At 62.2% G+C, this 57,671-nt stretch carries 54 protein-coding genes (2 of these 54 only partly in view); 27 read left to right on the top strand and 27 right to left on the bottom strand.

The window, feature by feature from the left end; translation table 11 throughout:
- Positions 1–316, top strand: the final stretch of a protein-coding gene (gene treA, locus JYK05_RS25070) for an alpha,alpha-trehalase TreA (protein ID WP_206470565.1). Its footprint begins 1,325 nt before the window's first position; the window shows 316 of its 1,641 coding nt (coding positions 1,326–1,641); the start codon falls outside the window, past its left edge; the stop codon is at positions 314–316.
- Positions 317–369: 53 nt separating this feature from the next.
- Here the strand turns inward: treA and JYK05_RS25065 are convergent, their stop codons facing one another.
- Positions 370–663, bottom strand: a complete 294-nt coding sequence (locus tag JYK05_RS25065; protein WP_175946047.1) for a DUF1330 domain-containing protein — start codon at positions 661–663, stop codon at positions 370–372.
- 166 nt (positions 664–829) lie between these two features.
- Positions 830–1,711, bottom strand: a complete 882-nt coding sequence (locus JYK05_RS25060; protein WP_206470564.1) for an oxaloacetate decarboxylase — start codon at positions 1,709–1,711, stop codon at positions 830–832.
- Positions 1,712–1,852: 141 nt separating this feature from the next.
- Between JYK05_RS25060 and JYK05_RS25055 the strand changes: the two genes are divergently transcribed.
- Positions 1,853–3,001: an alpha/beta fold hydrolase gene (locus tag JYK05_RS25055; RefSeq protein ID WP_206470563.1), complete on the top strand. Its 1,149-nt coding sequence runs from the start codon at positions 1,853–1,855 to the stop codon at positions 2,999–3,001.
- Between the two features lie 21 nt (positions 3,002–3,022).
- Here the strand turns inward: JYK05_RS25055 and JYK05_RS25050 are convergent, their stop codons facing one another.
- The 6 genes from JYK05_RS25050 to JYK05_RS25025 all read right to left on the bottom strand — a co-directional run bounded on the left by JYK05_RS25050 (position 3,023) and on the right by JYK05_RS25025 (position 9,287).
- On the bottom strand, positions 3,023–4,396 hold the full coding sequence (locus JYK05_RS25050; protein WP_206470562.1) for a sigma-54 dependent transcriptional regulator: 1,374 nt from the start codon (positions 4,394–4,396) through the stop codon (positions 3,023–3,025).
- A gap of 276 nt (positions 4,397–4,672) precedes the next feature.
- A complete protein-coding gene (locus JYK05_RS25045; RefSeq protein WP_206470916.1) occupies positions 4,673–5,341 on the bottom strand; it encodes an RraA family protein in 669 nt (222 codons plus the stop codon).
- Positions 5,341–6,378 carry an amidohydrolase family protein gene (locus JYK05_RS25040; protein WP_206470561.1) on the bottom strand — a complete coding sequence of 346 codons (1,038 nt, stop codon included), beginning with the start codon at positions 6,376–6,378 and terminating at the stop codon, positions 5,341–5,343. The genes JYK05_RS25045 and JYK05_RS25040 overlap by 1 nt, the downstream gene beginning before the upstream one ends.
- A 39-nt stretch (positions 6,379–6,417) precedes the next feature.
- Positions 6,418–7,776 (bottom strand): MFS transporter, encoded by a 1,359-nt coding sequence (locus tag JYK05_RS25035; RefSeq protein WP_241270098.1) that lies wholly within the window; start codon positions 7,774–7,776, stop codon positions 6,418–6,420.
- Positions 7,777–7,974: 198 nt separating this feature from the next.
- Positions 7,975–8,868, bottom strand: coding sequence for a LysR family transcriptional regulator (locus JYK05_RS25030; protein ID WP_206470560.1), 894 nt, complete (start codon positions 8,866–8,868; stop codon positions 7,975–7,977).
- 116 nt (positions 8,869–8,984) lie between these two features.
- Positions 8,985–9,287, bottom strand: a complete 303-nt coding sequence (locus tag JYK05_RS25025) for a hypothetical protein (RefSeq protein WP_206470559.1) — start codon at positions 9,285–9,287, stop codon at positions 8,985–8,987.
- 239 nt (positions 9,288–9,526) lie between these two features.
- Between JYK05_RS25025 and JYK05_RS25020 the strand changes: the two genes are divergently transcribed.
- Entirely contained in the window at positions 9,527–9,748 is a 222-nt protein-coding gene (locus JYK05_RS25020) for a YdcH family protein (RefSeq protein ID WP_206470558.1), read from the top strand.
- A gap of 96 nt (positions 9,749–9,844) precedes the next feature.
- Positions 9,845–10,924 carry a polyphosphate kinase 2 gene (gene ppk2 / locus JYK05_RS25015; RefSeq protein WP_206470557.1) on the top strand — a complete coding sequence of 360 codons (1,080 nt, stop codon included), beginning with the start codon at positions 9,845–9,847 and terminating at the stop codon, positions 10,922–10,924.
- Here the strand turns inward: ppk2 and JYK05_RS25010 are convergent.
- Positions 10,921–11,805, bottom strand: a complete 885-nt coding sequence (locus tag JYK05_RS25010; RefSeq protein WP_206470556.1) for a LysR substrate-binding domain-containing protein — start codon at positions 11,803–11,805, stop codon at positions 10,921–10,923. The two genes, ppk2 and JYK05_RS25010, sit on opposite strands and share 4 nt — an antisense overlap.
- A gap of 81 nt (positions 11,806–11,886) precedes the next feature.
- Between JYK05_RS25010 and JYK05_RS25005 the strand changes: the two genes are divergently transcribed.
- A complete protein-coding gene (locus tag JYK05_RS25005) occupies positions 11,887–12,654 on the top strand; it encodes a sulfite exporter TauE/SafE family protein (RefSeq protein WP_206470555.1) in 768 nt (255 codons plus the stop codon).
- Between the two features lie 130 nt (positions 12,655–12,784).
- Here the strand turns inward: JYK05_RS25005 and JYK05_RS25000 are convergent, their stop codons facing one another.
- Positions 12,785–13,429, bottom strand: a complete 645-nt coding sequence (locus tag JYK05_RS25000) for a hypothetical protein (protein WP_241270097.1) — start codon at positions 13,427–13,429, stop codon at positions 12,785–12,787.
- A 48-nt stretch (positions 13,430–13,477) separates the two neighbouring features.
- Positions 13,478–13,681, bottom strand: coding sequence for a cold-shock protein (locus JYK05_RS24995; RefSeq protein WP_008347993.1), 204 nt, complete (start codon positions 13,679–13,681; stop codon positions 13,478–13,480).
- 294 nt (positions 13,682–13,975) lie between these two features.
- Between JYK05_RS24995 and JYK05_RS24990 the strand changes: the two genes are divergently transcribed.
- From JYK05_RS24990 to JYK05_RS24975, 4 genes are all read left to right on the top strand, one after another.
- On the top strand, positions 13,976–14,830 hold the full coding sequence (locus JYK05_RS24990; RefSeq protein ID WP_206470554.1) for an oxidoreductase: 855 nt from the start codon (positions 13,976–13,978) through the stop codon (positions 14,828–14,830).
- Between the two features lie 9 nt (positions 14,831–14,839).
- On the top strand, positions 14,840–15,409 hold the full coding sequence (locus JYK05_RS24985) for a M48 family metalloprotease (RefSeq protein ID WP_206470553.1): 570 nt from the start codon (positions 14,840–14,842) through the stop codon (positions 15,407–15,409).
- Positions 15,410–15,475: 66 nt separating this feature from the next.
- Positions 15,476–16,270 (top strand): EAL domain-containing protein, encoded by a 795-nt coding sequence (locus JYK05_RS24980; RefSeq protein ID WP_206470552.1) that lies wholly within the window; start codon positions 15,476–15,478, stop codon positions 16,268–16,270.
- A gap of 111 nt (positions 16,271–16,381) precedes the next feature.
- Positions 16,382–16,726: a response regulator gene (locus JYK05_RS24975; protein ID WP_159832771.1), complete on the top strand. Its 345-nt coding sequence runs from the start codon at positions 16,382–16,384 to the stop codon at positions 16,724–16,726.
- Positions 16,727–16,741: 15 nt separating this feature from the next.
- On the opposite strand, the gene JYK05_RS24970 is transcribed toward JYK05_RS24975, so the two are convergent.
- From JYK05_RS24970 to JYK05_RS24960, 3 genes are all read right to left on the bottom strand, one after another.
- Positions 16,742–17,005 carry a hypothetical protein gene (locus JYK05_RS24970; protein ID WP_206470551.1) on the bottom strand — a complete coding sequence of 88 codons (264 nt, stop codon included), beginning with the start codon at positions 17,003–17,005 and terminating at the stop codon, positions 16,742–16,744.
- A 55-nt stretch (positions 17,006–17,060) separates the two neighbouring features.
- Positions 17,061–18,140: a glycosyltransferase gene (locus JYK05_RS24965; protein ID WP_241270096.1), complete on the bottom strand. Its 1,080-nt coding sequence runs from the start codon at positions 18,138–18,140 to the stop codon at positions 17,061–17,063.
- A gap of 601 nt (positions 18,141–18,741) precedes the next feature.
- Positions 18,742–20,697, bottom strand: a complete 1,956-nt coding sequence (locus JYK05_RS24960; RefSeq protein WP_206470550.1) for a methyl-accepting chemotaxis protein — start codon at positions 20,695–20,697, stop codon at positions 18,742–18,744.
- Positions 20,698–21,106: 409 nt separating this feature from the next.
- Between JYK05_RS24960 and JYK05_RS24955 the strand changes: the two genes are divergently transcribed.
- Positions 21,107–22,396 (top strand): MFS transporter, encoded by a 1,290-nt coding sequence (locus JYK05_RS24955; protein ID WP_206470549.1) that lies wholly within the window; start codon positions 21,107–21,109, stop codon positions 22,394–22,396.
- A 49-nt stretch (positions 22,397–22,445) separates the two neighbouring features.
- Here the strand turns inward: JYK05_RS24955 and JYK05_RS24950 are convergent, their stop codons facing one another.
- Positions 22,446–23,453: a LacI family DNA-binding transcriptional regulator gene (locus tag JYK05_RS24950; protein ID WP_175946079.1), complete on the bottom strand. Its 1,008-nt coding sequence runs from the start codon at positions 23,451–23,453 to the stop codon at positions 22,446–22,448.
- A gap of 181 nt (positions 23,454–23,634) precedes the next feature.
- On the opposite strand from JYK05_RS24950, the gene JYK05_RS24945 reads away from it, so the two are divergent.
- From JYK05_RS24945 to JYK05_RS24930, 4 genes are all read left to right on the top strand, one after another.
- A complete protein-coding gene (locus tag JYK05_RS24945) occupies positions 23,635–24,465 on the top strand; it encodes an NAD(P)-dependent oxidoreductase (protein ID WP_175946081.1) in 831 nt (276 codons plus the stop codon).
- Positions 24,462–25,370 (top strand): SMP-30/gluconolactonase/LRE family protein, encoded by a 909-nt coding sequence (locus JYK05_RS24940; protein WP_206470548.1) that lies wholly within the window; start codon positions 24,462–24,464, stop codon positions 25,368–25,370. Before JYK05_RS24945 ends, JYK05_RS24940 begins: the two co-directional genes overlap by 4 nt.
- 156 nt (positions 25,371–25,526) lie before the next feature.
- Positions 25,527–26,870 carry an MFS transporter gene (locus JYK05_RS24935; protein ID WP_175946086.1) on the top strand — a complete coding sequence of 448 codons (1,344 nt, stop codon included), beginning with the start codon at positions 25,527–25,529 and terminating at the stop codon, positions 26,868–26,870.
- A 203-nt stretch (positions 26,871–27,073) separates the two neighbouring features.
- A complete protein-coding gene (locus JYK05_RS24930) occupies positions 27,074–28,051 on the top strand; it encodes an aldo/keto reductase (protein ID WP_206470547.1) in 978 nt (325 codons plus the stop codon).
- A 36-nt stretch (positions 28,052–28,087) separates the two neighbouring features.
- Here JYK05_RS24930 and JYK05_RS24925 read toward each other — a convergent pair whose 3' ends face one another.
- The 5 genes from JYK05_RS24925 to JYK05_RS24905 all read right to left on the bottom strand — a co-directional run bounded on the left by JYK05_RS24925 (position 28,088) and on the right by JYK05_RS24905 (position 33,319).
- Positions 28,088–29,443: a TAXI family TRAP transporter solute-binding subunit gene (locus JYK05_RS24925; RefSeq protein WP_175946090.1), complete on the bottom strand. Its 1,356-nt coding sequence runs from the start codon at positions 29,441–29,443 to the stop codon at positions 28,088–28,090.
- A gap of 137 nt (positions 29,444–29,580) precedes the next feature.
- Positions 29,581–30,465 (bottom strand): hypothetical protein, encoded by an 885-nt coding sequence (locus tag JYK05_RS24920; protein WP_206470546.1) that lies wholly within the window; start codon positions 30,463–30,465, stop codon positions 29,581–29,583.
- Between the two features lie 294 nt (positions 30,466–30,759).
- Positions 30,760–31,197, bottom strand: a complete 438-nt coding sequence (locus tag JYK05_RS24915) for a hypothetical protein (RefSeq protein ID WP_175946094.1) — start codon at positions 31,195–31,197, stop codon at positions 30,760–30,762.
- Between the two features lie 165 nt (positions 31,198–31,362).
- A complete protein-coding gene (locus JYK05_RS24910) occupies positions 31,363–32,286 on the bottom strand; it encodes a DNA-3-methyladenine glycosylase (protein WP_206470913.1) in 924 nt (307 codons plus the stop codon).
- A 289-nt stretch (positions 32,287–32,575) separates the two neighbouring features.
- Positions 32,576–33,319 (bottom strand): GntR family transcriptional regulator, encoded by a 744-nt coding sequence (locus tag JYK05_RS24905; protein ID WP_206470545.1) that lies wholly within the window; start codon positions 33,317–33,319, stop codon positions 32,576–32,578.
- Between the two features lie 163 nt (positions 33,320–33,482).
- Between JYK05_RS24905 and JYK05_RS24900 the strand changes: the two genes are divergently transcribed.
- From JYK05_RS24900 to JYK05_RS24870, 7 genes are all read left to right on the top strand, one after another.
- Entirely contained in the window at positions 33,483–34,703 is a 1,221-nt protein-coding gene (locus JYK05_RS24900; RefSeq protein ID WP_206470544.1) for an alanine--glyoxylate aminotransferase family protein, read from the top strand.
- Positions 34,700–35,491, top strand: coding sequence for a 2-keto-4-pentenoate hydratase (locus JYK05_RS24895; protein WP_206470543.1), 792 nt, complete (start codon positions 34,700–34,702; stop codon positions 35,489–35,491). The genes JYK05_RS24900 and JYK05_RS24895 overlap by 4 nt, the downstream gene beginning before the upstream one ends.
- 66 nt (positions 35,492–35,557) lie before the next feature.
- Positions 35,558–38,599 (top strand): FAD-binding and (Fe-S)-binding domain-containing protein, encoded by a 3,042-nt coding sequence (locus tag JYK05_RS24890; protein ID WP_206470542.1) that lies wholly within the window; start codon positions 35,558–35,560, stop codon positions 38,597–38,599.
- A gap of 241 nt (positions 38,600–38,840) precedes the next feature.
- Complete coding sequence (locus tag JYK05_RS24885) at positions 38,841–40,130, top strand: MFS transporter (protein ID WP_206470541.1); 1,290 nt, start codon at positions 38,841–38,843, stop codon at positions 40,128–40,130.
- A gap of 71 nt (positions 40,131–40,201) precedes the next feature.
- Positions 40,202–40,984 (top strand): enoyl-CoA hydratase/isomerase family protein, encoded by a 783-nt coding sequence (locus JYK05_RS24880; RefSeq protein ID WP_175946104.1) that lies wholly within the window; start codon positions 40,202–40,204, stop codon positions 40,982–40,984.
- A 79-nt stretch (positions 40,985–41,063) separates the two neighbouring features.
- A complete protein-coding gene (locus tag JYK05_RS24875) occupies positions 41,064–42,251 on the top strand; it encodes a CaiB/BaiF CoA-transferase family protein (RefSeq protein WP_175946106.1) in 1,188 nt (395 codons plus the stop codon).
- Between the two features lie 123 nt (positions 42,252–42,374).
- A complete protein-coding gene (locus JYK05_RS24870) occupies positions 42,375–43,523 on the top strand; it encodes a DSD1 family PLP-dependent enzyme (protein ID WP_175946108.1) in 1,149 nt (382 codons plus the stop codon).
- Here JYK05_RS24870 and JYK05_RS24865 read toward each other — a convergent pair.
- The 5 genes from JYK05_RS24865 to JYK05_RS24845 form a co-directional block, all read right to left on the bottom strand.
- Entirely contained in the window at positions 43,520–44,548 is a 1,029-nt protein-coding gene (locus tag JYK05_RS24865) for an aromatic acid exporter family protein (RefSeq protein ID WP_206470540.1), read from the bottom strand. The genes JYK05_RS24870 and JYK05_RS24865 overlap by 4 nt on opposite strands.
- A gap of 59 nt (positions 44,549–44,607) precedes the next feature.
- Positions 44,608–45,246 (bottom strand): LysE family translocator, encoded by a 639-nt coding sequence (locus JYK05_RS24860; RefSeq protein ID WP_175946112.1) that lies wholly within the window; start codon positions 45,244–45,246, stop codon positions 44,608–44,610.
- Between the two features lie 58 nt (positions 45,247–45,304).
- Positions 45,305–46,885: a diguanylate cyclase gene (locus JYK05_RS24855; RefSeq protein WP_175946114.1), complete on the bottom strand. Its 1,581-nt coding sequence runs from the start codon at positions 46,883–46,885 to the stop codon at positions 45,305–45,307.
- Positions 46,886–47,124: 239 nt separating this feature from the next.
- Positions 47,125–48,003 (bottom strand): hypothetical protein, encoded by an 879-nt coding sequence (locus tag JYK05_RS24850; protein WP_241270095.1) that lies wholly within the window; start codon positions 48,001–48,003, stop codon positions 47,125–47,127.
- A gap of 228 nt (positions 48,004–48,231) precedes the next feature.
- Complete coding sequence (locus JYK05_RS24845; RefSeq protein WP_175946116.1) at positions 48,232–49,329, bottom strand: tartrate dehydrogenase; 1,098 nt, start codon at positions 49,327–49,329, stop codon at positions 48,232–48,234.
- A gap of 324 nt (positions 49,330–49,653) precedes the next feature.
- On the opposite strand from JYK05_RS24845, the gene JYK05_RS24840 reads away from it, so the two are divergent.
- From JYK05_RS24840 to JYK05_RS24825, 4 genes are read left to right on the top strand one after another with little or no spacing between them, the layout of a single operon-like run.
- The gene (locus tag JYK05_RS24840; RefSeq protein WP_206470539.1) at positions 49,654–50,868 is read left to right on the top strand and encodes an efflux RND transporter periplasmic adaptor subunit; all 1,215 of its coding nucleotides are present in this window, start codon (positions 49,654–49,656) and stop codon (positions 50,866–50,868) included.
- A gap of 1 nt (position 50,869) precedes the next feature.
- Positions 50,870–51,562, top strand: a complete 693-nt coding sequence (locus JYK05_RS24835; protein ID WP_206470898.1) for an ABC transporter ATP-binding protein — start codon at positions 50,870–50,872, stop codon at positions 51,560–51,562.
- Between the two features lie 3 nt (positions 51,563–51,565).
- On the top strand, positions 51,566–52,720 hold the full coding sequence (locus JYK05_RS24830) for an ABC transporter permease (RefSeq protein ID WP_206470897.1): 1,155 nt from the start codon (positions 51,566–51,568) through the stop codon (positions 52,718–52,720).
- 12 nt (positions 52,721–52,732) lie between these two features.
- Positions 52,733–53,899, top strand: a complete 1,167-nt coding sequence (locus JYK05_RS24825; protein ID WP_175946123.1) for an ABC transporter permease — start codon at positions 52,733–52,735, stop codon at positions 53,897–53,899.
- Here JYK05_RS24825 and JYK05_RS24820 read toward each other — a convergent pair.
- Positions 53,896–54,570 (bottom strand): DUF2278 family protein, encoded by a 675-nt coding sequence (locus JYK05_RS24820; protein ID WP_175946125.1) that lies wholly within the window; start codon positions 54,568–54,570, stop codon positions 53,896–53,898. The genes JYK05_RS24825 and JYK05_RS24820 overlap by 4 nt on opposite strands.
- A 256-nt stretch (positions 54,571–54,826) precedes the next feature.
- On the opposite strand from JYK05_RS24820, the gene JYK05_RS24815 reads away from it, so the two are divergent.
- Together JYK05_RS24815 and JYK05_RS24810 are read left to right on the top strand one after the other, a co-directional pair.
- Positions 54,827–57,067, top strand: coding sequence for a TonB-dependent receptor (locus tag JYK05_RS24815; RefSeq protein ID WP_241270150.1), 2,241 nt, complete (start codon positions 54,827–54,829; stop codon positions 57,065–57,067).
- 85 nt (positions 57,068–57,152) lie between these two features.
- Positions 57,153–57,440, top strand: coding sequence for a hypothetical protein (locus JYK05_RS24810; protein ID WP_206470896.1), 288 nt, complete (start codon positions 57,153–57,155; stop codon positions 57,438–57,440).
- Positions 57,441–57,459: 19 nt separating this feature from the next.
- On the opposite strand, the gene JYK05_RS24805 is transcribed toward JYK05_RS24810, so the two are convergent.
- Positions 57,460–57,671 carry the end of a glycoside hydrolase family 2 protein gene (locus JYK05_RS24805; RefSeq protein WP_206470895.1) on the bottom strand. The gene runs 2,266 nt beyond the window's last position, so only the last 212 of its 2,478 coding nucleotides appear in the window; the start codon falls outside the window, past its right edge; the stop codon is at positions 57,460–57,462.

The raw sequence follows: 57,671 nt of genomic DNA, 5'->3' as shown, positions 1-57,671 counted from the left end.
GGGCGGCCTGACGACGACGACCTTCAATACCGCACAGCAATGGGATGCCCCGAACGGCTGGGCGCCGCTGCAGTGGATAGCGGTCGAGAGCTTGCGGCGCTATGGCCGCGGCGATCTCGCGCAGCAGATCGGCACGCGCTTTCTTTCCGACGTGAACCATGTCTATGCGACGCAGCAGAAGCTCGTCGAGAAGTATGTCGTGGAAGGGGCGGGGACAGGCGGTGGCGGGGGCGGAGAGTATCCGCTACAGGACGGCTTCGGATGGACCAATGGCGTGACCTTGCGTCTGCTCGATCTCTACGCGCCGGGTCAATGAAGGCTTGAGCGAGCGATGGCGGCGCGGGCACGCCGCCATCGGCTCACCGTGTTTTACGCGATGCCTTCGACCACGCGGAAGTCGCGTTCGCATGCATCGCCCAGCACTCTCAACGCTTCCTGATACTTCTCGCCGTTGAACGTGGCGAGCGCTTGATCGAGCGAGTCGAATTCGACGAGCACCGTGCGTTCCGCAATGCCCGCGCCGTGCACCGTCGATGCCACGCCGCGAACCAGCACGCGGCCGCCGCCTTCCTGAATCGCGACCGTTGCGAGCTTCGAATACTCAGCAACCTGATCGGGCTTCGCAATCTTGCGGTATGCGCTGACCCAATAGCCTTTTGCCATCTGCAATCTCCTGATTTTCGTTGGGCGCCATGCGCCATGAGGCGAATGCAACGCGTCTGCAACCGGTCTGCAACGCATGCATTCTTGCGTAGGCGAGCATAGCAAAGATTCGCTCATGCCTTGTGCTCTCGTCGCGTTCCTTTCATCTGCGCACATCCGCAGAGACTTACTCCGCTGCGTACTTGCGGTCGAGTTCATCGAAGAGAGGCTTCTTCACGAGCCGTTGACGCTCGGAGAACGGCGCGACCACAGCCGGATCTTCGTCCAGCTTGCCTTGTTGCTTCAGCGCGGTCAGCGCGGTCTGCATGCCGCGCACGGCGCTTTGCAACGCGGCGTTCGCGTAGAGCACGAGACTGAAGCCGAGGTTCTGCAAGTCGTCGCGGCCCGTGACAGGCGTCTTGCCGCCGATCACGATATTGATGAGTTGCGGCGCGGCGACGAGCCGGGTCAAGGATGCGATCTGCTCCTGCGTTTCGATCGCTTCGATAAAGAGAATATCGGCGCCTGCCTCGACGAACTGGTTCGCGCGTTCGATCGCGGCATCGAAGCCATGCACCGCGCAGGCGTCCGTGCGCGCGATGATCTGCAGATTCTCGTCCTCGCGCGCATCCACGGCGGCGCGAATCTTGCCGAGCATCTCGCTCGTCGAGATCACGCTCTTGCCCGCGAAATGGCCGCATTTCTTCGGCATGACCTGATCTTCCAGTTGAATGGCATCCGCGCCGGCGCGCTCCAGCGTGCGTACCGTATGGCGCACGTTGAGCGCGTTGCCGAAGCCCGTGTCCGCATCGACGACGAGCGGCAAGTCCACTGCATCGCGAATGCGATTCGTATGCTCGGCGATTTCCGCAAGTCCCATGAATCCGAGGTCCGGCATGCCGAGGGACATGTTGGTGACGCCCGCGCCCGTGATGTAGATCGCCTCGAAGCCGAGGTCCGCGATGAGGCTCGCGCTCATCGCGTTGAATGCGCCGGGCAGGAGCAGACCACGGCGGGCATTCACGAGTTCGCGAAAGGCGGCGCGGCGGCGGGAAGTAGAGGTTGTCATGGCTGAAGAATCCCGGAAGTAGACGTAAGGCGTCGAGGCGAGCGTGGAAAGTCACCTCATAAGCCGCCATGTTAAAGCGTGCAGCGCCTCGGCGCTTGCGGGAAATGGCATCATGTGGGCTCTCGCAGAAAGGAGCCGCGCATGAGTGAAACGCTGCCGGATATGCCCTTGCCCGATGGCGTGCGCGCGCGCATGGTCGATAACGGCAATGGCCTGTCGATGTATATGCTGGAAGCGGGGTATGAGACGCCGGAGGCGCCGTGCATCGTGTTGCTGCACGGCTTTCCCGAACTAGCCTATAGCTGGCGCAAGGTCATGAAGCCGATTGCGGATGCCGGCTATCACGTCATCGCGCCGGACCAGCGAGGCTATGGCAGAACCGGCGGGGCGGACACCCGCTTCGACGCCGATCTCGCCGATTACGCGATGCCGAACCTCGTCCTTGACACACTGGGCCTCGTTTTCGCGCTCGGGCATCGGTCGGTTGCCGCTGTCGTGGGGCACGATTTCGGCTCGCCCGTGGCGGCCTGGTGCGCGCTGACGAGGCCCGACGTCTTCCGCTCTGTCGTCATGATGAGCGCGCCGTTTGCAGGACCGCCTCGCTTCGCGTTCGACGAACCGGCCTCGCCCACGATGACCGATGCTATGAACGAACTGGCCTCGCTCGATCCGCCGCGCAAGCACTATCAACGCTACTTCACCGAGCCGCAGGCCAACGACGATATGCGGCACGCGCCGCAGGGCCTTGCCGATTTTCTGCGCGCGTATTGGCATGTCAAGAGCGCGGACTGGTCCGGCAACCGGCCGCATCCGCTTGTCGCGCCCGTTGTCGAAGAACTCGCTTTGCTGCCCGCTTATTACGTGATGGACGCGGACAAGACCATGCCGCAGACCGTCGCGCAAGCCATGCCGTCCGCGGAAGAAGTCGCATCGTGCGCGTGGCTCGACGACGCCGAACTGCACGTTTATGCGAGCGAATTCGCGCGAACGGGATTTCAGGGCGGATTGAACTGGTATCGCGCGAGCAACGACGCAGGCGAGAGCGCGCGCTTGCGCCTGTGGACAGGGCGCACGATCGACGTGCCCGCGTGTTTCATCGCGGGAAGCAGCGACTGGGGCTGCTATCAGCGACCGGGCGATTACGAAGCCATGCGCCAGTACGCCTGCACGAATTTTCGCGCGGCGCATTTCATCGAAGGCGCGGGGCACTGGGTGCAGCAGGAGCAGGCGCGAACCGTGGTGAGCCGCATTCTCCGGTTCCTGCGGCAGGACGCCCTGCCGCCTTTCTGACATGCGCGTCGCCGTGCGGCTTTACGCGCTCGATACCTGCAACGTGCGCTCTTCTTTCGCGCGCAGCCCGTAGGCCGTGAGCAGGCGATACAGCGTGACGCGCGAGATGCCGAGTTCATCGGCGGCTTCGCCGAGCCGTCCGCGATGCCGCAAGAGCGCCACCTCGATGGCCTGCCGCTCGGCCGCTTCGCGCGCCTGCGCAAGCGTGGTCGGCGCGGCTTCCACATAGTCGCCGAGTTCGAGATCGCTCGCGAGAATCTGCCGCCCTTCGCTCATGACGATGGCGCGCCTCACGCGATTGATGAGCTCGCGCACGTTGCCGGGCCAGGCGTAGTTGTGAAGCGCGGCAATGGCGCAGGGCGAGAATCCGCGCAGGCGGCGGCTCGCATCGCGCCGGAAGCGTTCGAGCATGTGGTTGGCGAGCAACTCGATGTCCTTGCCGCGCACGCGCAACGGCGGCTCGTCGATCTGCAAGACGCATAGACGGTGATACAGGTCCGCGCGGAAGCGTCCTTCGAGCATCGCGGTTTGCATGTCGACGTGCGTGGCCGAAATGATGCGCACGTCCACCGCCGTCGACGTCTGCCCGCCAAGGCGCTCGATCTTCCGTTCCTGAAGGAAGCGCAGCAGGCTCGCCTGACTTTCCAGCGGCAGATCGCCGATCTCATCGAGAAAGAGCGTGCCGCCGTCCGCCGCTTCGACGCGGCCGATCTTGCGCTGGTTCGCGCCGGTGAACGCGCCGCGTTCGTAGCCGAAGAGCTCGGACTGCAAGAGATGCGGCGGAATCGCGCCGCAGTTGATTGCAACGAACGGCTGGTCGCGCCGCGCCGAACGCGCGTGAATGGCAAGCGCCGTCAGTTCCTTGCCGGTGCCCGATTCGCCCGAGATGAAGACCGGCGCATCCGTCATGGCGACCTTGCGGATGGAGCGATACAAGCCCTGCATCGCTTCGCAGGTGCCGACCATGCCGACTTCCTGGCCATCCGTCTTGTAGGCGTCGTTCGAGGCGGCGTCGTGCAGCGAGACCATGCCGTATGCATGGCCCACCGCATCGACGATGCGGTCCGATGCCGACGGCATCGTCACATAGTCGAAGCAGTAATCGCGGATCAGGCGGGAAATATCGGGATTTTCCGTATGATCCGCATCGACGGTCGCGACCCAGCCGATGCGCTGGCTCGACAGTAGTCCGACGAGCGCGGCCGTATCCTCGGCATAGCCACGGCTCGTCAGATCGATGATGCCTGCCGCGGCGCGCTTGTCGTGCTTGGCGGCTTTAGGCGGTTTGGCAGGCGTTACGTATTCGATGGCCCAGCCACGCGCATGAAGTCGTTCGGTCAGATCGTCCGACGCTGCGCGTCCTGCGAAGTAAAGTGTTCTCGATTCCCCGTACATAGCTTTCTCTCAGCATTTATTTGTATGTAGGCACAGTATGCCTTCGACACTACCGAGGGAAAAAGCCGCGCAAACGATAACCTGATGTTGATTATTTGAATGGCTTCGCGTGAAACGATTAAGAAAGCTTGAGCATATTTTGCAAGGTGAACGTCAGTCTCTTCTGCGAACCATCGTGCGATTGCGATGTGAGGCGCGCCGCACAAAGGCGGGCGGCGCTTCGCGAACCGGGCGCTTTTACTGATTGACTTCCGACATGTATGCGCAATCACGCGGCTAGACTTTCATCGCCCGCTCGATCTGGCCGGTCACCCACGACCGGTCGAACGCGCCCTCGCAGATGGAACGCAACGCCTGCGCTTCCTTGAGTCCTTGCGCACGAGCGCCTTCGAGCACGTCTTGCGCGTCGGCTTGGGCAATGGCGAGCACGCCGTCTTCATCGCCGACGACGATATCGCCCGGATGCACCACCATGCCGCCGACGGTGACAGCCACATTGATCTCGCCGGGGCCGTTCTTGTACGGCCCGCGATGCGTGACGCCGCGCGCGTACACCGGAAAGTCGCGGGCGCGCAGCGAAGCGACATCGCGTATCGCGCCGTCGATCACGAGACCCCTCACGCCGATACTTTCCGCGTAGCTCGCCATGATGTCGCCCATGAGCGCCTGATGCAGGTCGCCTCCGCCATCGATCACGAGCACGTCGCCCGGGCGGCAGAAATCGAAAGCGGCATGAATCGCGAGGTTGTCGCCGGGACGCGTGCGCACGGTCACCGCCGTGCCCGCCATGACGCGCGGCCGATGGTAAGGCACGAGGCCCACTGTTCCCGACGCGCGCGCCATGTTGTCCGACAGGAGCGATACGGCAAGCGACGCCAGTGCGTCGAGCAACTCCGCGCTCGCTTGCGGCGCGGACGGATTGTGCCGCCATCCGGGACGATTCATCATGCGACTCCTTGAATGGATGTGTGCTGTTCGAGCCGGGCGGCAAGGCGCGGATACACGACGCGCGCATTGCCTTCGAAGATGCGTTGCCTGTCGTCGTCGCTGAGCCAGCGAATGCCGTCGATATAGCGGCGCGTATCGTCGAAGTGATGGCCCGTCTCGGGATCGATGCCTTGCACGGCGCCGATGGTTTCGGAAGCGAAGAGAATGTTCTTCGCGGGTATGACGCGCGCGAGCAGTTCGGCGCCGGGCTGGTGATAGACGCAGGTATCGAAGAACACGTTGTTGAGCAGGTAGTCGGACAGAAGCGGGCGCTTCATGTCCTGCGCGAGCCCGCGATAGCGTCCCCAGTGATACGGCACGGCGCCGCCGCCGTGCGGAATGACGAGCTTGAGCGTGGGGAAATCGGCGAACAAGTCTGCGGTGAGTAGCTGCATGAAGACGGACGTGTCGCCGTTGATGTAATGCGCGCCCGTTGCATGGAAGTTCGGGTTGCACGACGAAGACACGTGAATCATCGCGGGCACGTCCAGTTCCACGAGCGCCTCGTAGAGCGGATACCAATAACGGTCCGTCATCGGCGGACCGGACCAGTGACCGCCCGACGGGTCCGGATTGAGATTGCAGCCGATAAAGCCCAACTCTTCGACACAGCGCCGCAATTCGGGAATGCAGTTCCTCGGATCGACCCCCGGTGCTTGCGGCAACTGACACACGCCGACGAAATGCTGCGGAAACAACGACACGACCCGATGAATCAGGTCATTGCATTCGCTCGACCATGCCGCGTTGGCCTGTGCATCGCCCAGGTGATGGCCCATGCCGGCGGCGCGCGGAGAGAAGATCGTCAAGTCGATGCCGCGCTCCTGTTGCACCCTGAGTTGCGCATTGCCGATGGTCTCGCGGATCTGATCGTCGCTGATACGCGGGCGTGGCGGCACCGGCGTGCCGTCTGCGAGCGCCTGTATCTGGCGCGTTCGCCACGCCTCGTGTTCCGGCGGCGAAGTGGTGTAGTGGCCGTGACAGTCGATAATCATGGATGGCTCGTGTAAGTGTCGTGGATTCGAAGCGAATGCTCAGGCGCTGCGGCGCGCGTCGTCGGTGCGTTCTTCGAGCGCTGCGTCGTCGGACGGACGCACGCGCATGACGAGCGCGATGATCGTCGCGACGACCAGGAAGGCGGCGATGGTCACGAGCGCGAGCTTGAAGTTGCCGGTCGCGTTGCGCACGAGCCCGATGCTCCACGGTCCCACGAGCCCGCCGAACTGGGCGATGGTGTTGATGAGCGCAATCGTCGCGGCGCCGGCCGCGCCGGTGCGAAACGAGGCAGCGAGGCTCCAGAAGAGCGGATTGCCCGCATAGATGAAAAGACCGGTCACGCACAGCAGCACATAGGCGATGACGGGCGAGGGCGCGTAGGCGCTCGCGGCGATCGCCACCGCGCTCATGCCATAGACGAAGGCGAGGTGCTTCTTGCGATCACCCGTGCGGTCCGAACTGCGGCTGATGATGAACGTGCCGAGCACGCCTAAGAGCGGCGGCGCCGCCGACAGAAAGCCCACTTCGATGTTCGTGAGATGGCCGAGTCCCTTGACGATCTGCGGCAGCCACAGAAAGAGCCCGTAGATGCCGACGAGCGCGCACCCGAAGAGGCAGGCAAGACTCCACACGCGGATATCTCCGGCTACGCGCCACATCGACACATGCGCGTCGCCGCCGAGCTGCTTGCGTTCCGCCTGAAGCGTGCTTTCGAGCCATTGCTTCTCTTCGGCCGTGAGCCAGTCCGCATCGGCAGGGCGCTCCTGCATCGCCTTCAGCGTGACGAGACCGAGCAGAATGGCGGGCACGCCTTCGCAGATAAACATCCATTGCCAGCCCGCGAGGCCCAACAGGCCGTTGGCATAGGTCATGAGCGCCGTCGAGATGGGACCGCCCAAGACCGCCGAGAAAGAGCCCGCGATGATATAGCCGCCCACCGCGCGCGCCCGGTAGCGCTCGGGAAACCACTTCGTCAGATAAACGGCCACGCCCGGCAGGAAGCCCGCTTCCATCACGCCGAGCAGAAAGCGCACGGTATAGAAGCTCGTGTCGTTGAAGACGAAGGCCGTCGCTGCCGCGACCGCGCCCCACGTGATGAGAATGCGCGCGATCCATCTTCGCGCGCCGACGCGATGCAAGAGCAGATTGCTCGGCACTTCGAGCAGCATGTAGCCCACGAAGAACACGCTGCCCGCGAAGCCGAATACGGCGGGGCTGAAGTTGAGCGCGTGATTCATGTCGAGCGCCGCGAAGCCTATGTTGATGCGATCGAGATAGTTGAAGAACATCATCGCGAAGAGCAAGGGCATGAGGCGGCGGTACACCTTGTGCATCGTCGCGGATGCGGTCGCGGACTCGATCTCGGAAGCAGGCGCGCGTGTCATCGTCGTCTCCATGCGCCGGCTTCTTGGCCGACGTCGTTCGATGGCTGTTTGATAACTGTTTGATGGTTGTTCGATGGTCCGAAGTGAGTGCTTACGCGCTTCGGCCACGAACGGTCATCATAGGGACGCGACAGGTCCGCCGTCCAAGACGGAATCCGCATGCTTCCATAGGCTTTTGCTTATAGCGGCCGCAAGCGTTGCCGCGTTCGGTCAGCGTGGCGTGTCGGCAAGCGGAAGGCACGCAAGAAACGCCTGCACATGCGGCGAGGCGTCAGTGCTTCGAAAGGTCGCCGTGAGCGACGTGACCTGCGCCGCGCCCGGTCCCGCGAGATGCCGATAGACGACGTCGGAGCGGCCGTGCAGCGCCACCGATTCGCCTACATACGTGACGCCCAGTCCTGCGGCGACGAGCGCAATGGCGGTCTGTATCTCGTATGCCTCATGCGCGACGTTGGGCGTGGCGCCCGCATCGCGATACAGCGAAGCGATGAAGCGCGGAAACTGCGCGGCGGGATGCTTCGGGTAAACGATGAGCGGCGTCTGCGCGAGTTCGTCGATGCGAACCGTGTCGCGTTTCGCGAGCGGATGATCGGATGCGAGCACGGCCATTACGCGTTCCTGCAACAGCGTGCGCGTCGCGCAGCCGGGCCGGTCCGGCGCCTGTCTCCCGATGCCGATATGGATGCGCGCATCGCGGAAGGCATCGGCTTGTTCTTCGGTCAACATTTCGAAGAGCTTCAGCTCGACTTTCGGATACGCTGCGTGAAATGCCTTGAGCGCCGGCGGCAGCACGCTATACATGGCCGAACGGGTAAAGCCGATGGCAAGCCAGCCGAGCGTGCCGGCGTCGATCGCGCGCACGCCGAGCGTCGCCTGCTCGCAGCGTTCGAGAATCTGCCGCGCTTCCGTATAGAAATAGCTGCCCGCTTCCGTGAGACGCAGAGGCCGGCTGCCGCGATCCACCAATTGGCTGCCGAGACGTTCTTCGAGCGAGCGGATCTGTTGTGATAGCGCGGGCTGCGCAATGTGCAGGCGTTCTGCCGCCCGGCTGAAGTTGAGTTCTTCAGCGAGCACGATAAAGCACTGCAATCCCCGGAGGTTCATTCATGCGCTCCTGGCCGCCGGCACGTTCGCGTTCGGAGCCGACCGGGGGCGTCCGCCCGATCGGCGGAACATGATAACGAAGCGCACCGGCTCCGCGCAAAGCGGAGCCGTCTGTTCTACTTGCCGCTGCCCGCAGCTGCGCCTGCGCGAGCGGCGGCGCCGGTGTTCGCGGCCGCATTCGACGGATTCTGGCTGTTGACGCCGTTCGTCGTGTTGCCGTAAGTGCTTCCGGTGGAGGTCGAATTGGAATTCGAATACGCGGGCGCCGATTTCGCCGGCTTCGGCTGAAGCGTCTGATTGATGACGCCGATCTGCCCGAGCTTGTGGGCAGCGGAATTGTCTGCCTGCGAAGCGGTGGCCAAAACGAGGCCGCCAGCGCCGATCGCGAACGCGACGACGGAGGTAAGGGTTGTCTTCATGATGTCTCCCTGCGGGAACGCGTGGTCCCGAACAACTATTGTGCGCGGCGGACGGGTCGGCGGGCAGACGGGTTTTCGCCTACGACTCGCGTGCAGTGTTTCGATGCCGCTTCACGATGCGGCGAAATCACGCAGCATGGAAGCAGGCTGCGATGGACGAAACAGCCTCGCCAATCGGTAAGATGTACTACGTAGTGTTAAGCAATACGCTCGTTTGAACCGCATTGGAGAATCGCAGCATGTTTCCCGAATACCGTGACCTGATATCCCGGCTCAAGACCGAAGACGCGCACTTTTCGAAGCTCTTCGAGCGGCACAATGCGCTCGATCATGAGATCCGCAATATGGAGACCGGCGTCACGCCGGCTGATCCTTTTGCCGTCGAAGCGTTGAAGAAGGAAAAGCTGCTGCTGAAAGACAAGCTGTACGTCGTATTGCGTAAGGCCGCCGAAGCGGCTTGACGAGACGGCTTGCGCACGCGCCGCCGCATCCGCTGCGGCATTAGGGAGAAAAGGACTTTGAAAAACGCAAGACCAAGCGGGACCTCCGCAGAACAGATGCCTCGACGTGAACCGTCGGAACAGGACGGCGACGTGAGCGTTGCCGAAGCGTCCGAGGCCATTCTCAAGCAGGAAACGCAGGACGCAGTGGATGCGGCCAATGAACTCATCGCGAGCGGCATGGCGGACGTGCTCGCGTATGCCGCCTCGAACAGCGAAAGCGCGGAGACGCGCATCGACACGCTGAAAACGATCATAGGCGGTCTGTCTCCGGACGAAGCGGCCACGTTGCGCGCGTATCTCTTCGAGGCCACGTCGCTCGTGGGAGCGCCGGCATCGCGCAGGCAGCGTCAGGACGAAGAACTGTCGGCCGGCTGGCGTCACGGGGAATATCCGTACAAGCATCTGATGTCGCGTCAGGCGTACGAGAAGCAGAAGTACCGGCTTCAGGTCGAATTGCTGAAGCTGCAGGCGTGGGTGAAAGAGACGGGCCAACGCGTCGTGATCCTCTTCGAAGGACGCGATGCCGCCGGCAAGGGCGGCGCCATCAAACGCTTCATGGAACATCTGAATCCGCGCGGCGCGCGCGTCGTGGCGCTGGAGAAGCCTTCGGAACGTGAACGAGGGCAATGGTATTTCCAGCGCTATGTCGAACACCTTCCCACTGCCGGCGAGATCGTGCTGTTCGACCGTTCGTGGTACAACCGCGCAGGCGTCGAGCGCGTGATGGGCTTCTGCACGAATCAGGAGTACGACGCCTTCATGCAGCAGGTGCCGGCATTCGAGCGGCACCTCACGCAAAGCGGCGTGCATATCATCAAGTTCTGGTTCTCCGTGAGCCGCGCGGAACAACGCCGCCGTTTCAAGGAGCGCGAAGTGCATCCGCTCAAGCAATGGAAGCTCAGTCCCGTGGACCTCGCTTCGCTCGACAAGTGGGACGACTACACCGCCGCGAAGGAAGCCATGTTCGCGCACACCGATACCGCCGATACGCCGTGGACCGTCGTGCGCTCCGATTGCAAGAAGCGCGCGCGCCTCAACGCCATGCGCTATGTGCTGCATCGCCTGCCGTATGCGAATCGCGATATCAGGACCATCGGTCCGGTCGATCCGCTGATCGTCGGGCGGGCGTTTTAGGCCGCAGCCTCGATCAGTTGATGCGCGAGCAGACTCGCATGAGGCGTCAGCGCATCGAAAGCGCGTGCGCAGAGCAGCAGGCGGCGCGCGGCCCACGGCTCCGAGAGCGGCACGATCGCGAGACCGGGCCGCCGCAGCGCCTGCGCCGACACGTCCGACAGAATCGCGATGCCGATGCCCGCTTCGACCAGCATGCCGACGTTGTCGAGGCTGCGCATATGGATGCGGTAGTCCAGCTGCTTGCCGAGCCGCGACGCGCGTTCGGCCAGATGCATTTCCAGCGCGGCATCCGCGAGTCCGACGTACGCTTCGCTCACGATATCCGCGAATGCCGCAGCAGATTGCTGCGCCACGCGATGCGTACAGTGCGCGACCACGACGAGCTGATCCTGCGCGATCACATGCGTCTGCAGGCTGGCGAGGTCGGTGATATCGGCCACGATGCCCAGGTCCGCGCGGCCTTCGGCGAGTGCCTGCACGATGTCGACGCTCGGCCGTTCATCGAGATCGATGGAGAGATCGGGATGCGCCGCGAGAAAGCGCGCGAGTTGCATGGGCAGGAAGGCGGCGAGGGCAGCCGTATTCGACAGCAGCTTGATGCGGCCTTTGAGACCGGTTGCGTAATGACGCAGCTCGCCCCGCATCTGTTCGACCTGAGCCAGAATCATGCGTGCATGCCGCACGAACGCTTCGCCCGCGGCGGTTGCCTGCACGCCCCGGCGATTGCGTTCGAGAAGCGGCGCGCCGAGCGCCGCTTCCATGCCCGCGATGCGTTCACTCGCCGATGCCAGCGCGAGATGCATGGCCTGCGCGCCCGCCGTGATGCTGCCGCGCTCGATCACGGTCAGAAAAAGCCGCATGTCGGTAAGGTCGAAGCGCATGCCGTGCCTTCGGTCGCGCCGAAGCCTCGCATTGGAATTGCCAGATTGTAAGCGCGCAGGCCGCCCGCTACGATCTGCCGCATGGAACCTCTTATCGTTGTGACAGGCGCGGGTTTCCTCGCGGGCGCGATGAATGCGCTGGCGGGCGGCGGATCGTTCGTGAGCCTGCCCGCGCTCATTGCAGCGGGCTTGCCCCCGGTTCAGGCGAACGCTTCGTCGACCGTGGCGCTCTTTCCCGGCGGCGTGGTCAGCGCGTGGGCCTACCGTGACGGCTTGAGTCCGGTCGGCCCGGTGTCGCTTCGCGCGATGCTTTTCATCACCGTCATCGGCGGGATGATCGGCGCGGCCTTGCTGCTCCGCACGTCGTCATCCACGTTCTCGTTCCTGTTGCCGTGGCTCATGCTCTGCGCGAGTCTCGCGCTCGCATTCGGCCGCACGCTTGGCGAAGCGTTGCGGCGACGGTGGCGCATCGGCGCGCCGTCGGTTCTCGCGATTCAGTTGGCACTCGGCATCTATGGCGGCTACTTTGGCGGCGCGGTCGGCATCATGATGATGGCCGTCTGGGGCTTGCTCGACGCGCGCGATCTCAAGAGCCTGAACGCGCCGCGCACGTTGCTCGTCAGCGCGGCGAACTCGGTGGCGGTGGTGACGTTCGCGCTGGCGCACGCGGTGCGTTGGCCGGAGACCGTTGCGATGCTCGTCGCGGCCATCGCGGGCGGATACAGCGGCGCGCAGTTGGGGCGTCGCGCGCCGCCTCACGCCATTCGGGCCGTGACGCTGCTTCTGAGCGCAGGCATCACCATCGCATTCTTCGTGCGAACGTATGGACCGATGCTTTCGCATCGATGAGACATCATGATTGCCGCGCTATTGGAGACGATTGGGGCGCTGTCCGTGCTCGCGAGCGTGGCCGCGAAGATCGCGTGGGCCCGCGACCATGCCGATCAAACGCCGCAGACAGATCAGCCGGGCGCGCCGCTCATTGAAGCGGACTTGCATAAGGCGGCAAGCCAAGCGCCTTCGCCGCCGATTCATACGCGCGGACGAAACGGGGGTCGTCGGCCGCTTGGCGCGCCATCCACGCGCCGAGCTCTTCGCTGCAAGCGGCCTGCGCGATGGAGTCGAAACACGCCGACTTCTCGGACATCATGCTCGCCGCCCAATAAAAGCCGAAGAGCGTTCGCTTCTCGGCAGGAGCCATACGGATCGCGTCGGGATCGGCGCCGGAAAACCAGCGCGCGAGTTTCATCTTGAGCGTGGCATCCGTCTCGTGAGCGTCATAGGAGAACAGATAACCGCCGCCTGATTGAGCCGTATGGAAGTCGTCCATCACGACAGCGCTCACAAAACGCGCTGCGCGTGCATTCAAAGCAAACGATTGCGCGTGTGCGCTAGCGAACACACACGAAAGCATGACGAACAACGCGTATGCGGTGTACCGTGGCCAGACACGGCGCTTTTCTTGGCTGCTTCGCGGATTCACGCCAATGGAAGTCCAGGAGTGTCGCTGCTTTCGAATGCAGCTTTGAATGTGATGCGTGAATTCTACTGACTTATCGGCTTTGTCGCGACGCCGATAAAGCGGCGTCCTCGCTTGCAAAAGAAGCCACAGTGCAAAAAACAAACGGCCCCGAAGGGCCGTTGTGCGCCGAGGCAGCTGCTGATTACTGACTTACAGCGGCTGGATCGTCGAAGCCTGCTTGCCCTTGGGGCCTTGCTTGACTTCGAAGCTCACCTTCTGGTTTTCCTGAAGCGACTTGAAACCCTTGGACTGGATTTCGGAGAAATGTGCAAACAGGTCCTCACCGCCGTCATCCGGCGTAATGAAACCAAAACCCTTTGCATCGTTGAACCACTTGACGGTACCTGTTGCCATTTTTCCAACCCTAAGAGACGAATTTCGTTGAAGATGCGCCCGTGATGTCGAGCGAATACATTTTTACCATGACTCGGGATTTTGGTCCAATACGCGTTTCTGCTAAGCATGTGGACTTACGCACGTCACAATACAAAATTACTTGGCCTATCTCAGGTGTCGGTTCAATTTGCCGCTTTTAGTTCGAGAGGCATTAGATATGCCGATTACGCCGTACAGCGGCAGCGTCGCGAGCACGTTCACGGCATTGCGCTCAGAATGACTGACATACCGCCATCTTTCACGGAGAACCTAATGTCAGCATCAGGCAGCGAATCACCGGTGTGGTTCATCACAGGTTGCTCGACCGGCTTCGGGCGCGAACTCGCCGCGGCCGTCATCGATCGCGGGTGGCGGGCGGTGGTCGCGGCGCGCGATCCGCGAAGCGTCACGGATATCATCGAACGCGGGCAGGGCCGCGCGTTCCCCGTGCAACTGGACGTGACTCGCGCGGACCACATTGCCGCCGCCGTCGCTGCCGCGCACGAAGCGTTCGGCCATATCGACGTGCTCGTGAACAACGCAGGCTTCGGTTATCTCGCGGCAGTGGAAGAAGGCGAGGACGACGAAGTGCGCGCCATGTTCGAAGCCAATTTCTTCGGCGCGGCCGCGATGATCCGCGCGGTCCTGCCGCGCATGCGCGAGCGCCGGGCGGGGCATATCGTCAACATCACGTCGGTGGGCGGCCTCGTCGGCAATCCGGGCAGCGGCTATTACGCGGCGACGAAGTTCGCGCTGGAGGGCCTCGGCGAGGCGCTCGCACGCGAAACGGAAGGGCTCGGCATCAAGGTGACGGCAGTCGAGCCGGGACCGTTCCGCACGGACTGGGCGGGGCGCTCCCTGCGTCAGACCGGCAAGCCGATCGACGACTACGCCGATGTTGCGGGCCGCCGCCGCGCGGGCATCGCGCAGACGAGCGGCAAGCAGCCGGGCGACCCGGTGCGCGCCGTGCAGGTCATCATCGAGGCGGTGCAATCTCCTGAGCCACCCGCGCATCTCGTGCTCGGCAACGCCGGCATGGAACTGGTGCGCGGCAAGCTCGCGCGGCTCGCGCGTGACCTCGACGCGTGGCAAGCGCGCAGCGCCTGGAGCGACAATCCCGTGGAATGACGTTGCGACATGGACAAGACGGCCCAACTGGCATCGCGGCTCGTCGCGCATTATGCGCAGGCGCTGGGCATCGCGACGCCTGGCGTCCGGTTCGTGGAGACGACGTGCGGTCCGTGCTATGACGCCTTGTTCAATCGCATCGAGATCGATACGCGCACGCTCGATTTGCTCGAGCCTGCGCTTCGCCTCGTGCTCGCGCACGAAGTCGCGCATGCGACGCAGCGCGCAGCGTTGCTTGCGAACTTCGCGGCGATCGTGTTGTTCGTGAGCTTGCTCTTTGCGGTGTCGTGCGCTCTGTTTGCGTCGTTGCCGGAAGCCGAGCTCTGGCAAGTGTCCATTCCCGGTGCGTGCTTCGCGCTTGCTGTGATCGCGTCACGAAAGGCATGGCGCGCGCGTGCCGACGCGCGCCTTGCGAGATTGGAACTCGATGCCGATGCTAAGGCGGCGCTGCTGTGCGGCCCGCAAGCGACGCGCGACGCGTTGAAGCTGATGGTCGCGCGCGGCTATGTCGACGCTGCGCGGCTTCACGGCATGCAGTGTCACCTGAGCCTTTCGCCGGACGATGCGCTGAAGGACTAGCGCAACCTGCCACTATGATGTCCTAACGAGTTCAAAGCGGAAAAACTTGCGGGAGACATCCATCAGATGAAGATCGAGCGGAGCAAGCCGAGCCACATTGCCGTTCACGCGGCCTCGCCAGGCTGCGCCGGTTGCAAAACCGACGCGGATCCAGCGCTCGAGTTTGCGTTCGCGTTTCAACCGATCGTCGACGTGGCCGCAGCGGAGACATACGCGCACGAAGCGCTGGTGCGCGGCCCGAATGGCGAACCGGCGGGCACGGTGCTCTCGCAAGTCAGCGACAGCAACCGCTACGACTTCGATCAACGCTGCCGCACGACCGCCATCGCGCAGGCCGTGCAAATCGGGCTCGACAGCCTTCTCTCCATCAACTTCATGCCGAACGCGGTCTATCGGGCCGAAGCGTGTATTCGAAGCACCTTCGACGCCGCGGAGAAGCACGGCTTTCCGATCGAGCGCATTATCTTCGAGACGGTCGAAGGCGAGAACATCATCAGCCGGCCGCATCTGGTCGATATCTTCCGCGCCTACAAGCGATTCGGCTTCCAGACGGCTATCGACGATTTCGGCGCCGGCTACTCGGGCCTGACCTTGCTCGTCGACTTTCAGCCGGACTTGATCAAGCTCGACATGGAACTGGTGCGCGGCATTGACACCGATTCTGTGCAGCAGCGCATCGTGCGAGGTGTGCTCGCCATATGCCGCGACCTCGGCATTCGCGTGATCGCGGAAGGCATCGAAACGAAGGGCGAACGCGACTTCTTCATGGCCAACGACGTGCGCCTGATGCAGGGCTATTTCTTCGCGAAGCCTGCGTTCAATGCCATTCCTGCCTTGAGCGCAGCCGCTTTCGCGGCGTGATTCCAGCGCCGGATTACACCGCGAGAAAAATGGCTCGGTTCTTGCGTGCGTTCTGGCGTGACGCCTCGGCGTCAAGCGCGACGCGAACCCACGCCTTCCGGATGACCGAACATGTACGTCCTGTTTGTAGAAGATGACGCCCGTCTTTGCGATGCATTCAGAGACCTTGCCGTGTCTCTCGGACACGTCGCGCACGTGGCCTACGACGGTCATCAGGCGATGCTGCTGGCAGCAGAGAACCGCTACGACACCATCTTTATCGATATCGGCCTGCCGGACGTCGATGGGCGCGACCTGTGCCGGCGCTTGCGGGCTGCGGGCCCGAGCCAGCTTGCGTGCGTCGTGGCGGTCACCGGCGACGACCGGCATAGAAACGAACTGCACGAGCACTTCGACGGCTACTTCCTGAAGCCTTTCACCGCCGACGGTTTTCGCGCGGTACTCGACGCCTGCTGAATCGAGCGAGCGCGTTCACGTACAGACATCCAGATCGTCGGCGGCCTTGCGCTCGCGGCGCTCCTCGTTGGCGCGGCGCGCGCGCAGACGCTGCCGCGACAACTGGGCGATAACCTCGCCCGTCGATGCGCCGGCAGGAATCTCGTTACGTATGACTTTGGGAACCATGGGCAAGCCCATGCGCTGCCTGCGCAGCGCGCGGGCGATAGCGGTGCGGCATGTTTGTCCGTGACAGTCCCATTCGTCGCGGATTCTTTCGCAATAGGGGCACTTTTCCATGCGTGCAGTTTACTGCGAAACGCGCAACGCTCGCCCGCGCGGCCTCACGCGACTTTCAGGCGCCTGAACGTTCGGTCATCCGCAGCCGCTCTCTTCTGACGGGGCGCCGCTCCCGCTGACGCCGATCGAGGCTGCGCCTCAGCACTTTCTTCACGAGCGACTTGAGAAAGTGAATGGACCGGTCGGCGCGCACATTGAGATCGAAGGGCTTGAGTTCGACGACTGGACGTCCATTGCGCTCGGCAAGCCTTGCGCGCGTGCTGCGGTGGTCGGCCGCCATGTCGGACAGTATTTCCGAAGCCTCGCGAAACGATGCCCGATCGACGCGCGCGCAGACGTGGCACGCGCGCTGGAAGACCTTGTCGAATACGGCGAGCCAGTAATCGTCCATCTCGCCACCGTCGCAGCGCGCGAGCGCCTCGACGCCGTTCACCTGCAGATCGCGCATATCGTGCAGCGTGGCTTTCTGCGTGATGCTGCCGAACCGTCTGCGATAACCGATCAGCGGCTCTGCAATGCGATAGAAGCGTTTCGCGCGAAGATAGAGAGACGGCATGATCGCCATGTCTTCGTAATGGCGTCCAACGGGAAACCGTACCGTCTCGAACAGTTCGGTGCGATAGACGCGCGCCCAGACGAACGTGTGGAACGTATCGGCAAAATGCAGTCGCGCGCTGCGATCCACCGGATGATCGCCGCCCTCCGTTTCGCTCACCAGAACGAGTTCGTCCAGCTGACGCCCCTCGTCGTCGATGATGCTCACGTTGTACTCGACCATGTCGTATTTACCTTCCGCGAGGCGCGGAATGATGGCCTCGGTGAATCCCTTGAGGTAAATATCGTCGCCGTCCAGGAAGCCGACGTACGGTGTCGTCACCGCGGCAAGGCCGAGGTTGCGTGCGGCGCTCACGCCGGCGTTCTGCTGCCGGATGAGCTGGATATGCGCGCCGCCGTCGCGCTCGATCATGAGTTGGACTGCGGAGTTGGTCTCGTCATGAGACCCGTCGTCGACGACGATGATGCGCATCGCGTCGATGTGTGGCTGGCTCAGTAGCGACTCGAGCGCTTCTTCGATGTACCCCTCGACGTTATAGGCTGCAACCACGATGGTGAGCAGCGGACTTGTGTCTGACACCGGGACACGCTCGAGAGACATAGGGACGCTCCGTCATAAATCGGGTTGAAGGAAGCGCCGCCGCGACGGCGACGCCGTGGCGCGAAACGTCGCGCTCCCCGGACGAATCTTGTGGTCGATCGCATCGCACACATTAGCGTGTCATGCCGCACGAGAAGCGGCACGTTGCTGGTTGCGATGTCTAGTTATAGATGCTGGCGGACCCGGTCGCATGTCGAAAGACAGTGGACGAGCCAGTCGATGCCTTTGCATCGAAGCGCATGCCCCGATGTGATGCACATCATGTCAACCGCGCCACGCAATAGAGCATCTTCGCTGCGGTGGGTTCCCCGAATGAGCCTGAGATTCTCGCCGATGCGTCGATTCACTGGCTCCCTGCATCCTAGCCTGTCAAAAGGGTGGATGGGTGGTCGTCGTTTAAATACTATGTCGCCGTCTGCAGGTCAAGTTGCGCAGCATGGGGCTTGCGAAGCAGGAGAGCAAGTAAAGTGCCACACTGCGCATTGGTGCACCGCGCTGTGTCTTGGCGGATGAGGCAGTTTCGCGTGTCCATCATCATGCACAGCGGCGAGTTGCGCTGACGTTCAACGACATCGGTTTGTCACACGCGAAACATGCTGACTGCGTGTGCGAGCCGTTCGGCCTGCTCGCGCAGTTCGGCGGTCGAGTGCTCTGCTTCCCCAACGAGCGACGCGTTCTGCTGCGTCGCTTCGCCGATCTGCATCACGGCCGTGTTGACCTGCTCGATACCGCAAGCCTGCTCGCGCGAAGCGACGCCGATTTCGCCGACGATTGCATTTACGCGCGCGACATGATCGACGATGCCGCGCATGGTGCTGCTCGCTTCTTCCGCCATCTTGAAGCCGTGCGAGACCCTGGTCGCGGACTCCGAGATCAACGCCTCGATTTCCTTGACCGCGCCGGCACTGCGTTGCGCCAGCGCCCGCACTTCCGATGCGACGACCGCAAAGCCCTTGCCATGTTCGCCGGCGCGCGCCGCCTCGACCGCAGCGTTGAGCGCCAAGATATTCGTCTGGAACGCGATGCCCTCGATCGTCGCGGTGATGTCGGCGATGCGTCTTGCGGATGCATCGATCTCGCTCATCGTCTCGACGACACGCGCCACGGCGTCGCCGCCCGCGCGTGCCGCGTCCGATGCAGATGCCACGAGCGTGCCCGCCTGCTCGGTGTTCGCTGCGTTCTGCTGAACGGTCGACGTGATCTGCTCCATGCTCGCCGCAGTTTCTTCGACGCTCGATGCCTGCGTCGCGATACGCGATGCGATGTCGCTGCTCCCGGACGCGATGCGCGCGGTGCCGTGCGTCATATCGGCGGATGCGCTGCGCACTTGCGCGACGATGCCCGCGAGCCCTTGCGACACGCCGTCGATCGAGCGCATCAGACGCCCGATGTCGTCCTGGCGCGCCGTGTCGATGCGCACGGTCAGATCGCCCGCTGCGATGCGTTCGGAAGCGCGCGTGACTTCGTCGATAGGAGCGCCAACGAGCTTGGACACGGCATAGAGCAGCGCGCCGACGAGCGCGGCGATCACGACGAGGCCGAGCAACAGGAAGCGATTGCGGCTCGCGCGAATGCCGGAGAGCAATTCATCGCGGTAGGCGATGCCGCCAATCATCCAGTTCCATTCCGGCACCGTTGTGAAGACGATCTCCTTCACGCCGCCGTGGACATGCGCATCCGCGCCGGGGATGTCGGCGCCAGCGAAGGCGAGCTGGCCTTCGCGCGTCTCGAGCATGCGGCCGAACGGTGCGACGCGCTCATCCGCCACTTGCCCCTCGTTGCCGGGGTGCACGAGCAGCTTGCCGCGGTTCGGCCCGCTCGACGCATCGACGACGAAGTGATAGCCGCTCTCGCCAACCGTCAACTTGCGAATGTCGTTCTGCAGCGCGGCCATTTCCGCGGTCACGTCGACGCCCACGAAGAGCGCGCCGATCACGCGGCCTGCCGCATCTTTCACGGGCTTGTATTCGGTGATGTATTGCTTGCCGAAGAGCGCGGCCATGCCGATATAGCTTCTCCCGGCGAGCACCGGACCGTAAGCGGGTCCCTTGCGGTCGAGCATCGTGCCCACGGCGCGCGATCCGTCCTGCTTCTTGAGCGACGTGGTCACGCGGACGAAGTCGTCTCCGGTGCGGGCGAAGATCGTCGCAATTGCGCCGCTTTCTTCCAGAAACGCATCGGGAATGGAGAAGTCTCCGTTCAAGGGCTTGTCGCCCGCGCTCAAGAGCGGCGTCGCTGCGCCGGCGACATCGACGGTATGCGTGTCGTCGAGCGCGAAATCGTTCGGCAGGCGATGCGAGAACAGGGTCATGAAGCGCGTGACCTCTGCGTTCACTGCGGTGTCGTAAAGACGGATCATCGTCACGATCGAGCGATTGTCGCTTTCCACGCGAGCGAGCGCGTGAGCGTCGACTTGCTCGCCGGCGGAGCGCGTCACAGCGAGCGTGAAACAGGCGACGACGATGGCCGCGAGCGTGCATGCCAGAACGGCAAATTGGGTCCCGGCATTCATGCGGGCGAGACGTTGGAAGAGCATAAGTACTTAGATCTTGGGAAGGTGTCCGGTATCTATCGGCAAAAAGTGGACGCTGCTTTAACCGGTTGGGTCTTCTTTAGGTCGCCACGCCGTGCTCAGAACCGCCGACCAAGGCTCTTGCGTCGGCATTTTGCATGCGGCGTTCGGCATGCAAAACGCCAGCGTGACGCTTCGTCGGAAAAACGATTAACAGTCGGTTTCCGCAACGGCGCCAACGTCTGGCTTCTCGTGTTACTGGTTAGGGTAAGTCCCGGGGTAGGCGTCGCCGGTCCAATCGCTATATCCTTCGAAAAAACGTTTTCCAAACAAGCGCAGCGCGGCGGTCCTCGCCGACGCATGCAAACGGCGCCCGTCGCCTTCACGAACAGACACGCGGCACGACGAGCGCCGCCGCGTACCGGAGACATTCATGCAAACAGCCGTCGTCGGCGTCGCACGCACTGCCAGCAGGTATCGGTGGATCGTGTGTGCGCTGCTTTTCTTCGCGACCGTCATCAACTACATGGACCGGCAGATCCTGGGTCTGCTCGCGCCTCTGCTTCAGCATGACATCGGCTGGACGCAGATTCAGTACGGGCGCATCGTCATCGCGTTCTCGGCGTTCTACGCGGTCGGGCTGTTGTGCTTCGGACGCATCGTCGACTGGCTGGGCACGCGTCTGTCGTACGCACTGGCGATGTTCGTCTGGAGCCTGGCCGCGATGCTGCATGCGGCGGTCGGTTCGGTGATGGGATTCGCGATGGTTCGCGCGCTGCTCGGCATCGGCGAGGGCGGCAACTTCCCGGCCGCGATCAAGACGACGGCCGAATGGTTTCCGCGCCACGAGCGCGCGCTCGCCACTGGCATTTTTAATTCAGGCGCGAATATCGGCGCGGTGTTCGCGCCCGCCATCATTCCGGCGCTCGCGGTGGCGATGGGCTGGCGCGCGGCATTCGTGATCGTCGGCGCGATTGGCCTCGTTTGGCTCGTGGTCTGGTTCTTCATGTATCGCCAGCCGGACAGCCGCACGCACGAAGACGATCTCTCGCACGAGAAAGACGAAGCAGAAGCCGCCGACGCCGGCCATGCGAAGGCGGGCGCGCCCGGCTTCAAGGTGCTGATCCGCAAGCGCGAAACGTGGGCGTTCCTCATCGGCAAGTTCCTGACCGACCCGGTGTGGTGGTTCTACCTGTTCTGGCTGCCGAAGTGGCTCAACGAATCGCGCGGCATGGACATGCAGCACATCGGCCTGCCGCTCGTCGTGATCTATGCGATCACCACGGTGGGCAGTATCGGCGGCGGCTGGATTTCATCGGCGCTGCTGCGCGCGGGCTGGAGTGTGAATGCAGCACGCAAAACGGCGATGTTGATCTGTGCATGCTGTGTGCTGCCGATTGCATTCGTTTCGCAGGTGCACGATCTATGGCTCGCGGTGGCAATCGTCGGACTCGCGGCGGCGGCGCATCAGGGATGGTCGGCGAATCTCTTCACGACGGCTTCGGACTTGTTCCCGCGTCGCGCGGTGGGTGCCGTGGTCGGTATCGGCGGAATGGCAGGGTCGATCGGCGGCGTGCTGTTCTCGGAAGTGATCGGTCAGGTTCTGCAGCGCACCGGTCAGTACTGGGCGCTCTTTGCGATCGGCGCGCTGGCTTACCTCGTCGCGTTCGCCGTCATGCATGTGCTGACGCCGAAGATGGCGCCCGCCAGACTCGACGCCTGAGCGAATCGTGCGACGCATCGTGAACGACATCGCCACGATGCGTCGCGTTTCACTCGGTCGTCATCGCCGCGGCCGGAGCCGTCGATTCGCGCACGATCAAGCGCGGCTCGAACATGGAGTTGCCGGGATCCGGATGGCCGGCGAGCGCGTCGATCAGCTTTTGCATCGCGAGTTCGCCCATCTTCTCGCTCTGGATATCGACGGTGGTGAGTCCGGGCGCGGCGTATGCGCCGTACGGCACGTTGTCGATGCCCGTGACGGAGACGTCCTGAGGCACGCGAATGCCGAGCGTCGCGGCTTCCTTCATGAAGCCGAGCGCGATCAGGTCGTTGTAGCAGATCACCGCCTGGGGGCGCTTCGGGCCGAGCATGACGCGCGAGCAGGCGTGTTCGCCGGCAAGCGAGGTTGGAGCGTGGGCATCGTGAACGTCGAGTTCGAGTCCTGCCTCCTGAAGACATTCGCGCACGCCGCGAATCCGTTCATCGTTGATGCGCGCCTGGCCGAAGCCGAGGTATGCAATATGCCGATGCCCGAGATTGAGCAAATGCCGCGCGAGCATGTGCGAGGCGAGGCGGTTGTCGATGCCGACGCTCGGAATGGGCAGGGCCTCCGCATTGCGCAGGAGCACGACCGGCTTGTCGAGATCGAGCATCCAGCGCGCGTCATCGTCGGAAAGGCGCGAACTGACGATCAGGCCGTCCACGCGCTGCGACAACGCCTCGATGAGCGGACGCTCGCGCGCCTGGCTCTCGTCGATATCGACGAGCAGCAGCGTGTAATCGTGTCTCAGCGCAATGCGATTCGCGCCTTTGACGACGTTCGTGAAATGCGGATTGCTGATGTCGAGGATGGTGAGACCGATGGTGCGCGTGCGGCCGGTGATCATCGAGCGCGCGAGCGGGTTGGACCGGTAGCCGAGCGAGTCGATGGCGGCTTTGAGCCGCGCTTCCACGGGCGCGGAAAAGCGCTGCGCGCCGTTCATGTATTTGGATACCGTCGCGACCGACACGCCCGCAGCGGCGGCAACATCGCGAATGGTCGGAGAGGTCTTTTTCATGTCGGGTAACGTTTTCTTGCGTTTTCCAAGTTTCCGAATTGTCGCAGAAAATCGGGACGTAGAATGGTGTTTTGGATACCGCGTTCAAGCCGCCGCCTGAGCGCGGACGGGCGATTGCCCAGCGCGACAGAGCCGAAAAACGTTTTACCGCATTGCATCCAATCTTAGTAGAGGACTTTCGATGAACAACACCAACGCAACGGGGAAACCCTTCCGGCGCCTGCTGCTGACCGGGGCGGCCGGCAATCTCGGCCGTCAGATGCGGGGCGCGCTTGCACAGTGGGCCGACGTCGTACGCGCATCCGATATCGCCCCGCTCGACGATGCCGCAGCGCATGAAGAAGTCAGCTCGGTCGATCTCGCGGACCGCGACGCGGTCATGCGCCTGGTGGAAGGCGTGGATGCGATCGTGCATCTCGGCGGCATATCGGTCGAAGCGCCTTTCGACGATCTAATCGAAGCCAACATCCGCGGCACGTACAACATCTATGAAGCCGCGCGCCGTCATGGCGTGAAGCGCGTCGTATTCGCGAGCTCGAATCACGCAATCGGCTTTCATCCGGTGACCGAAGTGCTCGACGCCGACGCGCCGCAGCGCCCCGACAGCCTCTATGGCGTGACGAAGTGCTTCGGCGAGTCGCTGTCGCGTTATTACTTCGACCGCTTCGGCATAGAGACGGTGTGCCTGCGCATCGGCTCTTCGTTCGAGGAACCCAAGAATCCGCGCATGCTGGTCACGTACCTCAGTTATCGGGATTTCATCGAGCTGGTGCGTTGCTCGCTGTTCACCAATCGCGTCGGACACACCATCGTGTATGGCGCATCCAACAATCCGCTGAAGTGGTGGGACAACACGAAGGCGGCGTTCCTCGGATTCAATCCGCAAGACAGCTCGGCCGAGTTCAACGACCGCTTCCCGGTCACGGCGCCGACAGCCGAGCGTGACGATCCCGCGCAGCAGTTTCAGGGCGGCGCGTTCGTTCTCGGCGAGCCGATGGAGCGCCGCCAATGAGCGCTGCGCCGCGCGTCGAGCGGCTGGAGGCGGCCGGGCGCGCGACGGTCGGGGAGTGCCCGGTCTGGCATTCAAAAGACTGCGCGTTGTATTTTGTAGACATCCCGGACCGACGCATCGTGCGGCTGCACGTCGAAAGCGGGCGGCGCGCCGACTGGACGCTTCCGGAGCAGATCGCGTGTTTTGCATTCAATGCCGCGGGCGCGATCGTCGCCGGCATGGAAAGCGGCCTCCACGCGGTGGCGCTGGAACATGCAGGCGGAGTTCGGGTTACGCGCCTTGCCGCGCCCCGTTTCGCCGCGCCCGGCATGCGTTTCAACGATGGGCGCTGCGACCGGCAAGGGCGTTTCTGGGCGGGCACGATGGTGCAGGACATGTCGCTCGCCAGCCCGGCGGGTGCGCTCTATCGCTATGGCGCGGACGGCGTGTTGTCCGAGCCGGTCGTCGATGGTCTCGTCACGCAGAACGGGCTCGCGTTCTCGCCGGACGGCGCCACGATGTACCTGTCCGACTCCCACCCGACGCGGCGCCTGATCTGGGCCTTCGATTACGACGTCGCCACCGGCACGCCGCACAATCGTCGCGTGTTCGCCGATCTGCATCATCACGCGGGGCGTCCCGACGGCGCCGCTGTCGACGCGGACGGCTGTTACTGGACGTGCGCCAACGATGCGGGCCGCCTGCTGCGCTTCACGCCAGAGGGCAAGCTGGACCGCTCCATCGCCTTGCCCGCGGTCAAGCCGGCGATGTGTGCGTTCGGCGGCGGCGACCTCTCGACGCTCTACGTCACGTCGATTCGTCCAGCCGTCAACGCGACCGACGACGATGGTTGCATCTTCGTTTTGCGCCCCGGTGTGCAAGGATTACCGGAACCGGAGTACGCCGGTATGTTACCGGTCGCATAAATGCCTTAAAAAGGCGGCAGTCGACCCCCGCGAAGCGTGTGATCGCCTCTTCAGCACAGGCTAAACACCAGTTCTGTACTTCCTCTGTAAAGAGTAGGCTGGCAAGTCGTAACCTAAATCAACGACCTGCCGCTTGCCCATTCGGAGGAGATATTGATGGACCTTGAAACTCGCACCATGAAGCACGTGATGGTACGGCTCGTTCCGTTCCTGATCGTGTGTTACTTCGTTGCCTATCTGGATCGCGTCAACGTCGGCTTTGCTGCATTGCAGATGAACAAGGCGCTCGGCTTCTCAGCGAGCGCATTCGGGTTCGGCGCGGGCATCTTCTTCATCGCGTATTTCTTTTTCGAAGTCCCGTCCAATCTCTTGCTCGAACGCTTCGGCGCGCGGCGGTGGATCGCCCGCATCATGTTCACGTGGGGCATCCTTGCGGCGGCGATGGCGTATATTCCGCACATCGCGCAAGCGACCGGCTTGTCCAATGCGTACGTGTTCTATGGCTTGCGCATTCTGCTGGGCGTCGCCGAGGCGGGCTTCTTTCCCGGTATCATCTTCTTGCTCACGCTGTGGTTCCCGGCGAAATATCGCGGACGCGTGGTGGGATACTTCATGGCTGCGATTCCGCTCTCCACGGTGATCGGCGGACCGATCTCCGGGGCGCTTCTGCAACTGGACGGTCTCCATGGCATGGCGGGCTGGCAGTGGCTCTATCTGATCGAGGCGTTGCCCGCGCTGCTGCTCGCGTTCGTCGTGTACTTCTATTTGACGGACAAGCCTGCGGACGCGCACTGGCTCGCCGACGACGAGCGTCAGTGGCTCGTGGACCGGCAGGCGCACGAGCGCGCGCATCGCGAGGCAGTGCATTCGTTCAGCGTCAAAGAGGCGCTCTTCAACCGTCGCGTGCTGGCCATTGCGTTGATCTATTTCGGCGCCAATGCAACCAACTATGGTTTGAGCTTCTTCCTGCCGCAAATCGTCAAGGCATTCGGTTTGAGCAACGTACAGACCGGCTTCGTAACATCGCTGCCGTATGCAGTCGGCGTCATCAGCATGGTGCTGTGGGGACGTCATTCGGACCGCAAGCTCGAACGACGCTGGCACGTCGCGATCGCGCTCCTGGTCGCCGCAGGAGGCATTGCAGCGTCGGCCGGACTCGATAATCCGGTGCTCAAGATGATTGCGCTGTCGATTGCGGGCTTCGGCATTTTCGGCTGTCTGCCGGTAATCTGGACCTTGCCTGCTGCGTTTCTTTCCGGCGCGGCGGCTGCGGGCGGCATCGCGGCTATCAATTCACTCGGCAATCTGGCGGGCTTCTTCGGTCCGTATGTGATGGGCTGGATCAAGGACAGCACGGGCGGCTTCGGCGCGGGCCTGCTCTGTCTGTCGGGGGCGGGGCTGATCGGCGTGGCGGCGGTGTTGCTGCTGCATCACGATACGGCGCTCGAAACCATATCGGGCCCGCAGGACATGGAAGAAGGGGAGCCGGTGAGGTCCTGATTCGATACCGTTTCTAATTCGCGTAGCTTTGAGTGCCCGCCACCGCGCGGGCACTTTTCTTTGTGCGAATGACCGACTCCTTTGTGTGGACGACAAGGTCGCGGCAAGCAGCGCATTGCAACCTGCGCTAATGTCATTGTCTTGGCCTCACACGCGATGACGCCATCTTTCTAAACTCATTCGACCGCAAGGAGAATATCCCGATGGACTACGTGAAACTCGGTACAACTGGTCTGGAAGTGTCGCGCCTGTGCCTTGGCTGCATGACGTTCGGTATTCCCGAACGCGGCACGCATCCCTGGACGCTCGATGAAGAGAAGAGCCGTCCCATCATTCAGCAAGCGCTCGATGCAGGCATTAATTTCTTCGACACTGCCAATACGTATTCCGACGGGACGTCGGAAGAAATCGTCGGACGCGCGTTGCGCGAAATGACCACGCGCGATGACATCGTGATTGCGACCAAGGTATTCAATCGCATGCGGCCGGGTCCCAATGGCGCAGGGCTGTCGCGCAAGGCGATCATGAACGAGATCGACAATAGCCTGCGACGGCTCGGGACCGATTACGTGGATCTCTATCAGATCCATCGCTGGGACTATACGACGCCCATCGAGGAGACGCTCGAAGCATTGCATGACGTCGTGAAGGCCGGTAAAGCGCGCTATATCGGCGCATCGTCGATGTATGCGTGGCAGTTCAGCAAAGCACTCTATACGTCGCGCGCAAATGGCTGGACTGAGTTCAAGACGATGCAGAATCACTTGAACCTTCTCTATCGCGAAGAAGAACGCGAGATGTTGCCGCTATGCGCGGATCAGGGCATCGGCGTACTGCCGTGGAGTCCGCTTGCACGAGGACGTCTCACGCGCGATTGGGATGCGACTTCCGAGCGTCAGCAAACAGATACGTTCGGCAGCACGCTTTATCAGACGCATGATGCCGATCGCGCGGTAGTCGAGGCAGTGGCGGCCGTGGCGAAGGCACGCAACGTTCCGCGCGCTCAGGTCGCGCTGGCCTGGGTGGCGCAACGAGCGCCGGTGACCGCGCCTATCATCGGCGCTTCGAAGCCTCATCATGTGAGCGATGCAGTCGCAGCGTTGTCGCTAAATTTGACGCCCGAAGAGATCGCGCAACTGGAAGCACCTTATGTGCCGCACGCGGTGGCGGGCTTCAAGTGATGCGTTGATCGCGGCTCATGCGATGCGCGGCCAGCGTCAGACGGTCTGCTGGTCTCGTCTGCCCGCAGTACTCAATCGCGAGCGCACGAAGCCGATGTGCTCGCGAAGCACATAAAGCGCATCCGTATAGGCGAGCGGCAATTTCAGCGTATCGAGTGAAGCCTCGATGTCGTCCAGTTCGACAAGTAGCGCGCGCCGTTCGTCATCGCTCGAAAGATGCATCGCGCCGCGCTCCAATGAGATGAGCGCGCCGTAATAGCGATAGATGCGCGATCGCACGCGCCACCGATACAACGCCGGCACGAGTCGAAGCGCGGGAAAAATCAGCACGGCCACGGGCAGCAGCAACACCAGCGCGCGATCGGCCACGTTCGCCAGCCAGAACGGCAGCGCGCGATACAGGAAGCTCTTGCCGGAGCGGTAATAGCGGCTCGCGTCTTCACTGATCGGGAACTCGTGCGCGACCGGGCTCGGGAATTGACCCGCGCGCTGCAACAGTCCCGCCTTGCCGTGCACTTCCTGCGCCGCTTCGATCAACAAGTCTGACAACGCCGGATGCAGGCTCGTGCGTGCCACCAGTTCGACGGTCGGGCTGATGAGATGCACGGCTTGCGGCGGAACGCGCCGGCCGAGATCGAGGACGCCGGGCGGCAACTCGATCTGGTCGAGATAGGGAAAGAGGCGCGTATAGGCGTCCGCTTCATTGAAGTCCATCACCGAGATGCCGGGCACCTTCAAGAGGCGCAGCATCAACGTGCGCGTCGCCGAATCGCCGCTCAGGAACACTGCGTCGGCCTCTTTGCTGACGAGCTGCGTGGCAGCCTGAAGCCCATCGGTCGATAGCAGTTCGGTGCTGCCCCCGGGAGTAATGCCATTCGCTTCGAGCAGCTTCAGCGACAGCGTGCGCGTGCCGCTGCCTTCGCGTCCGATGGCAACGCGCTTGCCTTCCAGCTGCGAGAGCAGCGTGAGGCCCTTGCCGCGATAGAACACGACCAAGGGCACGTAAGCCACGCTGCCAAGCGACATTAGCGACGACGCTTGCTCCGGTGTGGCGATGCCGCCTTGCACCAGTCCGAGATCGACATGAGCCTTCGCATCCAGCAGGCGTTCGACGTTCTGCACCGAGCCGTCGGACGGCAGCACTTTCAGCGCGACGCCGTTACGCGCCAGCAGCTTTGCATACTCCCCGGCGATCTGATACAGCGAGCTATCGGTCGGCCCCGCCGTGATGGTGATGGATCGCGGTGGCGCGGGATCGACGAGCCACACGACTAGCGCAATGGCGAGAGCCGATGCGAGGACAAGCGGCCCGACTGACCACGTGAGGTCGTGCACGACTCGCCTCGCATGATCGCGCGCGAAGTGCGAGCGTGGCATGCGAGGCCGCGTCATTGCCGAACCGCCTTCGCATTTTGAATACCGCGGAAGCCTTCACGCATGTCGAGTCCGTTCGAAAGCTGCGTTGACTCGCAGTGTACCGCCAGGCGTGCATCCGACGGCACTGCCTTGTTCGCAATTGCATCTTGCATTCAGGCCCAGTGAGCCGGAATCCACACGGTTCCGACCCAGTGACCCGGAACCCAGACAGCGGGACGCGGCGCGGGTGCGGCATACACCGCGACCGGCTGCGGCGGCGAGGGCGCGGCCACAACGACTGTGGTGGGCGAAGGCGGCGGAGCGACGACGACCGTCGAAGAGGGCGGCGGCACCGCGACGACCGTGGTGCCGCCGGTGACGGTGCCGCCTGACACGACCGTGGCGCTGTGCGTGCCCGTGGTGGCGGTGACCGTGCTCGATGTAACGACGACGCCCTGCGCGACGCTCGTCGCGCTGCCCGCATGCGTGATCGTGCCGCCGTTCGATGTGTCGATCGTGCCCGAGCGGTTGCACGTATAGCCGGCGCAAGTCGTCGATGCGCTGTGCGTGGATGTGTTCCCGTTCGGTCCCGTTACGGAGCCCGAGGACGAGTACTGGCCCGGTGCGCTACGCATCACGGTATCCGCGGTCGTTGCGGTTTTGCCGTTCGGGCCGGTCAAGTTGCCGGTATGCGAGCACGAACCGCCCGCGCATGTCGTGTCGCCTGCGTGTTGCATGGACCGTCCATAGGGGCCGTAGGCCGTGCCCGAATTGGAGAACTGGCCCGGGGCCGTGCGCGTCACCGTGCCGGAATTCGTCGCGACGCTGCCCCACGGGTTCATGACACCGCCTGCGTGCGAACAGCTTCCGCCGCCGCACGCGCCCACGTGCGCGCCGCTATACGCGCCGCGGCCGGTATATGCCGTGCCGCCGCGCGCCCAGCCCGCGAAAGCTGAACCGCTCGATAGTGCGAGCGCTGTCGTCGCGATGGCGATCAGCAGCCGGCGCAAGCCCGCCTTCGAGGAGAATGAGCCAGCGAGATTCGATTTGTCGTTCACGGTAGTTCTCCTCGATAAGCGAGCCACTTGGCGTTGCGTGTGGCGACGCGGTGACTATAGGAGAACGACGGGGCGATGTCCCGCGCGAACTTGTTTCATGCGATGTCGTGGGCGTCGATGCGAACTCTGACTTCGCTACGAATTCCCCTCCATTTATTGACTTTGCGGTGTCGTCCGTTGCTTCAATGCGGAACCTCGCGGCAGCGCATGGCGTGCATGGATGTCGATGCCATCTTGGATGCGCGGGCAACTCGCTAGCCCCCGCAGTGCTCTGCTTACGAACCACAGGTTCCGTCAATTTTTGCCGTACGACGGCGGCTGCGGATTGTGGGCCGGATTCGAATCGAGTTTGCTAATGTCGATGATGGCGTCGCTGAAGTTCGACTTGAGCTGCATGAGATCGGCCTCGAGCGCATCGGCTATCGCTTTGTCGTATAGCTCGCCGCCACCCACATACAGCGTGAAGGCTTCGAGATACTTCGCTTTCTTGGCGGGATTCTCGATCGTTTCGCGCGTCCATCGATAGAGCGGATAGTGCTGCGTGCCTTCGCGTTCCGCTTCGGCCACGTAATCGGCGAAGGCGTCGAACTGGCATTTCAGTACCGCGTCGTGCTTGCTCATCAGCGCATTCAGCGGTGACAGCGCCGCATGTCCAGGCTCTTTGCGCACCAATTGCGCGTAGTACGGACTGAGGCGAATGCGCACCTGGTACTGCCACGTCTCGTCGTTCATGGTGTTCTCCCGTTGTGCGTCACGCAGACTATACGCCTGCATGGCATTCGTGAACTGAGTGCCGGAGGCTGCTGCCGCTCTATAGGTCGACAATGCCGCAGAACCATGAACTGCATTCGGTATGCAAACGTCGGGCATGCGGCATACAGTCGACCGCATGCAAACCTATCCGCCTCGCGCGCGGCCGGCTTCCATGGCAACGCGGTTCCACAGATGCATCGCGGCGTAGGCACGCCAGGGGCGCCAGCGATCGGTGTACGCTCGTTGTTGGACCGATGTGGTCAGCGACGGCTCGTGACGCGCAATTGCCTGCATGAGCACGAGGTCGGCATCGGGCCACGCGTCGGGATCGCGTAGCGCCCGCATCGCCACATAACCGACGGTCCACGGTCCGATGCCGGGCATGGCGAGCAGCTCACGTTTCAGGTGCTCGCGATCGATCCCCGGCGTATCGATCGGTAGTGCGCCCGTGGCCACGGCTTGCGCAAACCGCTGCACGGTCTCGACCCGTTTGCCCGGCATGCCGATCTGGCCGAGATCGGCAGCGGCGAGTTCCGCCGGCGTCGGGAACCGCCAGGCCGTGCCTTCATGCACATGACCGTCGATGCGCCGCCCGGCACGTTGAACGATGCGCGCCATGATCGTCGATGCGCCCTTCACGCTTACCTGCTGGCCGACGATGGTCCGCACGACGAGCTCGAACCCGGACCAGGCGCCCGGAACACGCAAGCCGGGCGCGGCCTCGACGAGCGGCGCGAGCAGCGGATCGCGCGCCAGCCAGCGACCGATCGCGCGCGGATCAGCGCCGACGTCGAACATGCGCGACAGCGGCTCCGCGAGTTCGTTGGCGTGGTGACAAACATCGCCCTGCACCGTAACCACCAGACGATGCTTACGCTCGTGCGGCCTCACCTCGACGATTCCGTCCTCGCCGCGCCATGCGATCGCGCGACGATACACGCCGCCCTCGACCGTCTCGACGCCCGCCGACGCTCGTCCGCCGATGAAGGCGCACAAGCGGGTCCAGTCGAAGGGACGGGTGAAAGGCAGTTCGATGACGGTGGCAGCGACACTTCGGGTCGATTGCATGCTGAATGCCGAATCAAGAATGCCGGGTCTGGAGCCTGCGCCAGCTGTCGAGCTGACAAGGTCCTCCGGCACGACGGGACCGAAACGAGCGGCGTTGTGGACATCCCACTGATGACGATGAGCGGCAGGCAGAAGGCATAAAGCGCCGTCACCCAGCACGATGCGTCGACGAGAAACCCGCTTGTACTTGGACTGAGCGAAGGTCAATCACGCAGTCGGCCGGAAAACTTTCCTTCTCGCCGATCTCGCCCTGCACTTGAAGCAAAACGGCGACCACAACTTGCATTCATTATGCGTCTTTGGCGCGGCGCTTTGCCGGCACAGTAGGCTTGACCGTCGTGAGGGTGCGCTCCGCGAGCACCGCATCGCGCTTGCCCAACAGATGGCGGCGCAGAATGGCAGCCATGCGCGGGCCGTCGCGCGTTTCCAGTGCCGCGATCATCTCCTCGTGCTCGCGAATGGCGCTGTCCCACTTCGGCGTCTGAAAGTTGGAGCGAAACCGCAGCGCCTGCAAACGACGATTGATCGACACGTAGGTTTGCCGCAGCGCCGTGTTGCGCGCGGCCTCGTTGATCTTGTCGTGAATGGCACGGTTTCGGGTGTAATAGCCGGACAGATCGTTCTGCGCGCGACATTGCACCATCTCCTGATGCAAAGCCTTTATATCCGCAATCTCGGCAGGCGTGATGCGTTCGCAAGCCAGTTCACCGGAAAACGCTTCGAGCCCGCTCATCAGTTCGAACATCTCTCGAATCTCGAGGTCGCTCATCTGCGCGACGGAGGCGCCTCTGTTAGGCGCTATCTCGATCAGCCCTTCGGCCGCCAGGACCTTGAGTGCTTCACGCAGCGGTGTCCGCGAGATGCCGAGTTTCTCGCAGAGCGTGCGCTCGTTGAGCTTGACTCCCGGCGCGAGCAAGCCCTCGACAATGAAGCCGCGCAGGTTGTCCACCACGGTGTCGTGAAGCCGTAGCCGTTCGAGCTTGGGCAACAGAGCGGACGGCAAGCGCGATTCCGGTATATCCAGGTTTTGCATTCAATACCTCGAAATTCGTTTCGGTAATTCTAGCTCACGGAATGGCTGAAAAACCGCTAACGGGTTATCCCTAGCCCATTCGGCCTAATAAATCCTTTGCCGGCGCGAGTCACTGCGTTAGAGTATTTTGCATGCAAAATTCAATTTTTGAGGACGCGCACTGATGCTGACGCTCGACTTTCATCCCGCTGGCCGTCACTTTTTGCAGATTCCAGGGCCGAGTCCGGTGCCCGATCGCATTCTGCGTGCAATGAGCTACCCGACGATCGACCATCGCGGTCCGGAGTTCGGCGCACTCGGCCTGAAAGTGCTGGACGGCATCAAGCGGATCTTCAAAACGACGCAACCGGTCGTGATCTATCCGGCGTCGGGAACGGGCGCGTGGGAAGCGGCGCTCTCCAATACGCTGAGTCCGGGCGATGCCGTCCTCATGTACGAGACGGGCCACTTCGCGAGCCTATGGAAGAAGATGGCCGAGAAACTCGGCCTGAAGCCCGAGTTTTTGGGGTTGCCGGGCATCGAAGGCTGGCGTCGCGGCGTGCAGCCCGACGTGATCGAGAAGCGCCTGCGCGAAGACACGCAGCATGCGATCAAGGCCGTCTGCGTCGTTCATAACGAGACGTCGACCGGCGTGACCTCCGACATCGCCGCAGTGCGCCGCGCAATGGATGCCGCGGGCCATCCCGCGCTGCTCCTCGTCGATACCATCTCGGGCCTTGCATCCGCCGATTACCGCCACGACGAATGGGGCGTCGACGTCACCGTGTCGGGCTCGCAGAAAGGCTTGATGCTTCCGCCGGGCATCAGCTTCAACGCGGTCTCGCAAAAGGCGCTCGAGGCATCGAACGAGGCCAAGCTGCCGCGCGCGTTCTGGGACTGGAAAGAGATCATCGAAATGAACAAGCAGGGCTATTGGCCCTACACGCCGAACACGAACCTGCTGTACGGCCTCCTCGAAGCGCTGGACATGATTCTCGGGGAAGGGCTCGACAATGTGTTCGCGCGGCATCAGCGGCTAGCGGCGGCGTGCCGTTCCGCGGTCACGGCGTGGGGACTCGAGATTCAATGTGCCGATCCCGCCGTCTACTCGCCGGTGCTCACGGGCGTGATGATGCCGGAAGGCGTCGATGCCGACTCTGTCCGCAAGCTTATCTACGAGCACTTCGACATGTCGCTGGGCACGGGCCTCGGCAAGCTGAGGGGTCGCATGTTCCGCATCGGGCACCTGGGCGACTGCAACGACCTCACGCTGATGGCCGCGCTAACGGGCTGCGAAATGGGACTGAATCTCGCGGGCGTACCACTGAAAGACAGCGGCGTGGCCGCAGCGATGAGCCATCTGACGAGCCATATCGCGAAGCCCGAATTGAAGGTGGCCGCGTGAGCGCCCGGTTCGACGCTGCGGCTGCCGCTCGCCTCTTGGTGCAAGCAAAGGCGCATCGCGCGAAGCTCGACACCTTGCCCGAAGGCGCGCGACCAACGAGCGCCGACGAAGCCTACGCTGTGCAAGAGGCGACATTGTGCGCGGTCGGCGCAGGCGTCGCGGATGCCGGTCATGCAGGTGTCATCGGCGGCTGGAAGGTGGGTGCCAAATCGACGGACGGTCCCATTCAGGCTGCGCTTCTGCCGGCGGACGGCGTGCATCGCTCGGGCGCGCGCCTTTCGATGCAGGCCTTCGGTAAGGCCGCGCTGGAACTCGAAGTGGCGTTCACGTTCAACCGGCGCTTCGAAGCGGGTAGCGGTCCGTACGACGACGCGCAAGTGCTGGCCGCTATAGATTGCATTCATTCGGCCATCGAAGTCGTCGCAAGCCGCTTCGCCGGATGGCCGGATGTCGACAAACTCTGGCAACTCGCGGATCTGCAGAATCACGGCGCGTTGGTGCTCGGCGAAGGCGTGCCGTATGACGAGTCGTTCCCCTTCGTATCGCCGACGATGGCCTTTACGTACGACGGCCGGCCGCTCTTCGACGCAACGCCCGCGAATCCCGCCGGCGACCCGCGGCGGCTGCTTGCATGGACCATCAACCACGCGGTGTCCTGCGGCCTCGCCGTGGAGAAGGGCGTAGCGATCACAGCCGGTTCTTACACCGGCATGGCGTTCCCCGACCGACCAGGCACAGCCATCGGCGCAATCGACGGCCTACCTCCGGTTCAGCTGCATTTCGAATGATGCATTAGGAATTAGGCATTACGCATTACGCATTCGAAAGTCCAAGGCCCTTCAGCGATAGCGACGATGCTCAACTCAACCACCGACCGTCTAGTCAAGCCGATACATCTGGTGCCCGCCTCGGCGCGAGCGCGGGTCGCCTCGGCGCCTACGCCGCTGCAGGCGCGCTTGCAGCGCGAGTTGAAGGGGGATGTGCTGTTCGATCGCGCCTCGCGCGGGCGCTATGCGACCGATGCATCCATCTACCAGATCATGCCGGTCGGCGTCGTGGTCCCGAGAGATCAGGACGATCTGCGCGTCGCCCTCGACATCGCGCGTGCACAGGGCGCGAGCGTCCTCGCACGCGGCGCGGGAACGAGTCAATGCGGACAGACCGTCGGCGAGGCGCTCGTCATCGACACGACGAAGTGGCTCAACAATATCGTTCGTTTCGACAAAGACGCTCGCACGGTGACTGTCGAGCCGGGCGTCGTACTCGATCATTTGAATGCCTGGCTCAGGCCGCATGGCTTGTGGTTTCCGGTCGACGTATCGACGAGCGCGCAATGCACGATAGGCGGCATGGCCGGGAATAACTCATGCGGCTCGCGCTCGATGGAATACGGCATCATGGTGCACAACGTCGAGTCGATCGACGCGATCCTCGCTGATGGGCATGAAGCGCGTTTTGGCAAGCTATCCGCGATGCAATTCGATGCACGCATGCGCGACCTCATCGACGGAGTGCGCAGCATCGCTACGCGCGAGCACGATGAACTGCGCGAGCGCGTCCCGAAGGTACTGAGGCGCGTCGCGGGCTACAACCTCGATCTCTTTGATTGCCAGAGCCCGCTGCCTTTCAGCGACGGTGAGCCGAACCTTGCCAACCTGCTGGTCGGCTCTGAGGGCACACTTGCATTCAGCCGGCAATTGACGCTCAAGCTCTCGCCAATTCCTGCGCATAAGACGCTCGGCGTCGTCAACTTCCCGAGCTTCTACGACGCGATGGACATGACGCAGCACATCGTGAAGCTCGGGCCGGTTGCGGTCGAACTCGTCGATCGAACGATGATCGACCTCGCGATGTCCAATCCGTCGTTTCGTCCGGTCATCGAGAAGGCGCTGGTCGGCAATCCCGAAGCGGTGCTGCTCGTGGAATTCGCAGGCGCCGATCGCGACATGCAGTTGATGAAGCTCGCGCAGCAGGTCGAGTTGATGGGCGACCTGGGCTTGCCTGGATCGGTTGTGCAGATGCCTGACGCCGGCCCTCAAAAGGCGCTGTGGGAAGTACGCAAGGCAGGGCTCAACATCATGATGAGCATGAAGGGCGATGGCAAGCCTGTGTCCTTCATCGAGGATTGCGCCGTTCCACTCGAGCATCTCGCGCACTACACGAGCCGTCTGACTGACGTCTTCAGAAAGCACGGCACGGAGGGCACATGGTATGCACATGCAAGCGTCGGTACGTTGCATGTACGGCCCATTCTCGATATGCGGCGCGACGGCGCGCTGAAGATGCGCGCGATCGCCGAAGAGGCCGCGGCGATGGTGCGGGAATACAAGGGCGCTTATTCGGGCGAACATGGCGATGGTCTGTGCCGTGGCGAATGGGTCGCGTGGCAATACGGGCCCCGCATCAATGAAGCGTTTCGCGACATCAAGCGGCTCTTCGATCCGGATAACCGCATGAGTCCGGACCGTATCGTCGCGCCGCCGAAGATGGACGATGCCACGCTGTTCCGATTTCCGCCGGCGTATCGCGAGCGGGAGACCACGACGCAACTCGACTGGTCCGCATGGAACGTGACGCGCGATCCATCGACAGGCATCGAAGGCGTTGCGGGTTCCGGTGGCGATCGTACCGGCGGCCTCGCGAAAGCCGTCGAGATGTGCAATAACAACGGCCATTGCCGCAAGTTCGACGCGGGGACCATGTGCCCGAGTTACCGCATCACGAAGGACGAGCAGCATGTCACGCGAGGCCGCGCCAATACGCTGCGTCTTGCGCTCTCCGGTCAACTCGGCGAGGACGGAGAAGGGCTTGCGAGTCAGGAAGTCAAAGACGCGCTCGACCTCTGCGTTTCCTGCAAGGGATGCAAACGCGACTGTCCGACGGGCGTCGATATGGCGCGCATGAAGATCGAAGCGCGCGCGGCATGGACGGCGCGTCACGGTCTGCGCCTGCGCGAGCGACTCATTGCTTACCTTCCTCGCTATGCGCCTTTTGTGAGCCGCATGCCGTGGCTCGGCAACGCTCTCGAGAGGAACGTGCCGAGCGCTGCCCGCTGGCTGAAGGTTAGGCTCGGGCTCGCGCCGCAACGCGCGTTTCCTCGAATAAAGAAGCCATTTCTCAATGCGGCGGCGAGCGAACGGGTCGTACCCGCGACCAAGGAAGTGCTGCTCTTCGTCGATACGTTCAACAACTACATGGAGCCGGAGAATGCTCGCGCCGCGCAGCGCGTGCTGCAAGCGGCGGGATATACAGTGCATCTGAACACGAAAGCAGGCGAGCGACCGCTTTGCTGTGGGCGGACTTTTTTGGCGGCGGGGCTCGTCGAAGAGGCGAAAGCCGAAGCGCGCCGCGCGCTCGATACGCTGCTGCCGTACGTAGAACGCGGCGTGGCCATAGTCGGACTGGAGCCATCTTGCCTGTTGTCCTTGCGCGACGAGTTTCTCGGTTACGGATACGGCGATGCAGCTAATAAAGTATCCGAAGCGTCGTTCTTGTTCGAGGAATTCCTCGTTCAGGAACGTGCCGCCGGACGCTTTGAGCTTGCGTTGAAGCCACTCGACAAGCGCAAGGCGCTGCTGCACGGTCATTGTCACCAGAAGGCATTCGACGCCGTGCGCCCGGTCGAAACGGTGCTTGCATGGATTCCGGAGCTGGACGTCACTACCATCGAGTCATCATGCTGCGGCATGGCCGGTAGCTTCGGCTACGAGGCGGAACACTACGAAGCATCGCAAGCCATGGGGGAGTTGTCGCTCTTGCCGGCGGTGCGTAAGGCACGCGACGCGCAAGACGGCATCATCGTGGCGGACGGTACCAGTTGCAGACATCAGATCAGCGATGGCGCACAGACTGAAGCGTGGCATGTGGCGCGCGTGCTCGAGCGTGCCCTCGCATGAAGAGAAGCAGAGTGTAGAGAGTAGCGATTCATTCATCGACACATAACAGCGGACACTTCATCGATCCGCGAATCGGAGACGAAGCCATGACACCATCGTACACACCGCACAGTCGCCGTTCACGCCCACGAGCGCCGTAGACACGCACCAGTCTTCCGTTCCAAGCAACAAGACGCTGTTCCGTAAGTCGTGACAGGCGCCGTCGCGCGCCGGCTCACGCACGCGACCACTGAAGGAGACGATGATGTTCCGTCGAGCCACCACGCGCGTTCTATTGCTGCTATGCGCGATGTATTTCATCACCTATATCGACCGTGTGAACGTCAGTACCGCTGCCAGTCAGTTTGGCGCGGAACTCGGTCTTTCGCATACACAGATCGGCTTCGTATTTTCCGCTTTCGCGTATCCGTATCTGGTGTTCCAGATCATCGGTGGATGGGTGGGCGACCGCTTCGGACCACGTCGAACGCTCACGCTATGCGCCATCATCTGGGCGGGCGCGACCGTGCTGACCGGCATGGCTGGCGGCTTCGCGTCGCTGATCGTCGCTCGCGTCCTCCTCGGCCTCGGCGAGGGCGCCACCTTTCCGACCGCAACGCGCGCGATGTCCAACTGGATGCCCGCCGATCAGCGCGGTTTTGCACAAGGTATTACGCATGCAGCATCCCGCATCGGAAATGCAGTCGCGCCACCGCTGATCGTATGGCTGATGCTCGCGACGAGCTGGCGCGGTGCGTTCATCATTACCGGGATCATCAGCTTTCTGTGGGCGCTCGCATGGGTGTTCTACTTCCGCGACAACCCGCGCGATCATCCTCGGATCACCGACAGCGAATGCCAGACGCTTGCCACGTACTCAGGCGTGAAAGAACGGAAGGCCGTGCCGTGGCGCACCTTGCTCGGTCGCATGGCGCCCGTGACCGCCGTTTATTTCTGCTATGGCTGGGTGCTCTGGCTGTTCCTTGGGTGGATCCCGCAGTACTTCCTGCACAACTATCACATGCAGCTCGGCAAGTCGGCGCTGTTCGCGTCGGGCGTGTTCTTCGCGGGCGTGTTGGGTGATTGGCTCGGCGGCTCTCTGACGGATCGCATCCTGCGCAAGAGCGGGAACGTGAGACTCGCGCGCAACATGATGGTCGGCGTATGCATGCTGCTGACGCTGTTGTCCCTTGCGCCGATCATGCTCGTATCCGATCTTTCCATCACGCTCGTGGCGCTGTGCCTGTCGGCCGGGTTCTTCTTCAACGAGATGACGATCGGCCCGATGTGGTCGGTTCCGATGGACATCGCGCCGAAGCATTCGGGCACGGCCGCTGGCATTATGAATTCAGGGTCGGCGCTGGCGGCTATCGTCAGCCCGGTCGTCGGCGGATGGCTGATCGACCGCACCGGCAACTGGAACCTCCCGTTCACCGTTTCGATGATCCTGATGGCAGCCGGCATCATTCTCTCGTTCGCGATGCGCCCGGACCGCACGCTGGAAGTAGAAGATGAAAACAACGAGACAGCGCATGCGAGGAAATTCGTGTGACTTGCCGGGTGGGCCGTTGCGACCGTGGATCGACGGCTCAAAGTGCATGCAACATTCAATCAGGAGGCAAAGTGGCGGAAGCATCCATCGTGACGACGCGCGACGGCGATATCGCGACGGTCACCATCGACCGGCCCGAGAAGCTCAACGCAATGACCAAGCACTTGTGGCAATCGCTGGGCGAAACCATCGAGGCGCTGTCCGGAGACGATGCGCTGCGTTGCATTGTCTTGCGCGGCGCGGGCGAGAAAGCATTTTCGCCGGGCAACGACATTGCCGAGTTCCGCACCGACCGGTCCAACGTGGAGCAAGCGAGGGTCTACGGCGCAATCATGCATCGAACGCTCGCGGCGCTGAGGAACTGCCGTACTCCGCTGATTGCGATGATTCACGGGATATGTGTCGGAGGCGGTCTCGAGATCGCGGCAATGTGCGATCTGCGAATCTGCGGCGAGTCGAGCCGATTTGGCGCGCCAATCAAGAACCTGGGGCTGGTGATGGCCCACGCGGAAATGGAGGGGCTTGTTCAACTGGCGGGTCCAGCGGTCGCGCTGGAGATCTTGCTCGAAGGACGAATTTTCGGCGCCAGCGAGGCTCTCGCGAAAGGACTGGTCACGCGCATCGTCCCGGATGGCGACGTGACATCGCATACCTATGAAACGGCACGCCGCATCGCTGATGGTGCGCCGCTCGTCGCGCGCTGGCATAAACAATTCATCCGTCGCGTGATGGATCCGACGCCGCTTAGCGACGACGACCGTGACGAAGGATTCGCCTGCTTCGGCACCGATGATTTCCGCATAGGATACGAGGCGTTTCTGAGCAAGACCAAACCTGAATTTAAGGGGCGTTGAGATGGCATACGAAATACCAAACGACGCATCTTTGCGGGCGGCGGAATCGGCAGGGAAGAGGAAGGGGCCGCTAGCGGGCATGCGCGTGATCGAACTCGCGCACATCATGTCAGGCCCGATCTGCGGAATGATGCTCGCCGACATGGGCGCGGAAGTCATCAAGGTGGAAAAGGTCCCGAACGGCGACGATTGCCGGCGGTTTGCGCCGATTCTCGCGAGCGGCGAATCGGCATCGTTCATGATCGTGAACCGGAACAAGCGAGGCATCGCGCTCAACCTCAAGACCGAAGGCGGCAAAGAGGTGCTCAAGACGATGCTCGCGACTGCCGACGTCGTCACTGAAAATTATCGGCGCGGCACGATGGAAAAGCTCGGCATGGGCTATGAAGCGCTACGCGCTGTCAACCCGGGTCTCATCTACTGCGCGATCTCGGGCTATGGGCGCAGTGGCCCCATGGCGGATAAGGGCGGATTCGATCTTATCGCGCAAGGTATGAGTGGCTTGATGAGCATGACCGGCGAGCCGGGGCAGGCGCCAATCAAGGCGGGGTCTCCCGTCACGGACATCAACGCGGGCATTCTTGCCGCGCTCGGCATCAGCGCGGCGTACGCCCGAAAACAGGTCACCGGCTTGGGGCAGATGGTCGACACGTCGCTCTTCGAAGCGGGGTTGCAGCAGATGTACTGGGCGTTTGCCAACTACTTCGCGGACGGGACCGTGCTGCCGAAGGCAGGCTCCGCCAACCCGACGAGCGCGCCATATCAGGCTTTTCGAACACGGGATGGATGGGTGAACATCGGGGCGGCCAACCAGAGCAACTACGAGCGATTAGTCGGAGTACTGAACATCAGCGGGTTGGCTCAAGACGAGCGTTTCCAGACCAATGCCGGACGGCTCAAGCATCGGGAAGCGCTCGTCGAAATTCTGACTGCACGCCTCGTCGAGCGGACCACGGATGAGTGGCTGGCCGCGTTCGACGAAATCGGCTTGCCGAGCGGACCGGTGCTTAGCGTTCCGGAGGCGTCGTCACATGAGCAAGCTTTAGCGCGGGGCATGATTGTCGAGACGGAGCATCCGCTTGCGGGCCGTATGCGAGGCATCGGCTTGCCGATTCACTTCTCCGAATCTTCTACTCAGTCGTCGCGTCCCGCACCGCTTCTGGGCCAGCACACGTCCGAGCTCCTGCATGAGTATGGTTTCGACGATGAGCGTATTCAGGCGCTGAAAGACGAAGGAGCGATTCTGGAGACGGAAGTCTCAGCGTAAGCTTCTCGCAGCATCGCGCTTTTGCACGTTGCACTTTGTATGCGGCATACTGCGTGCCGCATGCTCGCGAGCGGCGTGTCACGCGATAAGATGACTCTCCGCCACCTCACTTCACCCGAGCAGATGACGCTTCTTCCACCGCCCGCAGCCCGCGTCGGCGACACGCTCGCCAGAGTCGCGACGCCTTCTCTCGTGCTCGATCTCGACGCATTCGACGAGAATCTCGCCACGATGAGCTCATTGGCCGCACGTCACGGCGTCGCCTTGCGGCCGCACGCAAAGGCGCACAAGTCCAGCGCCATCGCGCGACGTCAGACAGACGCCGGTGCGGTCGGCGTCTGCTGCCAGAAGTTGTCGGAGGCGTACCCGTTCGCGTCGGCGGGCATCGCGAGCATCCATATCAGTAACGAATTCGTCGGCGCGGACAAGGTGGCGATGGCCGTCGAACTTGCATCGAACGTGCGGCTGTCGGTCTGCGTCGATGCGTTGGCGCAAGTCGCAGCGCTCGGAGACGCGGCGGCACGCGCGGGCGTCCACATCGACGTGTTGGTCGAAGTCGATGCGGGCCAGCATCGTTGCGGCGTAACGAGCGACGATGCGCTACTTTCGCTTGCCGAAGCGATCGCCGCACAGCCGGCGCTCCGCTTCTCGGGTATCCAGGCGTACCACGGTGGCGCCCAGCACATTGTCGACTGGCAGGCCCGCAAGACCGCAGCGAGTCGGGCGGCTGAACGCGCGGCGCATTTTGCATGCACGTTGGAGTCACGTGGCATTCAATGTACCGTCATCACCGGTGGGGGTACGGGCACCGTCGAGTTCGATGCCGCCAGTGGCGTCTATACCGAACTGCAGCCCGGGTCCTACCTGTTCATGGACGGCGACTACGGTGGGCTGGCATGGAGCGACGCACTGCGCTGGCGGCAAAGTCTCTCTGTACTGTCGACGATCATGAGTGCCGCGCGGCCCGGAATCGCCGTCTGCGATGTCGGACTGAAAGGACTGGCGGTGGACTCGGGATTGCCGCGCAGCGTGCAACCGCTCGATGCATCGGACGAGCAAGTCTTCAACTATATTGCCGCAAATGACGAGCATGGCATGCTGGACGCACCGTATGCGCGAAACGACGACCCTCACGCGCTACTCGCCACGCGCATCCTGTTGCCGCCGGGCCATTGCGATCCGACCGTGAATCTCTACGATGAATACGTGTGCCATCGCAACGGACGAGTCGTCGATATCTGGCCCATCGATGCTCGGGGACTGTCGCGCTAACGCGTCCTTGGTGGGTCGCTAGGATAGATGGCCGTGGTTAGCGCGTCGAGGTCCGTCACGATGAGGCCGACGACGAAATAGGCGACGTCCCACTCCTCGCCATTCGCCCGTTCGGCCTCGAGCGCCTCCTTTAACTGTCGCATGCACTCGCGCACGCGTTCCAGCTTTGACGCGTCCTGCTTCGTGTCCGTGAGAGCGTCCGCCAGTGCTGCGAACGGCGCCTGCAGCGCGCGGCCGATGTCCCGATAACGCATTTTGTATTCATCCGGCCGCCCGTTCGACAGTGCCTTTCCAAGAAAGATGGCGTCGCTATGTAGGCGACGCAGAAACGGCGCAGCCTTGTCGATCGCATCCGAGCGATGACTACGCAAGGGCACGATGATGTGCTCGCGCTCGGCTTCCTGAAGCGCATCGTCCAGGGCCTGCTGTGCCTGCACGCTGAGCGTTTCGAGACGTGCGGCCCCGTCTTCGTCCGGCTTGCCGGAGAGTTGCATCGCCATGAGTTGACGGAGAATTTCCAACGTATCGGCGACGCGTCGATGAGCAATGCGAATCGCACGGTTGGGCCATATCGCCGCAACGATGAACGCCGCCGTCACGCCAATAAGAATCTCCAGTACGCGATGCAACGGCCGCTGAAAGGGCGGTCCAGAGCCCGCCGGTATCAAGACGACAATTACGAGCGTTACGCAGGCGAGCCGCATGGCGGGACGCTTTGCGGTCAGGGCGGCAAGCGGTACCAAGGCGATCGCGAAGACAGCGAGCGGCGCAGCGCCCCGTTGCATCGCCATGACGCCGAGCACGCCCGCCACGCCGCCGATGCAGGCCCCGATGACCTGATCGCGTGCGGTGCCGAGCGCTTGCGTGAGGCTCGGTTGCGTGACCACGACTAGCGTCGTGATTAGCGCCCAATAGCCTTCTGGGAGCGCGGCCAGGCGCGCGCCCGCATAGCTGATTGAGCACGCAACGAGCGTGCGCACAAGACGGCGCGCTTCCGGGATGCCGAAGGACAACCAGGTGGGCATTGTGGTGTTCCGAATTCGTTATTGTTGTGTCGGAATTCTGAATGCAAGTGAGTTGAAGTTCAGAGGCCGTCCTTGCCTGCAGCAACGATCAGCCGTAGTCCGAGCGTCGCGACCATCGTTGCAGCGATGCGGTCGATCCATACTTTCGCTCGTAGATAAACATCGCGCGGCCGACGGCTTGAGAAGCAGACCGCGACGACGGTGTACCAGCCGAACTCGATGCAGAACACGAGCGACGGCAGCACGAAATAACACCAGAGCGGCGGATGCTGTGGCAGCAGCGCCGCGAAGATGCTGCCGTACCAGATGGCGGTCTTCGGGTTACTGAGTTGCGTACTCACGCCGAGCCAGAACGAGCGGCGCGCGCTGCCGGTTTCGCGCGCGCCGTCGGTCTGCATGGATAGCGGCTGCGAGGCGCCGCGCCATATGCGCAGCGCGATGTACAGGAGATAGAGTCCACCCGCTATCTTCAACGCAACATACAGCCATGCGACGGCGAACAACACCGTATATAGACCGGCGAGCGCGATTCCGGCGAACGTGATGCCGCCGAGGCCCATGCCGAACGCCGTGGCGAGGCCGTCGGCCCGCGAGAGGCCGATCGCGTTGCGCGCGACCATGACGAAGCTCGGTCCAGGAATCATCGCGCCGAGAAGAATTGCCAGCAGGACCGCGGATATGGCCGCCGACGTTGTCATTGGGTGGCTCCTTCGTATGCAAAATGCCAGTGTGCTCCGTAGGCCCGGCTTGTCGTGCCTACGCGTTGCCGCTCGCCATGCTGTTTTCGTGAACTGCACGATTGCGGCCGGCGTCTTTCGCACGATAAAGCGCCGCATCGGCGCTATTCAGTAACTTGAGTGCGTCGTCGCCTTGCCGTGGATGAGCCGTCGCACACCCGATGCTGATCGTGAGTACGCCCCTCAACGACCTGCTGTTCGGAATAGCCAGCGCCTCTACATTGGCGCGCAGGCGCTCGGCGAAAACGACGGCCGCAGGCGCGGAGGTTCCGGGAAGCACGATCACGAATTCCTCGCCGCCGTAACGCGCAACGATGTCGCCGGGCCGCTGGGCTGCATTCTGCATGCAATCAGCAACGGCCACGAGTGCATCGTCGCCCATCACGTGACCGTACGTGTCGTTATAGAACTTGAAGTGATCGACATCGACGAAGAGGGCCGAGATGGGATAGTCGGCACGGCGTGCACGACGCCACTCTTCGCCGAGACGTCGATCGAGCGCGCGACGGTTGCTCAAGCCCGTCAGCGAATCCGTGCCGGCGAGGCGCTGCAACTTCTCGTGTGCGATGGCGCGCGACCGCAGTGAGATTGCGAGCAGCCACGAAATGGCGATGAAACCGCCGCCGAACATCAGCGTCAGACCGCCGATGACCGTGCTGCGTTCGCGCCAGCCCGCAAGCACGTCGTCTTCCGCGGGTGCGACGGCGGCAATCAAGTTCGTACCCGGCACGCGCACAAAGGTGTACAAGCGGCGCACGCCATCGAGTGGAGAAGTGGAGATGTAGGACCCGGAGCTTTCATCCTTCATGGAGGCGAACGTCGGCGATGCCGATACGTTGTTCGCTCCCTCGCGAGGCAACGGTGGCTTCCGCGCGAGCATGAGGCCGTCGCGTTGCACAATAAATACTGATCCTGAGCGTCCGACGTTCACGCGCGACAGCAGCGAATCGAAATAGCTGACATTCATCGCAATCACCGCGACGCCCGCGAAAGAGCCATCGGGCGCATTGATGCGCCGGCTCAACGCGAGCGAACGCTGGCCACTGCGCAGACGGGAGCGGTACGGCCCGGAGATGTATAGGCCGACATCCGGCCGCTCGACGTGAACCTTGAAGTAATCGCGATCGCTAAAGAGCAGATCGGCATGCCCGGACGGATCGCGTTCGTCGACGATGCGCCCTTGCGCATCCATCACGAATGCGCCGCCGATGTAGCTCACGGCCGTCGCACCGTCGAAAAGGACCAGCCGACGCAATTCTGGAGACAGGCCGGGCACGATTGGATTTTGCATGCCACTCACGATCGAACGCAATGACAGGTCGCTCGATTCGATATTGCGTGCAATGTCGGCGCTCAGCGTGGCGACGACATTCGACGATGCTTCGTGCGCGTTCTGCAAGGCCTGTGCTCGACCTTGCCATAGCGCGGCGAACGACAGCACGGCCATGGAAAGCGCCACTGCCGTGCCTAACGCACCCGCGAGAAGCGGAAAGCGCGAAAAGGCGTCGGCTATGCGCATCCACGCATGGGTGTTGCGGCGAAACAGCCGTCGCCGGACGGCTCGGCCGCTCTGGCGTACGGCCTTGAATCTACGGGCCATTCATCTCTCCGTGACGCGAGCGTGTTCCCGATCGATCCGCGACGCGCTTTGCTGGCGGTTCGGGATGTTCGGGCGCAGCGCTCGTACGTATGCCGGTCATCAGCGACGTGGGCGCTCGCATTCCTCGATTGTAGATGCGTGCTGCTGCGTGTCGACCTCATTAGGGTCTTTTGCATGCACTTCGCTAGGTGGATTAGCCGGCAACCGACTCTGCATAACTTTTGTCCGTAACCGGTAATCTATTTAACAAGATGCAGACGCCTCGTGATGATGGTGCCGTCGTTCCGATCGACTAGCCAAAGCGCATCGATGCGACCGTGCAACGTGGATGTCCTCCTCGTGATATCCGTGGGTTCTTCGTCGGTCGGCTCGCTATGCTCCGTTCGGTCCGAAAGATACGGCGGTTCGAGCGAACAGACGACCACGATCGCAAAATCGTCGCTGCCACGGGACGCGTCGAACGCCGGTACGACCGCTCGGCCCCGCACGGCCGTTTTCGCGCGCGCACCGGTTTCGAGCTGGATCATGTCGATGGTTTGCACGAAACCCTTCGCCTTGGCTTCCGGCGCGATCACTAGTTTGCGTCCGCTCTGCCCGTGCACTTCGCGTTTCAGAAGAATGGCGTCCGGCTGGTCAGGCGCTGCAAGCGATACATTGACCGACAGGAGCTTTTTTTTGGATTCAAAACGCACGCCGTAGGCAGCAGGAATAACGAATACAAAAGTTCTGTCCGGGCGCGATGCATCGTCGATCGACGGCTGGGCGCCATCCGGGCTTTCCGGCCGGTGCCCCGTCGGAACGAAGTGTCGCGACAGGAAGCTGCGGACACGACTGGTCACGGATGGATTCGATGTTGCAGCCTGCTGCTCAGACGAAGTCGCCGCCGCCAACGCATCTCGCACATGCTCGGGATCGTCGCCGGCGAAATGAGGCGGCAGCGATTCGGCCGAAAGGATGCTGGCGGTGCGGGCGCCGGGGGCGCTGGCGGAAGGCCCCGCGCGCGCAGCGCTTTCTGGCGCTGCGCTGGGCGCGGCTTGCGCATGTAATGCGATCGACAGGCAAAGCGCCGTGCCAGCGGCGCACGTCACGGTCTTGCGGCCTGAGAGTGGGAAAAGCACGTACTTACCCCTGGCAAACGTCGCCGAGTCACAGAGAAGCGGCTATCTTAAAATAAAAACAGGGGAATCCGAGCCGTTTGCATTTCGAACTTTGCATGCAACCGGGCAGGGTGCGCGGGGAGTCGACGGTCTCGCTGCGGTGCGAGCTTCAATGCGGTCGAGGGACGGTGCGCGTCTGCGACCGTCTCTGGGCAGATTCCCTATTCCGTGGCGCCTAGACGGCGCTAGTCATCGAGGCACTGCACTGGCACAACCCGTGCCGCGCTCGATGAACTCGCACACCGCGGCGGTCACTTGCGCAGTCGTCGCATTGCCCCCGAGATCCCGAGTGTGCAACGACTTGTCCGCCGTCGCAGCTTCGATCGCGGCCATTACGCGCTGTGCCGCTTCAAATTCTCGGAGATGCTCGAGCAACATCACAATCGACCAGAACGTGCCGATCGGATTAGCGAGCCCCTTGCCCATGATGTCGAATGCCGAGCCGTGGATGGGCTCGAACATGGACGGATAGCGGCGCTCTGGGTCGATGTTGCCAGTCGGCGCAATGCCCAGACTCCCTGCCAGTGCGGCTGCGAGATCGCTCAGGATATCGGCATGCAGATTTGTCGCGACAATGGTGTCGAGCGTCGAAGGGCGGTTCACCATGCGGGCGGTAGCGGCATCGACGAGTTCCTTGTCCCACGTCACGTCGCTGAATTCCATCGCGACCTGCTGCGCGATTTCGTCCCACATCACCATGGCGTGACGCTGCGCGTTGCTCTTCGTGATGACGGTCAACTGCTTGCGGGGACGCGACTGCGCAAGTTTGAATGCAAAACGCAGAACTCGCTCGACGCCAGCGCGCGTCATGATCGAAACGTCGGTCGCCACTTCGAGCGGATGACCCTGATGGAGCCGGCCGCCGACACCCGAGTACTCGCCCTCCGTATTTTCCCGGACGATTACCCAGTCCAGGTCCTTCGGTCCGCAGTGTTTGAGCGGCGCGTCGATGCCCGGCAGGATGCGCGTCGGCCGGACATTCGCGTACTGATCGAGGCCCTGGCAGATCCGCAGTCGCAGGCCCCATAGCGTGATGTGATCCGGCACGCCGGGGTCGCCTGCCGAGCCGAAGAGAATCGCGTCTTTGTCGCGAAGCGCGTCGAGACCATCGCTAGGCATCATGACGCCGTGCTGACGGTAGTAGTCGGCGCCCCAATCGAAGTTCTCGACTTCGAATACAAAATTCCCCGTGCTTTGAGCGAGCGTGTCAAGAACCTGGCGTCCGGCGGGGACGACTTCCTTGCCAATGCCGTCACCAGGAATGGTCGCAATCCGATATGTCTTCAACTCTTTCTCCTCATCCCTTGAATACCAAGATTGGGCGCGTCGTCGAATGCGAGCCAATCGCGCTGCGCGACAGCCGCCAGCATCGCCGATGCGATCGGGAATCTAAGCTGCCGCAACACGCGGTGGTGAATGCGGTGTCTTGCGCGTTGCATGCAGAATGCCACGAGATGCGCCTCCCTTGCCAAGCCGAAGAAAAACCGCCAGCGCGACGCGTAAGCACCTGTAAGCTCCGGCGCTATACTGAGCATCCCTTCACCGCAATACGCGCCGGACCGCTGCCTCAGGCAGCTATCCCCAGGCACCCAACGGCGCTTACGTCAGAAATTGGCTGAACACGACCTAGAAAAATTAAGAATCGATCGGGCAACGGGTCCGGGCGCCCTGACGCCGCGGAGGCGGCGCAACTGGCTCGGCTACGCGGGCGTCCTGATCCTCGTTCTCGCGCTGATCGGCGCCGCTCTCCGGCTCGCTGGGCCGCAGACTGTCGAGACAACTACCGTTACCTCGGTGTACCCATCGCAAAGCTATACGATTTTGAATGCAACCGGCTATGTGGTGCCGCAGCGGAAGGCGGCGGTTGCATCCAAGGCACAAGGGCGGGTCGAATGGCTCGGCGTGCTCGAGGGGACGCCGGTGAAGGAAGGGCAGGTCATTGCGCGGCTCGAGAGTGCGGATGTGGCCGCGGCGCTGGCTCAGGCGCAGGCGCAAGTGAAAGTCGCTCAGGCGAATCTGCAATTGCAGCGCGCCGAACTGGAAAACGCATCGGCTAATCTGAAGCGTTCACTCGTGCTTGCTCCGCACGGCGCAATATCCGCTTCGCAATACGACGCCGACCGCTCCCGTTTCGATAAGGCAAAAGCCTCGATCAACAGCGAGCAAGCGGCCATTCAATCTGCGCAGGCGAATGCACGCGCGGCTCAGGTCGCTGTTGATCAGACGGTGATTCGCGCACCGTTCGATGGCGTCGTGATCGAGAAGCACGCGAACGTTGGCGACAACATCACGCCGTTCTCGTCAGCATCGGACAGCAAAGGCGCGGTCGTCACGATCGCCGACATGAAGACGCTGGAAGTCGAAGCCGATGTGGCGGAGTCGAACATCGGGCATATCGCCGTCGATCAGCCTTGCGAGATTCAACTCGACGCGTTGCCGGATACGCGTTTTGCGGGACGCGTATCGCGCATCGTGCCGACCGTCGATCGTTCGAAAGCCACTGTGCTTGTGAAGGTGCGTTTCGTTGACCGCGATGAGCGCGTGCTTCCCGATATGAGCGCAAAGGTCGCCTTTCTCTCGAGGCCAGTGCCTGCGGCTCAGAAAAAGGCCGTCGTGGCGGTCCAACCGGCTGCTGTCGTCACGCGCGAGGGCAGAACGGTGGTGTATAGGGTCGAGAACGACAAAGTGCGCGAAGTGCCGGTGAAAACGGGCGAGCGCATCGGCGACCTGTTGGCCGTATCAGACGTCAAGCCTGGCGATACGCTCGTGCTCGCGCCCGGCGACAAGATCAAGAACGGCGCGAGCGTCACTGTGGCGAAAAAATAGCGTGACGACGACGCCATTGATTGAGATCAGCCACGTCGCCAAGTCGTACCGCCGCGGCGTGCAAACGGTACCTGTGCTGACCGACATCACGTTGTCCATCACCGAGGGCGACTTTGTCGCGCTGATGGGGCCGTCAGGTTCGGGCAAGAGCACGTTGCTCAATCTCATTGCCGGCATCGACCGCCCGGACAGCGGCGAGCTGCGCGTCGGCGGGCTCGACATTACCCGCTTGCCCGAGGCGGCGCTCGCGGACTGGCGCGCATCGAATGCTGGCTTCATCTTCCAGTTCTATAACCTGATGCCCGTGCTCTCCGCCTTCGAGAACGTCGAGCTTCCGTTGATGCTCACGCGCCTTTCGCGTGCCGAGCGGCGCGAGCGTGTCGCGATGGTGCTCGACATGGTGAATATGAGCGAGCGCATGAGCCACTATCCGTCGGAGCTATCGGGCGGGCAGCAGCAACGCGTCGCGATCGCGCGTGCGGTCGTGACCGATCCGAAGCTGATCGTCGCTGACGAACCGACCGGTGACCTCGACCGCGCGTCCGCGTCCGAAGTGCTGACGCTGTTGCAGCGTCTGAACGATCGCCTCGGCAAGACGATCATTATGGTGACGCACGACGCGCATGCGGCGAATGCAGCAAGAAAGCTCGTGCATCTGGAGAAGGGTGAACTCATCGATGCCGAGGCGCGCTGACACATGTATGCGCTCAAGCTGATTCTTCGCAATGCGACGCGGCATCGATTACGTACTGCGTTGACCGTCCTCGGCTTGACCATTGCCGTGCTCGCATATGGTTTGCTCTATACGGTCGTCGATGCATGGTATGCCGGTGCGGCGGCTGCATCCAACGCGAGGCTCGTCACGCGCAATGCAATATCTCTCGTATTTCCGCTGCCGCTCGCCTATGAGAACCGCATTCGCGGTGTCGAGGGCGTCACGATGGTTGCGCGTTCGAACTGGTTCGGCGGTATCTACCGAGACCCGAAGAATTTCTTTGCGCAGTTCGCCGTATCCGACAACTACCTCGACCTTTACCCGGAGTTCGTCATAACGCCGCAAGCGCGCGCCGACTACCGTCGTGATCGCAAAGGCTGTCTCATCGGACGTCAGCTTGCGACGCAATACGGCTTCAAAGTGGGCGATGTCATTCCCCTCAAGGGCACCATCTATCCGGGCACGTGGGACTTCGTCGTGCGCGGCATCATGGAAGGGCGCGACGAATCCACCATTACGCGGCAACTCGTCTTTCACTGGGAATATCTCAACGAAACGATTCGAAAGACCACGAAGCGCAACGTGGATCAAGTGGGCGTATATGTCGTCGGCATCGACGATCCGGACAAAGGCGCGACGGTTTCGCGTAACATCGATGCGGTTTTCAAGAACTCGCTTGCGGAGACATTGACCGAAACAGAACAGGCCTTCCAGCTCGGCTTCGTGGCGATGTCGAATCAGATCATCGCGGCAATACGCGTAGTGTCCTATGTAGTCATCCTTATTATCATGGCGGTGATGGCGAACGCCATGGCGATGAGTGCGCGCGAACGTACAGTCGAGTATGCGACGCTCAAGGCACTCGGCTTCGGCCCCGCATTTCTCTCCGCACTTGTATTCGGCGAATCGCTCGCGATATGTGCCATTGGCGGCGGCATCGGCATACTTGCCACGCCGCCCGCCGCCGTCGTATTCCAGCATGCGACGGGCGGCGTGTTTCCTGTCTTCAAGGTGTCGCATCAAACGATGCTGTTGCAGGCCGCATGTGCATTCGTGATTGCGCTTTCGGCGGCGATCGTGCCGGCGGTGCAGGCTAGCCGCGTGCGTATCGTCGAAGGCCTGCGGGCGATTGGTTGAGGACATACGGCGATGGCTATTCCTGTCACGTATGTCGCACGCAATCTATGGGCGCGCCGTCTCACGACGCTTCTGACCGCTAGCGGCCTCGCGCTCGTCGTGTTCGTTTTTGCCACCGTGCTGATGCTCGATGCGGGCCTGAAGAAAACGCTCGTCTCGACGGGAGAGCGCGATAACGTGGTGGTGATCCGCAAGGGCGCGGAGACGGAGATACAGAGCTCCGTCGATCGCGCGCAAGCGAACGTGATGGCAATGCATCCGTCAGTCGCAATGAATCGCGATGGTCAGCCTCTCGCGTCGAAGGAGACTGTCGTGCTGATTTCTCTCATCAAGCTCGGCGCGAATACGCCTGCCAACGTAGTGATACGCGGCGTTTCGCCAATGGGTGTCGAATTGCGGCCGCAGGTGAAGCTATCGGCGGGGCGCATGTTCAGGCGTGGATCGTCGGAGATCATCGTCGGCAGCAATATCGCGAAGGGCTTCGCCGGTACACGCATTGGCGATCATTTGCGCTTTGCGCAACGCGATTGGACCGTAGTCGGTCACTTCGATGCAGGCGGCAGCGGCTTCGACTCGGAGATATGGGGCGATGTCGATCAACTCATGCAGTCGTTTCGCCGAACGAGCTACTCTTCGATGGTCGTGCGCCTCGTTCGCAGCGACGCGCTCGAACGCTTCAGGTCCGATATCGACACGGACCCACGCCTCGCGGACGAAGCGAAGCGCGAGCAGGTCTTTTATGGCGACCAGTCGAAGGCGCTGTCGACGTTCATCAACATACTCGGCTTCACTCTTTCGATCATCTTTTCAATTGCCGCGATGATTGGGGCAATGATCACGATGTATGCGTCGGTCGCCAATCGCGTGGCCGAGATTGGAACCCTGCGTGCGCTCGGCTTCAAGCGATTCGACGTGCTGCTCGCGTTCTTGCTGGAGGCGCTGTTGCTCGGCCTCGTAGGCGGCATGGCGGGCTTGTGCTGCGCTTCGTTGATGCAGTTCGCCTCCTTTTCCACGACGAACTTCCAGACATTCTCCGACCTATCGTTCCGTTTCATGCTGACGCCTACCGTCGTATTCCAGACCGTCGTCTTCTCGCTCGTCATGGGCATCGTAGGCGGTTTTCTGCCGGCGCTCAGGGCATCGCGCATGAATATCGTCGATGCGTTGAGAGCGCATTAAACAGGCTTCGAGGGATCACCGTTCTCGTCGGTCTCAGTCGCCTGCGTCGCGAACCGTACGAAAAGGGCGAACGTCTCACCGCCTGCGAAACGGATAAAAAGCGCTCCGTCACCGTTGATGCGGTTGTCGTCCGCGAATTTGCCCGAGTTGCCCTGCATCATATGAATGTCGTGCACGCCGCGGCCAAGGGAGAAGGCGAGCGGCTCACGTGTCGCGTAGTCGTCGAACTTGTCACCGACAGCGAGCACCACCGCTTGTTTATCGTTCTTCGCGCGCTGTATCTGTCCATCGAGAAGGGCGGACATCGTGCTGCCTTTACCATCGGCGGCGATGGGCCTCATTTGATCCAACGGGAAAAGGTTATCGCGTAGATAGTCGAGTCCTTCGCCTTGCGTGCCAGTAGTGAGCGGCGTGAAACCGTGCGATCCCGACATACGCCCGGTTATTCCGAGCTTCGTATCGTTCGTATATTGGTCGCTGCTGTAGGCGAGCACTTCGCTGCCTTCCACGGAACGGATATTGACCGCAACGCGATACGGGGTGCCTGCCGCATCGACAAGAATTTCGTAATGCGGTGAACTGCCGTTAGGGTTCTCTTTGCCATCCGTAATGCGTCCGACGAGCGCGCCGTACACATACTTCGATGTTGCAGGGCGAAAACGTTCGATCATTCTCCAGTCCTTGCGTTGTCGGTTGAGAGCCGCGCCTCCGCCTTCGGGAGAGATTCCCAGCGCGATCGGGAAAAAGTCCCGGCGCGCGCACCGTGCGTCATGCGACTCTTACAAAGTCGGAACAGCTCACGTGTATCTTGACAAAATAATATGACAGGAGACGACGATGAGGAGCAATTCCTGCACATCTAAGCAGGCGCGCTCGCTTACGCTCCGCGCGAGCTATAAGGTGGCGGTCGGCGGCGCGCTCGCGAGCATGACTGCGGCGGCATGGGCGCAAGGGGCGAGCGCGCCGGACGCGGCATCGACTGCGAATACGGAGTTGCCGACCATCGTAGTCATCGGAACGACGCCGCTAGTGGGCGTCGGCACTCCGCTGGAGAAGGTGCCTGCTAATGTCCAAACCATCAAGGGCAGTGAATTGCAATCGCAGCATACGTCCACCACTTCGACCATCGCGGATTACATGCAGAGAAATGTGACGAGCGTGGACACCAACGACGCACAAGGCAATTCTTCCCAAACCGACATTCTCTATCGCGGATTCACTGCTTCTCCTTTGCTCGGAACGCCGCAAGGCTTGTCGGTCTTTCTCGATGGCGTGCGAGTGAATGAACCGTTCGGCGATGTGGTCAACTGGGATCTGATTCCGCAAGCGGCCATTCAGACGATGCAGATCATCCCGGGCTCGAATCCGACGTTCGGGCTCAATACGCTCGGCGGTGCGGTGGCCGTCACGACGAAGAACGGCCGTAGTAACCCCGGCGGAAATATCGATGTAAGCGGCGGATCCTGGGGAAGGAAGGCGGCGCAGTTCGAACAGGGCGGTGCGATAGGCGATCACCTCGACTATTACTTCACGGCAAACATCACGAATGACAACGGCTGGGCCGAGCACAATTCGAGCCGCTTGCGTCAGGCATTCGGGAAACTGCGGTACACCGATGCCGATACCACTGTGTCGGTGTCGATGGGCGGCGCCGACAATACGCTCAGCGGATCGCAAACCATCCCCCGGTCGTTTCTCGACAACTTTCGCCAGGCGTACACCTATCCCGACACGAACGAGAACCAACTCGGCTATATCACGATCAATGCCGAGCGCTATCTGTCGCCCAACGTGGAGCTGAGTGGAAACGTCTATTACCGGCACTATCGCAACAAGAACACGAGCAGCAATGTCAATGACGACTACAACCCGGGCACGGGCGGCGGCGAAAACGATATCGACCTCGTACAGGCGACCAATCAGCAATCGGTCGTACTGACCGACAGTTATGGCGCGAGCCTCCAACTTACACTGCTGAACAAGCTATTCGGCAAAGACAACCAACTTGTTCTCGGCGCGGCAGGCGACTTTGCCAACACCCACTTCACGCAAGCGACACAGCCGGCGGAATTCGCGGACACTCGCGCGACGCTTGGCATAGGCCCGTTCGTTTCCGGCACGAACGCGAGGACGCGCAACGAGAACTGGGGCATCTACTTCGAGAACACGTTCTCCTTCACCGAGCAATGGTCGATGACGCTGGCGGGACGATACAACTGGTCCAAAGCGACTATCGGCGATGAAAGCGGTGTGCAGCCTTTGCTCGACGGAAAACACACGTTCTCGCGTTTCAACCCCGCTATTGGCTTCAACTGGAATCCGACGTCATGGCTTACCGCGTACGCCACGTACAACGAAGGCATGCGCTCGCCCACTGCCATCGAACTCGCTTGCGCGGATCCCAATGCACCTTGCTCTCTACCGAATGACTTCATTGCAGACCCGGACCTCAAGCCGGTGATCTCGCGTACATTCGAAGTCGGTGCGCGCGGCCGGATCGGCAACGCGACAACCTGGAGCGCTGCGGCATACAGCACGACGCTGTCGGATGATATTCAGTTCGTCAGCAGCCAAGGCGCCTCGAGCACGCTCGGGTATTTCCAGAACGTGGGCAAGACGCGTCGCCAGGGCTTCGAGCTTGCAGGCCGGACGCAATGGGGGCCCGTTAGCGTCGGCGCGAGCTATAGCTATGTCGACGCGACTTATCGCTCGACGTGGGTCGAGCATAGCCCCAGCAATTCGAGCGCGGACGGTGACGGCAACATTACCGTGCATTCGGGTGACCGCATTCCCGGCATCCCGTCTAATACGGTGAAGCTTCGCGTCGATTACACGCCGGTCTCGCGTTGGAATGTCGGTAGCAACCTGACATACCGGAGCAATTTCTTCGCGCGCGGGGACGAGAATAATCAGGATGTGAATGGCAGCGTCGCAGGCTACTTCCTGATCGACCTCGATACGACTTATAGCGTGACGAAGCAGTTGCAGATCTATGCAACGGTGAAGAATCTTCTGAACAAGCGCTATGCGAGCTTTGCCATACTCGGCGAGAACGCCTTCAATGGACCTAACCATACATTCAGCGGAACTGATACGACGAATGAACAGTTCCTGGGCGTGGGCGCGCCCCGTGGCATTTGGGTAGGTCTCCGGTACGCGTGGAAGTAGTCTGCAACGCGTTCGGTCGCTGTTTGATAGTGGCGACTCTAGTGAGCCGTGCTATTGTGAGCAGGTCCGAAAGTAACGAACCCGCATGCGCAGCCATCTGATCAATGGCGCAGCCAGATCGGCGCTCGATGCGCAGATCCTGGACTTCGTGTCGAAACACGCGACCTGCTTGCCGGGGCCGCGCTCGTGCATGCGGGTCGGCATCATGAACGAATCCGGGGCGCTCTATCGAATCATTGAAGCGGAAGGCATGATAGAGATGATTCGTATCGACAAGTTTCTACTGCGCATTGGGTGCGCAGAGCAATTTTCACACGCATTAGATGCGCTGTATGGCGTTCCTCAGAGTGATCACCCAAAAGAAGCGCCGTAGAGCAACCAGTAGAAGCGCCTCACGCTCTATACAACGTACCCGCAATCCCATTCAATGAAAAGACTTCGCCTTCCGGCTTCGATGAGACGTCGGGGCGCCGTGCGACGAGCGGAACGCGTCGCGTGCTTCCAGGCGCGAGATGAAACCAGTCGACTTCCGCATAGTAGTTGGGGTCGTCGACATGTACCCAGCGCGCGAGTCGCGTGGTGGTTATGTCGAGGCACCATCCCG

It is taken from the genome of Caballeronia sp. M1242 (assembly GCF_017220215.1).
Lineage (GTDB): Bacteria > Pseudomonadota > Gammaproteobacteria > Burkholderiales > Burkholderiaceae > Caballeronia.
Note: the sequence above shows the minus strand (reverse complement) of the source record. Positions and strands in the feature narration are given on the sequence as shown.

Bases quoted from the DNA above. Each gene is read 5' to 3' on its own strand.
- JYK05_RS25065 (WP_175946047.1), bottom strand. From the start codon at position 663: ATGGCAAAAGGCTATTGGGTCAGCGCATACCGCAAGATTGCGAAGCCC.
- JYK05_RS25060 (WP_206470564.1), bottom strand. From the start codon at position 1,711: ATGACAACCTCTACTTCCCGCCGCCGCGCCGCCTTTCGCGAACTCGTG.
- JYK05_RS25055 (WP_206470563.1), top strand. From the start codon at position 1,853: ATGAGTGAAACGCTGCCGGATATGCCCTTGCCCGATGGCGTGCGCGCG.
- JYK05_RS25050 (WP_206470562.1), bottom strand. From the start codon at position 4,396: ATGTACGGGGAATCGAGAACACTTTACTTCGCAGGACGCGCAGCGTCG.
- JYK05_RS25045 (WP_206470916.1), bottom strand. From the start codon at position 5,341: ATGAATCGTCCCGGATGGCGGCACAATCCGTCCGCGCCGCAAGCGAGC.
- JYK05_RS25040 (WP_206470561.1), bottom strand. From the start codon at position 6,378: ATGATTATCGACTGTCACGGCCACTACACCACTTCGCCGCCGGAACAC.
- JYK05_RS25035 (WP_241270098.1), bottom strand. From the start codon at position 7,776: ATGGAGACGACGATGACACGCGCGCCTGCTTCCGAGATCGAGTCCGCG.
- JYK05_RS25030 (WP_206470560.1), bottom strand. From the start codon at position 8,868: ATGAACCTCCGGGGATTGCAGTGCTTTATCGTGCTCGCTGAAGAACTC.
- JYK05_RS25025 (WP_206470559.1), bottom strand. From the start codon at position 9,287: ATGAAGACAACCCTTACCTCCGTCGTCGCGTTCGCGATCGGCGCTGGC.
- JYK05_RS25020 (WP_206470558.1), top strand. From the start codon at position 9,527: ATGTTTCCCGAATACCGTGACCTGATATCCCGGCTCAAGACCGAAGAC.
- ppk2 (WP_206470557.1), top strand. From the start codon at position 9,845: ATGCCTCGACGTGAACCGTCGGAACAGGACGGCGACGTGAGCGTTGCC.
- JYK05_RS25010 (WP_206470556.1), bottom strand. From the start codon at position 11,805: ATGCGCTTCGACCTTACCGACATGCGGCTTTTTCTGACCGTGATCGAG.
- JYK05_RS25005 (WP_206470555.1), top strand. From the start codon at position 11,887: ATGGAACCTCTTATCGTTGTGACAGGCGCGGGTTTCCTCGCGGGCGCG.
- JYK05_RS24995 (WP_008347993.1), bottom strand. From the start codon at position 13,681: ATGGCAACAGGTACCGTCAAGTGGTTCAACGATGCAAAGGGTTTTGGT.
- JYK05_RS24990 (WP_206470554.1), top strand. From the start codon at position 13,976: ATGTCAGCATCAGGCAGCGAATCACCGGTGTGGTTCATCACAGGTTGC.
- JYK05_RS24985 (WP_206470553.1), top strand. From the start codon at position 14,840: ATGGACAAGACGGCCCAACTGGCATCGCGGCTCGTCGCGCATTATGCG.
- JYK05_RS24980 (WP_206470552.1), top strand. From the start codon at position 15,476: ATGAAGATCGAGCGGAGCAAGCCGAGCCACATTGCCGTTCACGCGGCC.
- JYK05_RS24975 (WP_159832771.1), top strand. From the start codon at position 16,382: ATGTACGTCCTGTTTGTAGAAGATGACGCCCGTCTTTGCGATGCATTC.
- JYK05_RS24970 (WP_206470551.1), bottom strand. From the start codon at position 17,005: ATGGAAAAGTGCCCCTATTGCGAAAGAATCCGCGACGAATGGGACTGT.
- JYK05_RS24960 (WP_206470550.1), bottom strand. From the start codon at position 20,697: ATGCTCTTCCAACGTCTCGCCCGCATGAATGCCGGGACCCAATTTGCC.
- JYK05_RS24955 (WP_206470549.1), top strand. From the start codon at position 21,107: ATGCAAACAGCCGTCGTCGGCGTCGCACGCACTGCCAGCAGGTATCGG.
- JYK05_RS24950 (WP_175946079.1), bottom strand. From the start codon at position 23,453: ATGAAAAAGACCTCTCCGACCATTCGCGATGTTGCCGCCGCTGCGGGC.
- JYK05_RS24945 (WP_175946081.1), top strand. From the start codon at position 23,635: ATGAACAACACCAACGCAACGGGGAAACCCTTCCGGCGCCTGCTGCTG.
- JYK05_RS24940 (WP_206470548.1), top strand. From the start codon at position 24,462: ATGAGCGCTGCGCCGCGCGTCGAGCGGCTGGAGGCGGCCGGGCGCGCG.
- JYK05_RS24935 (WP_175946086.1), top strand. From the start codon at position 25,527: ATGGACCTTGAAACTCGCACCATGAAGCACGTGATGGTACGGCTCGTT.
- JYK05_RS24930 (WP_206470547.1), top strand. From the start codon at position 27,074: ATGGACTACGTGAAACTCGGTACAACTGGTCTGGAAGTGTCGCGCCTG.
- JYK05_RS24925 (WP_175946090.1), bottom strand. From the start codon at position 29,443: ATGACGCGGCCTCGCATGCCACGCTCGCACTTCGCGCGCGATCATGCG.
- JYK05_RS24915 (WP_175946094.1), bottom strand. From the start codon at position 31,197: ATGAACGACGAGACGTGGCAGTACCAGGTGCGCATTCGCCTCAGTCCG.
- JYK05_RS24910 (WP_206470913.1), bottom strand. From the start codon at position 32,286: ATGCAATCGACCCGAAGTGTCGCTGCCACCGTCATCGAACTGCCTTTC.
- JYK05_RS24905 (WP_206470545.1), bottom strand. From the start codon at position 33,319: ATGCAAAACCTGGATATACCGGAATCGCGCTTGCCGTCCGCTCTGTTG.
- JYK05_RS24900 (WP_206470544.1), top strand. From the start codon at position 33,483: ATGCTGACGCTCGACTTTCATCCCGCTGGCCGTCACTTTTTGCAGATT.
- JYK05_RS24890 (WP_206470542.1), top strand. From the start codon at position 35,558: ATGCTCAACTCAACCACCGACCGTCTAGTCAAGCCGATACATCTGGTG.
- JYK05_RS24885 (WP_206470541.1), top strand. From the start codon at position 38,841: ATGATGTTCCGTCGAGCCACCACGCGCGTTCTATTGCTGCTATGCGCG.
- JYK05_RS24875 (WP_175946106.1), top strand. From the start codon at position 41,064: ATGCGCGTGATCGAACTCGCGCACATCATGTCAGGCCCGATCTGCGGA.
- JYK05_RS24870 (WP_175946108.1), top strand. From the start codon at position 42,375: ATGACGCTTCTTCCACCGCCCGCAGCCCGCGTCGGCGACACGCTCGCC.
- JYK05_RS24865 (WP_206470540.1), bottom strand. From the start codon at position 44,548: ATGCCCACCTGGTTGTCCTTCGGCATCCCGGAAGCGCGCCGTCTTGTG.
- JYK05_RS24860 (WP_175946112.1), bottom strand. From the start codon at position 45,246: ATGACAACGTCGGCGGCCATATCCGCGGTCCTGCTGGCAATTCTTCTC.
- JYK05_RS24855 (WP_175946114.1), bottom strand. From the start codon at position 46,885: ATGGCCCGTAGATTCAAGGCCGTACGCCAGAGCGGCCGAGCCGTCCGG.
- JYK05_RS24830 (WP_206470897.1), top strand. From the start codon at position 51,566: ATGTATGCGCTCAAGCTGATTCTTCGCAATGCGACGCGGCATCGATTA.
- JYK05_RS24825 (WP_175946123.1), top strand. From the start codon at position 52,733: ATGGCTATTCCTGTCACGTATGTCGCACGCAATCTATGGGCGCGCCGT.
- JYK05_RS24820 (WP_175946125.1), bottom strand. From the start codon at position 54,570: ATGATCGAACGTTTTCGCCCTGCAACATCGAAGTATGTGTACGGCGCG.
- JYK05_RS24815 (WP_241270150.1), top strand. From the start codon at position 54,827: ATGACTGCGGCGGCATGGGCGCAAGGGGCGAGCGCGCCGGACGCGGCA.
- JYK05_RS24810 (WP_206470896.1), top strand. From the start codon at position 57,153: ATGCGCAGCCATCTGATCAATGGCGCAGCCAGATCGGCGCTCGATGCG.